At 65.0% G+C, this 56914-nt stretch carries 53 protein-coding genes and 2 tRNA genes (1 of these 55 running past the window's edge); 28 read left to right on the top strand and 27 right to left on the bottom strand.

Annotated features, from left to right (window positions below; genetic code table 11):
• The 3 genes from FG486_RS13695 to tpiA all read right to left on the bottom strand — a co-directional run.
• Positions 1-259, bottom strand: partial view of a CTP synthase gene (locus tag FG486_RS13695; protein ID WP_066284613.1) — the 5' end (the start) only. It extends 1379 nt beyond the left edge of the window; 259 of the gene's 1638 nt are visible here — the first part of the coding sequence; it begins with the start codon at positions 257-259; its stop codon lies off the left edge, out of view.
• Between the two features lie 108 nt (positions 260-367).
• Positions 368-790, bottom strand: coding sequence for a preprotein translocase subunit SecG (gene secG / locus FG486_RS13690; RefSeq protein WP_066284634.1), 423 nt, complete (start codon positions 788-790; stop codon positions 368-370).
• A 153-nt stretch (positions 791-943) separates the two neighbouring features.
• Positions 944-1690: a triose-phosphate isomerase gene (tpiA, locus tag FG486_RS13685; protein WP_082751245.1), complete on the bottom strand. Its 747-nt coding sequence runs from the start codon at positions 1688-1690 to the stop codon at positions 944-946.
• Between the two features lie 216 nt (positions 1691-1906).
• On the opposite strand from tpiA, the gene FG486_RS13680 reads away from it, so the two are divergent.
• The 8 genes from FG486_RS13680 to lexA all read left to right on the top strand — a co-directional run bounded on the left by FG486_RS13680 (position 1907) and on the right by lexA (position 10258).
• Positions 1907-3850, top strand: a complete 1944-nt coding sequence (locus tag FG486_RS13680) for a peptidylprolyl isomerase (RefSeq protein WP_181267886.1) — start codon at positions 1907-1909, stop codon at positions 3848-3850.
• On the top strand, positions 3850-5370 hold the full coding sequence (locus FG486_RS13675; protein ID WP_181267885.1) for an anthranilate synthase component I family protein: 1521 nt from the start codon (positions 3850-3852) through the stop codon (positions 5368-5370). The genes FG486_RS13680 and FG486_RS13675 overlap by 1 nt, the downstream gene beginning before the upstream one ends.
• Positions 5367-5987: an anthranilate synthase component II gene (locus tag FG486_RS13670; RefSeq protein ID WP_181267884.1), complete on the top strand. Its 621-nt coding sequence runs from the start codon at positions 5367-5369 to the stop codon at positions 5985-5987. Before FG486_RS13675 ends, FG486_RS13670 begins: the two co-directional genes overlap by 4 nt.
• On the top strand, positions 5984-6985 hold the full coding sequence (trpD, locus tag FG486_RS13665; RefSeq protein WP_181267883.1) for an anthranilate phosphoribosyltransferase: 1002 nt from the start codon (positions 5984-5986) through the stop codon (positions 6983-6985). The genes FG486_RS13670 and trpD overlap by 4 nt, the downstream gene beginning before the upstream one ends.
• The gene (trpC, locus tag FG486_RS13660) at positions 6982-7776 is read left to right on the top strand and encodes an indole-3-glycerol phosphate synthase TrpC (protein WP_181267882.1); all 795 of its coding nucleotides are present in this window, start codon (positions 6982-6984) and stop codon (positions 7774-7776) included. The genes trpD and trpC overlap by 4 nt, the downstream gene beginning before the upstream one ends.
• Positions 7776-8246 (top strand): cyclic pyranopterin monophosphate synthase MoaC, encoded by a 471-nt coding sequence (gene moaC, locus FG486_RS13655; protein ID WP_181267881.1) that lies wholly within the window; start codon positions 7776-7778, stop codon positions 8244-8246. The genes trpC and moaC overlap by 1 nt, the downstream gene beginning before the upstream one ends.
• Complete coding sequence (locus FG486_RS13650) at positions 8246-9448, top strand: molybdopterin molybdotransferase MoeA (RefSeq protein WP_181267880.1); 1203 nt, start codon at positions 8246-8248, stop codon at positions 9446-9448. The genes moaC and FG486_RS13650 overlap by 1 nt, the downstream gene beginning before the upstream one ends.
• 87 nt (positions 9449-9535) lie before the next feature.
• Positions 9536-10258: a transcriptional repressor LexA gene (gene lexA, locus FG486_RS13645; RefSeq protein ID WP_181267879.1), complete on the top strand. Its 723-nt coding sequence runs from the start codon at positions 9536-9538 to the stop codon at positions 10256-10258.
• A 51-nt stretch (positions 10259-10309) separates the two neighbouring features.
• On the opposite strand, the gene FG486_RS13640 is transcribed toward lexA, so the two are convergent.
• From FG486_RS13640 to FG486_RS13630, 3 genes are all read right to left on the bottom strand, one after another.
• Entirely contained in the window at positions 10310-11506 is a 1197-nt protein-coding gene (locus tag FG486_RS13640; RefSeq protein ID WP_181267878.1) for an FAD-binding domain-containing protein, read from the bottom strand.
• On the bottom strand, positions 11503-11862 hold the full coding sequence (locus FG486_RS13635; protein ID WP_181267877.1) for a thiol-disulfide oxidoreductase DCC family protein: 360 nt from the start codon (positions 11860-11862) through the stop codon (positions 11503-11505). The genes FG486_RS13640 and FG486_RS13635 overlap by 4 nt, the downstream gene beginning before the upstream one ends.
• A gap of 664 nt (positions 11863-12526) precedes the next feature.
• A complete protein-coding gene (locus FG486_RS13630) occupies positions 12527-13219 on the bottom strand; it encodes a VIT1/CCC1 transporter family protein (protein ID WP_066284533.1) in 693 nt (230 codons plus the stop codon).
• Between the two features lie 194 nt (positions 13220-13413).
• Here FG486_RS13630 and FG486_RS13625 point away from each other — a divergent pair, with 194 nt between their 5' ends.
• A complete protein-coding gene (locus FG486_RS13625; protein WP_181267876.1) occupies positions 13414-14568 on the top strand; it encodes an aminotransferase in 1155 nt (384 codons plus the stop codon).
• 19 nt (positions 14569-14587) lie between these two features.
• Here the strand turns inward: FG486_RS13625 and FG486_RS13620 are convergent.
• The 4 genes from FG486_RS13620 to FG486_RS13605 all read right to left on the bottom strand — a co-directional run bounded on the left by FG486_RS13620 (position 14588) and on the right by FG486_RS13605 (position 17833).
• Positions 14588-14664: transfer RNA gene (locus tag FG486_RS13620), tRNA-Pro, on the bottom strand.
• Between the two features lie 47 nt (positions 14665-14711).
• A tRNA-Ile gene (locus FG486_RS13615) sits at positions 14712-14788 on the bottom strand.
• 98 nt (positions 14789-14886) lie between these two features.
• Positions 14887-15876 carry a polysaccharide deacetylase family protein gene (locus FG486_RS13610; protein WP_181267875.1) on the bottom strand — a complete coding sequence of 330 codons (990 nt, stop codon included), beginning with the start codon at positions 15874-15876 and terminating at the stop codon, positions 14887-14889.
• 76 nt (positions 15877-15952) lie between these two features.
• Complete coding sequence (locus FG486_RS13605) at positions 15953-17833, bottom strand: sensor histidine kinase (protein WP_181267874.1); 1881 nt, start codon at positions 17831-17833, stop codon at positions 15953-15955.
• Between the two features lie 297 nt (positions 17834-18130).
• Here FG486_RS13605 and FG486_RS13600 point away from each other — a divergent pair, with 297 nt between their 5' ends.
• Complete coding sequence (locus FG486_RS13600) at positions 18131-18598, top strand: Lrp/AsnC family transcriptional regulator (protein WP_060979048.1); 468 nt, start codon at positions 18131-18133, stop codon at positions 18596-18598.
• Between the two features lie 76 nt (positions 18599-18674).
• Here the strand turns inward: FG486_RS13600 and FG486_RS13595 are convergent, their stop codons facing one another.
• Complete coding sequence (locus FG486_RS13595) at positions 18675-20015, bottom strand: hypothetical protein (protein WP_137775818.1); 1341 nt, start codon at positions 20013-20015, stop codon at positions 18675-18677.
• A 232-nt stretch (positions 20016-20247) separates the two neighbouring features.
• Here FG486_RS13595 and FG486_RS13590 point away from each other — a divergent pair, with 232 nt between their 5' ends.
• From FG486_RS13590 to gyrA, 3 genes are all read left to right on the top strand, one after another.
• A complete protein-coding gene (locus tag FG486_RS13590) occupies positions 20248-21006 on the top strand; it encodes a YaaA family protein (protein WP_181267873.1) in 759 nt (252 codons plus the stop codon).
• The gene (locus FG486_RS13585; RefSeq protein WP_181267872.1) at positions 21003-21698 is read left to right on the top strand and encodes an SDR family NAD(P)-dependent oxidoreductase; all 696 of its coding nucleotides are present in this window, start codon (positions 21003-21005) and stop codon (positions 21696-21698) included. The genes FG486_RS13590 and FG486_RS13585 overlap by 4 nt, the downstream gene beginning before the upstream one ends.
• Positions 21699-21838: 140 nt before the next feature.
• The gene (gyrA, locus tag FG486_RS13580; protein ID WP_181267871.1) at positions 21839-24526 is read left to right on the top strand and encodes a DNA gyrase subunit A; all 2688 of its coding nucleotides are present in this window, start codon (positions 21839-21841) and stop codon (positions 24524-24526) included.
• Between the two features lie 3 nt (positions 24527-24529).
• Here gyrA and FG486_RS13575 read toward each other — a convergent pair whose 3' ends face one another.
• The 3 genes from FG486_RS13575 to FG486_RS13565 are packed head-to-tail and all read right to left on the bottom strand — an operon-like array spanning position 24530 to position 25851.
• Complete coding sequence (locus tag FG486_RS13575) at positions 24530-24919, bottom strand: type II toxin-antitoxin system death-on-curing family toxin (protein WP_181267870.1); 390 nt, start codon at positions 24917-24919, stop codon at positions 24530-24532.
• Between the two features lies 1 nt (position 24920).
• Positions 24921-25148 carry an AbrB/MazE/SpoVT family DNA-binding domain-containing protein gene (locus tag FG486_RS13570; protein WP_066284078.1) on the bottom strand — a complete coding sequence of 76 codons (228 nt, stop codon included), beginning with the start codon at positions 25146-25148 and terminating at the stop codon, positions 24921-24923.
• A gap of 31 nt (positions 25149-25179) precedes the next feature.
• Positions 25180-25851, bottom strand: a complete 672-nt coding sequence (locus FG486_RS13565; RefSeq protein ID WP_066284081.1) for a lysoplasmalogenase — start codon at positions 25849-25851, stop codon at positions 25180-25182.
• A 96-nt stretch (positions 25852-25947) separates the two neighbouring features.
• On the opposite strand from FG486_RS13565, the gene trmFO reads away from it, so the two are divergent.
• Positions 25948-27318 (top strand): methylenetetrahydrofolate--tRNA-(uracil(54)-C(5))-methyltransferase (FADH(2)-oxidizing) TrmFO, encoded by a 1371-nt coding sequence (gene trmFO / locus FG486_RS13560; RefSeq protein WP_066284084.1) that lies wholly within the window; start codon positions 25948-25950, stop codon positions 27316-27318.
• Here the strand turns inward: trmFO and FG486_RS13555 are convergent, their stop codons facing one another.
• On the bottom strand, positions 27319-27768 hold the full coding sequence (locus tag FG486_RS13555; RefSeq protein WP_181267869.1) for an EF-hand domain-containing protein: 450 nt from the start codon (positions 27766-27768) through the stop codon (positions 27319-27321).
• 25 nt (positions 27769-27793) lie between these two features.
• The gene (locus FG486_RS13550) at positions 27794-28450 is read right to left on the bottom strand and encodes a squalene/phytoene synthase family protein (RefSeq protein WP_181267868.1); all 657 of its coding nucleotides are present in this window, start codon (positions 28448-28450) and stop codon (positions 27794-27796) included.
• A gap of 127 nt (positions 28451-28577) precedes the next feature.
• Between FG486_RS13550 and FG486_RS13545 the strand changes: the two genes are divergently transcribed.
• Genes FG486_RS13545 through FG486_RS13535 form a run of 3 tightly spaced genes read left to right on the top strand, consistent with a single transcriptional unit; the run spans position 28578 to position 31953 of the window.
• Positions 28578-30500 (top strand): TadE/TadG family type IV pilus assembly protein, encoded by a 1923-nt coding sequence (locus FG486_RS13545; protein ID WP_181267867.1) that lies wholly within the window; start codon positions 28578-28580, stop codon positions 30498-30500.
• On the top strand, positions 30500-31096 hold the full coding sequence (locus FG486_RS13540; RefSeq protein ID WP_181267866.1) for a TadE/TadG family type IV pilus assembly protein: 597 nt from the start codon (positions 30500-30502) through the stop codon (positions 31094-31096). The genes FG486_RS13545 and FG486_RS13540 overlap by 1 nt, the downstream gene beginning before the upstream one ends.
• The gene (locus tag FG486_RS13535; RefSeq protein ID WP_181267865.1) at positions 31093-31953 is read left to right on the top strand and encodes a TadE/TadG family type IV pilus assembly protein; all 861 of its coding nucleotides are present in this window, start codon (positions 31093-31095) and stop codon (positions 31951-31953) included. Before FG486_RS13540 ends, FG486_RS13535 begins: the two co-directional genes overlap by 4 nt.
• 48 nt (positions 31954-32001) lie before the next feature.
• On the opposite strand, the gene FG486_RS13530 is transcribed toward FG486_RS13535, so the two are convergent.
• The 4 genes from FG486_RS13530 to eno form a co-directional block, all read right to left on the bottom strand.
• Positions 32002-33381 (bottom strand): pyruvate dehydrogenase complex E1 component subunit beta, encoded by a 1380-nt coding sequence (locus FG486_RS13530; protein ID WP_181267864.1) that lies wholly within the window; start codon positions 33379-33381, stop codon positions 32002-32004.
• On the bottom strand, positions 33381-34400 hold the full coding sequence (gene pdhA, locus FG486_RS13525) for a pyruvate dehydrogenase (acetyl-transferring) E1 component subunit alpha (protein ID WP_241695816.1): 1020 nt from the start codon (positions 34398-34400) through the stop codon (positions 33381-33383). The genes FG486_RS13530 and pdhA overlap by 1 nt, the downstream gene beginning before the upstream one ends.
• A gap of 218 nt (positions 34401-34618) precedes the next feature.
• Positions 34619-34930 carry an FtsB family cell division protein gene (locus FG486_RS13520; RefSeq protein ID WP_060979062.1) on the bottom strand — a complete coding sequence of 104 codons (312 nt, stop codon included), beginning with the start codon at positions 34928-34930 and terminating at the stop codon, positions 34619-34621.
• Positions 34931-35035: 105 nt separating this feature from the next.
• Entirely contained in the window at positions 35036-36310 is a 1275-nt protein-coding gene (eno, locus tag FG486_RS13515; protein ID WP_181267862.1) for a phosphopyruvate hydratase, read from the bottom strand.
• A gap of 226 nt (positions 36311-36536) precedes the next feature.
• On the opposite strand from eno, the gene FG486_RS13510 reads away from it, so the two are divergent.
• The 4 genes from FG486_RS13510 (at position 36537) to FG486_RS13495 (ending at position 38333) form a co-directional block, all read left to right on the top strand.
• On the top strand, positions 36537-37130 hold the full coding sequence (locus FG486_RS13510) for a hypothetical protein (RefSeq protein WP_181267861.1): 594 nt from the start codon (positions 36537-36539) through the stop codon (positions 37128-37130).
• Between the two features lie 25 nt (positions 37131-37155).
• A complete protein-coding gene (locus FG486_RS18210) occupies positions 37156-37593 on the top strand; it encodes a phage holin family protein (RefSeq protein WP_181267860.1) in 438 nt (145 codons plus the stop codon).
• Positions 37590-37964 carry a hypothetical protein gene (locus tag FG486_RS13500; protein ID WP_181267859.1) on the top strand — a complete coding sequence of 125 codons (375 nt, stop codon included), beginning with the start codon at positions 37590-37592 and terminating at the stop codon, positions 37962-37964. Before FG486_RS18210 ends, FG486_RS13500 begins: the two co-directional genes overlap by 4 nt.
• A gap of 144 nt (positions 37965-38108) precedes the next feature.
• Complete coding sequence (locus tag FG486_RS13495) at positions 38109-38333, top strand: DUF4170 domain-containing protein (RefSeq protein WP_060979067.1); 225 nt, start codon at positions 38109-38111, stop codon at positions 38331-38333.
• A 10-nt stretch (positions 38334-38343) separates the two neighbouring features.
• On the opposite strand, the gene FG486_RS13490 is transcribed toward FG486_RS13495, so the two are convergent.
• From FG486_RS13490 to carB, 3 genes are all read right to left on the bottom strand, one after another.
• The gene (locus tag FG486_RS13490) at positions 38344-39021 is read right to left on the bottom strand and encodes a rhomboid family intramembrane serine protease (RefSeq protein ID WP_181267858.1); all 678 of its coding nucleotides are present in this window, start codon (positions 39019-39021) and stop codon (positions 38344-38346) included.
• Positions 39022-39024: 3 nt separating this feature from the next.
• The gene (gene greA / locus FG486_RS13485; protein ID WP_023836660.1) at positions 39025-39501 is read right to left on the bottom strand and encodes a transcription elongation factor GreA; all 477 of its coding nucleotides are present in this window, start codon (positions 39499-39501) and stop codon (positions 39025-39027) included.
• A gap of 107 nt (positions 39502-39608) precedes the next feature.
• On the bottom strand, positions 39609-42962 hold the full coding sequence (gene carB / locus FG486_RS13480; protein WP_181267857.1) for a carbamoyl-phosphate synthase large subunit: 3354 nt from the start codon (positions 42960-42962) through the stop codon (positions 39609-39611).
• Positions 42963-43022: 60 nt separating this feature from the next.
• Between carB and FG486_RS13475 the strand changes: the two genes are divergently transcribed.
• Complete coding sequence (locus FG486_RS13475) at positions 43023-43349, top strand: FitA-like ribbon-helix-helix domain-containing protein (RefSeq protein WP_181267856.1); 327 nt, start codon at positions 43023-43025, stop codon at positions 43347-43349.
• Entirely contained in the window at positions 43346-43750 is a 405-nt protein-coding gene (locus tag FG486_RS13470; RefSeq protein WP_181267855.1) for a PIN domain-containing protein, read from the top strand. The genes FG486_RS13475 and FG486_RS13470 overlap by 4 nt, the downstream gene beginning before the upstream one ends.
• A gap of 8 nt (positions 43751-43758) precedes the next feature.
• On the opposite strand, the gene FG486_RS13465 is transcribed toward FG486_RS13470, so the two are convergent.
• A complete protein-coding gene (locus FG486_RS13465) occupies positions 43759-44130 on the bottom strand; it encodes a ribonuclease E inhibitor RraB (RefSeq protein WP_181267854.1) in 372 nt (123 codons plus the stop codon).
• Positions 44127-45305, bottom strand: a complete 1179-nt coding sequence (gene carA / locus FG486_RS13460; protein WP_181267853.1) for a glutamine-hydrolyzing carbamoyl-phosphate synthase small subunit — start codon at positions 45303-45305, stop codon at positions 44127-44129. The genes FG486_RS13465 and carA overlap by 4 nt, the downstream gene beginning before the upstream one ends.
• 225 nt (positions 45306-45530) lie before the next feature.
• Here carA and FG486_RS13455 point away from each other — a divergent pair, with 225 nt between their 5' ends.
• The 5 genes from FG486_RS13455 to FG486_RS13435 all read left to right on the top strand — a co-directional run bounded on the left by FG486_RS13455 (position 45531) and on the right by FG486_RS13435 (position 53810).
• Positions 45531-45986, top strand: coding sequence for a GatB/YqeY domain-containing protein (locus FG486_RS13455; RefSeq protein ID WP_066276941.1), 456 nt, complete (start codon positions 45531-45533; stop codon positions 45984-45986).
• 90 nt (positions 45987-46076) lie between these two features.
• A complete protein-coding gene (locus tag FG486_RS13450) occupies positions 46077-46433 on the top strand; it encodes a GIY-YIG nuclease family protein (protein ID WP_066276945.1) in 357 nt (118 codons plus the stop codon).
• A gap of 205 nt (positions 46434-46638) precedes the next feature.
• Complete coding sequence (dnaG, locus tag FG486_RS13445; protein WP_181267852.1) at positions 46639-48510, top strand: DNA primase; 1872 nt, start codon at positions 46639-46641, stop codon at positions 48508-48510.
• A 169-nt stretch (positions 48511-48679) separates the two neighbouring features.
• A complete protein-coding gene (rpoD, locus tag FG486_RS13440; protein WP_181267851.1) occupies positions 48680-50689 on the top strand; it encodes an RNA polymerase sigma factor RpoD in 2010 nt (669 codons plus the stop codon).
• Positions 50690-51278: 589 nt separating this feature from the next.
• A complete protein-coding gene (locus FG486_RS13435) occupies positions 51279-53810 on the top strand; it encodes a TonB-dependent receptor domain-containing protein (RefSeq protein ID WP_181267850.1) in 2532 nt (843 codons plus the stop codon).
• A 21-nt stretch (positions 53811-53831) separates the two neighbouring features.
• Here the strand turns inward: FG486_RS13435 and FG486_RS13430 are convergent, their stop codons facing one another.
• Together FG486_RS13430 and FG486_RS13425 are read right to left on the bottom strand one after the other, a co-directional pair.
• Positions 53832-55556, bottom strand: coding sequence for a PAS domain-containing protein (locus FG486_RS13430; protein WP_181267849.1), 1725 nt, complete (start codon positions 55554-55556; stop codon positions 53832-53834).
• 212 nt (positions 55557-55768) lie between these two features.
• Positions 55769-56914 (bottom strand): sterol desaturase family protein, encoded by a 1146-nt coding sequence (locus FG486_RS13425; protein ID WP_181267848.1) that lies wholly within the window; start codon positions 56912-56914, stop codon positions 55769-55771.

The following is a 56914-nucleotide window of genomic DNA, read 5'->3' as shown; positions in this document are numbered from 1 at the left end:
CCGACTGGCGCGCCGACACGCCGGTGAAGCGCTCGTAATGGCCAAGGTCGAGATCGGTCTCCGCGCCGTCATCGGTGACGTACACCTCGCCGTGCTGATAGGGCGACATCGTGCCCGGATCGACATTGAGATAGGGATCGAACTTGCGGATGCGCACGCGGTACCCGCGTGCCTGCAGCAGAGCGCCCAGGCTTGCGGCCATCAGGCCCTTGCCAAGAGAGGAAACCACGCCGCCGGTGATGAAAATATAACGCGCCATGGGAGAAACCCGTTAGCGGTTCGCGCGCAAGACTGACAAGCGCGCGAATCCGCAGGAAAGACAAAAATCTGTGAACAGCCGGGGATTTCTCCCCGACCCGCCTCAATTTCAGTTGGCGGGAGCGTCGCCCTGGGCCGGAGCCGCGGCAGGTGCCTCCGTCGCGGGCGCTGCAGCCGGCGCGCCAGCCGCCGACAGCGGATCGCCATTGGCGGGCGCCGCAGGGGCTGCCGGAGCAGGCGCCGTGAGCGGATCGCTGATCGGGGCGGGGGTACCGCGCTTGAGCGAGGTATCGATATCGCCCACCGAGTGCATGTTCGCCGCCATCACCGCCAGTGCGATGCTCAGCAGCACGAACAGCGTTGCCAGGATCGCGGTCGAGCGGGTGAGCAGGTCACCGGCGCCACGCGCCGACATGAGGCCATTGGGATTGCCACCGACGCCCAGACCACCCCCTTCGGAACGCTGCATGAGGATGACACCCACCAGAGCCGCTGCAATCAGCGTCTGCACGATGGTGATGAACAGGAAAATCGACGACATGAACGGTCAGACCCAGCAAATGAATTTCAGGATTGGCGCGCACATAGCGATTAGGCCGCGCCAGCGCAACCGGCGCGGCAGGGCGATTAGGCCGCGCCAGCGCAACCGGCGCGGCGGCTCCGCCTTCGACGCGCCAAGGTCCGATCAGCGCGGTGCGGCCTCGATGATCGGGATGAAGGTCTCTGCCTTGAGGCTGGCTCCGCCGACCAGCGCGCCGCCGACATCGGCAATGGCCAGAATTTCGGCTGCATTGGCCGGGTTGACCGATCCGCCGTAGAGAATGCGCACGCCCTGGCCCGCCTCGCCCAGCTTCGCGACCAGCGTCGCGCGCAGCGCCGCATGCATCGCGGCGATATCCTCGGCCACCGGCACGCGTCCCGTGCCGATCGCCCAGACCGGCTCGTACGCGACCGAAAGCCAATCGCCGCTCGCCGATGCCGGCAGCGACGCCGCCAGCTGCGCGGTGACGATGGCAATAGCATTGCCGGAATCGCGTTCCTCCAGCGTCTCGCCGACGCACAGGATCGCGCCCATGCCGGCAGCGTGCAGCGCCTCGGCCTTGGCAGCGACATCGGCATCGGTCTCGCCCTGGTCGGCGCGGCGCTCGGAATGGCCGACGATCGAACAGGTCGCACCCGCCTCGCGGATCATCGCGGCGGACAGATTGCCGGTATGCGCGCCCGAAGCCTTGGCATGACAATCCTGCGCGCCGATCTGCACCTTGCCCGCAGCGGCGGCAAAGGCCGCGATCAGCGTTGCAGGCGGGCAGATGCCGACATCGACATGGCCGTTTGCTGCGGCGGCCTCGGCGATCGCCTGCAGCACCGCGACATCGGCCGCGCTACCGTTCATCTTCCAGTTGCCGACGATATAAGATGCTGTGCTGGCCACGATGCTGTCTTCCCCTTTTGTGTTTATGCTGTGGGGCGCGCGGCTAGCAAATCGCGAGCCGCTTGGCCAGCCACGGCATGGCCACTCAGGCCACGCGCAGTTTACAGCTGGTACAGCGGCGCCAAGGGTTGAAGCGCGCGGCAAAGCCCCCTAAAGCCAGCCCGCATTTTCACGAGGCCGGGTCATCGCACGCCCGGCGCTTTGGCGGACCGACCGATGATCACCTTTTTCCGTTCCTTCTTCAATTCCAAGATCGGGGTTGTCGTCAGCCTGATCTTTCTCGCGCTGATCGCGGTCGCCTTTGCGGCGTCCGATGTCACCGGCGGCGCGAGCTTTGGCGGAGTGGGCAACGAAAGCGTCGCCCAGATCGGCGGCGAGGAAATCGGCACCGGCGAGTTCTCGACCACCGTCACCAACGCCTTCCAGCAGTTCCGCCAGCGCAACCCGCAGCTCGACATGGCCTCGTTCGATGCGCAGGGCGGCATCGACGGCGTGCTGGAAGAGATGATCGGCAGCTATGCCTCGGCTGAATTCGCCGCCAGCATCGGCCTGGGCGCGAGCAAGCGTCTGGTCGACAGCGAGATCGCGGGGATCCAGGCGTTCAAGGGCGCGGATGGCCGGTTCGACGAGACGCTGTTCCGCAATGCGCTCGCCCAGCAGGGTCTGACCGAAGCGCGCGTGCGCGAAGATATCCGCCGCAGCCTGCTGGGCGACCAGCTGCTGCTGCCCGCGACGTTCGGCGCCAAGCTGTCGCGGCAGATGGCGCTGCCTTATGCCGGGCTGATCCTGGAAGGTCGCGAAGGCCAGATCGCCTTTGTCCCGTCGGCCGCCTTCGCGCCCAAGACCGCGCCGACCAATGACCAGCTGCAGAAATTCTATGCCGCCAATGCCGCGCGCTACCGCATTCCGGAGCGCCGCATCCTGCGCTTTGCCACCTTCACCACCGACCGCTTTCGCGACCAGGTCAAGGTCAGCGACGCCGAGATCGCGGCCCTGTACAAGAAGCGTTCGGCCGAATTTGCCGCGACCGAGAAGCGCGATGTCGAACAGCTGATCGTCCCGACCGAGGCCGCCGCAAAGGCGATCGCCGCGAAGATCAACGGTGGTGCCAGCATGGCCGCTGCTGCGAAGGAAGCCGGGCTAGCGCCGATCGACCTTGGTCTCCAGTCGAAGCAGGAGCTGACCAAGAACGCTTCTGCTGCCGTCGCCAATGCCGTGTTCGCCACCGCCGCAGGCAAGGTTGCCGCGCCCGCACGTTCGCCGCTGGGCTGGCATGTCGTGCGGGTCGACAGCGTCAGCGCGATTGCAGGACGTTCGGTCGAGCAGGTGCGCAACCTGCTCGAAAACGAGATCGCGCAGGAAAAGCTGCGCCAGACGGTGGCTGATTTCACCGCCAATCTCGAAGACCGGATCGCCGATGGTGCCTCGCTTGCCGATATCGCCAAGGACGAGAAGCTCGAGCTGCAGGTCAGCCCGGAAATGCTCGCCAATGGCCAGGCGCCGGGCAGGCCCGATTTCGCTCCGACAGGCGCCTATCAGGCGATGCTGCCCGTAGCCTTCGGACTGGAGGAAGATGCCGAGCCGCAGCTGGTCGAGGTGCAGCAGGGCAAGGAATTCGCCGTGTTCGAAGTGCAGGAGATCAAGCGCGCGGCACCGCCGCCACTCGCCAGCGTCCGCCAGCGTGTCGCTGCCGACTGGGCGCTGGCGCAGGGCCTCGCCTCTGCGCGCAAGCTGGCCGACGGCATCGCCAAGTCGTCGCGCACCCCTGCGGCGCTCGAAAAGGCGGTCGCCGGAACCAGCGTGCGCCTGCCCAATATCGAGCAGATCCGTACCAACCGGCAGACGATCATGCAGCAGCAGGGCCGCGTGCCGCCGCCGGTGGCGCTGCTGTTCAGCATGGCCGAAGGCACCACCAAGGTGCTCGAAGGGCCCAACCGCACCGGCTGGTTCATCGTGCATCTGTCGAAGATCAATCGCGGCGATGCGAGCAAGGTCCCCGAGCTGATGGCCGCGACGCAGCAGCAGCTTGGCCAGGTGATGGCCGACGAATATGGTCGGCAGCTGCTGGCGGCGCTCAAGGTCGAAGCCAATGTGAAGCGCAATCCGGAAGCCATCAAGCGGGTGAAGGACCAGCTGACCGGTCGTAATCGGGAAAATTGATGGCGGGCCCTTCCAGCCAGAATTGCGCACAAGCCGCCGAGGCGCTGGCTGCGGGCCGGTCGAGCCTGATCTGGCGGCGGCGGATCGCCGATACCGAAACGCCTGTGTCCGCTGCGCTGAAGCTGATCGAGCCCGAGCGCGGCGACTTCCTGCTCGAATCGGTCGAGGGCGGCGAGACCCGGGCGCGGCACAGCTTTGTCGGCCTCGCTCCCGATCTGGTGTTCCGCGCCTCGGGCAATGCCGCCGAGATCAATCCGTCCTGGGCGACCGATCGCGGCGCCTTCGCGCCTTGCGAGCGGGGTTCGCTCGATACGCTGCGTGGCCTCGCCGAAGCCTGCCGGATGGACGTGCCGCCCGAACTGCCGCGCGCACTCGCCTTTCTGGTCGGCTATTTCGGCTATGAGACGATCGGTCTGGTCGAGAAGCTGCCGCGCGCGCCGCAATCCGATCTGACGCTGCCCGACATGCTGTTCGTACGCCCGACGGTGCTGCTGATCTTCGACCGGCTGAAGGACGAACTGTTCCTGATCGCGCCGATCTGGGCCGGCAGTGGCGATCCCGAGCAGGCGATCGCTGCGGCCGAAGAACGGCTCGATGCGGCCGAACGCGCGCTGCACGCGCCGCTGCCTGCCACCGTGCGCGATGCCTCGCTCGATCCGGAAAGCCTGACGCCGCAGCCCGTGCTCGCGCCAGGCCGATATGGCGAGATGGTGCTCAAGGCCAAGGACTATATCGAGGCGGGCGACATCTTCCAGGTCGTGCTCGCCCAGCGCTTCACCGCGCCGTTCGCGCTGCCGCCGATCGAGCTCTACCGCGCGCTGCGCCGGGTGAACCCCTCGCCCTTTCTCTATTTCCTCGACCTGCCCGGCCTCGCGCTGATCGGATCGAGCCCCGAAATCCTGGTGCGCGTGCGCGATGGCGAGGTGACCATCCGCCCGATCGCGGGAACCCGTCCGCGCGGCAAGACGCCGGCGGAGGACCTGGAAAACCGGCAGAGCCTGCTCGCCGATCCCAAGGAACTGGCCGAGCACCAGATGCTGCTCGATCTGGGCCGCAATGATGTCGGCCGCGTCGCGGCGGCAGGCACGGTGCGCGTCACCGACAGCTTCACGGTCGAACAGTACAGCCATGTGATGCACATCGTCAGCAACGTGGTCGGCGCGCTGGAGCCGAGCCGCGATGCGATCGACGCGCTGTTCGCGGGCTTCCCTGCCGGTACCGTCAGCGGCGCGCCCAAGGTGCGCGCGTGCGAAATCATCGCGTCGCTGGAGCCCGAGACACGCGGGGCCTATGCCGGCGGCGTCGGCTATTTCGCGCCCGACGGATCGGTCGACAGCTGCATCGTGCTGCGCACCGCGATCGTGCGCGACGGCACCATGCACGTCCAGGCGGGCGCAGGCATCGTCGCCGACAGCGTGCCCGACTATGAACAGCGCGAATGCGAGGCCAAGGCGGGCGCCCTGTTCGCCGCCGCACGCGAAGCGTTGCGCCTCGCAAGCGAACCGGGATACGGGCAATGATCCTCGTCATCGATAATTACGACAGCTTCACCTACAATCTGGTCCACTATCTGATGGAGCTGGGCGCGGACGTGCGGGTCGAGCGCAACGATGCCTTGAGCGCGCGCGAGGCGCTGGCGACCAATGCGCAGGCCTTCCTGATCTCGCCCGGCCCATGCACGCCCAACGAGGCAGGCATTTCGCTCGATCTGGTCGCGGCCTGTGCCGATGCCGGAAAGCCGCTGCTCGGCGTGTGCCTGGGGCATCAGTCGATCGGCCAGCATTTCGGTGGCGAGGTCGTGCGCGGCGGCCTGATGCACGGCAAGACCTCGCCCGTGGTGCACGACGACACCGGGCTGTTCCAGGGCCTGCCCTCGCCCTTTCTCGCCACGCGCTACCATTCGCTGGTGGTGCCCGAGGCCAGCCTGCCGCCAGAGATGATCGTCAACGCGCGCGTCGAGGCCCGGGCGGGCGAGACCGCGCATGTCATGGGCTTTCGCCACGTGACGCTGCCGATCCATGGCGTGCAGTTCCACCCCGAAAGCATCGCCACCGAACATGGCCACCGCATGCTGGCCAATTTCATGACGCTGGCGGGGCTCGAGGTGAAGCCGATGCGCGAAGACCTGCTCGCATGACCCGGCTGCCCGATACCGCGCATCCGCTGAGCCGCGACGACGCTGCTGAGGCCTTTGCCGCGATCCTCGACGGCACGGTGAGCGACGAGGCGATTGCCGAATTCCTGATCGCCCTATCCGAACGCGGCGAGACAGCGATCGAGATCGCCGCCGCCGCGCAGGCCTTGCGCGACCGGGTGATCCCGATCGCCGCGCCCGCCAATGCCATCGATGTCTGCGGCACCGGCGGCGACGGGCACCATACGCTCAATGTCTCGACCGCGGTGTCGCTGGTCGTCGCCGCGTGCGACGTGCCGGTCGCCAAGCACGGCAACCGCGCCGCCTCGTCCAAGGCGGGCGCGGCGGACACGCTCGAGGCGCTAGGCATGGACATGGCCGCCGCCGGGGCCAGCGCCGAACAGTCGCTGGCCGAGATCGGCATCTGCTTCCTGTTCGCGGTCAACCATCACCCCGCGATGCGCCGCATCCAGCCGATCCGGCAGAAGATCGGCCGCCGCACCATCTTCAACTTGATGGGCCCGCTCGCCAATCCCGCAGGCGTGCGCCGCCAGCTGATCGGAATCGCGCGGCCAGGCTATGTGCATGTCTATGCCGAGGCGCTCGACATGCTGGGCACCGAACATTCGCTGATCGTCTCGGGCGACGAGGGGCTCGACGAGCTGTCGCTGGCGGGGGGCAACGAGGTGGCGGACATCGGCCCCGATGGCGTCATCATGAAGCGCTGGCAGGCCAGCGATGCCGGGCTGCCGACGCACCCGATCGAGGCGATCCGTGGCGGCGATGCCGCGCACAATGCCGCCGCGCTGCGCCGCCTGCTCCAGGGCGAGACCGGGCCATATCGCGATGCGGTGCTGTTCAACGCCGCCGCCGCGCTGCTGATCGCGGGCGAGGTCGACAGCCTCGCCGAAGGGGCCGAGGAAGCTGCCGAGGCCATCGACAAGGGGCTCGCCAACGCGCTGCTCAACTGCTGGATCGATTTCACGAAAGCCGCCGCATGAACAAGCTGGAAGAGATTTGCGAGGTCAAGCGGCAGGAGGTCGCGCGGCGCAAGACCCTGATGTCGCAGACTGAACTTGACCGTCGCGCCGCTGCTGCCACCGCCCCGCGCGGCTTTGTGCGCGCGCTGATGGACAAGGCGCGCGACGGTTTCGGCCTGATCGCCGAGATCAAGCGCGCCAGCCCCTCCAAGGGCCTGATCCGCGCAGACTTCGACCCCGCTTCACATGCCGCCGAGTACCAGGCGGGCGGCGCAGCGTGCCTTTCGGTACTGACCGACGAACCGTATTTCCAGGGGCATGACGACTATCTCGTCGCCGCGCGCGCGGCGTGCGACCTGCCCTGCCTGCGCAAGGACTTCATGGTCGATGTCTGGCAGGTCGCCGAAAGCCGCGCCTTAGGCGCTGACGCGATCCTGATCATCGTAGCTGCGCTCGATGACGCGACCATGGCCGAGATCGAAAGCGCCGCGTTCGCCCACGGCATGGACGTGCTGGTCGAGGTGCATGACGAGGCCGAGATGGAACGCGCGCTCAAGCTCAAATCGCCGCTGATCGGCATCAACAATCGCGACCTGCGCAGCTTCGTCACCGATATCGCCACCACCGAACGGCTGGTCGGCATGATCCCCGAAGGCCGGATCGCGGTGTCCGAAAGCGGCATCAACAGCCATGACGATTGCCTGCGGCTCAGCAACCACGGCGTGCGCAGCTTCCTGGTCGGCGAATCGCTGATGCGCCAGCCCGACGTGACGATCGCCACGCGCACCCTCCTCACCGGAGCGGCGGCCTGATGGACAAGCTCACCCATCTCGACGCCACCGGCGCGGCGCAGATGGTCGATGTCTCCGCCAAGGCCGATAGCGTGCGCGAGGCGGTGGCCGAGGGCGTGATCGCCATGGCCCCGGCAGTGATCGCCGCGATCCGCGCGGGCGACATCAAGAAGGGCGACGTGCTGGGCACCGCGCGCATCGCGGGCATCATGGCCGCCAAGCAGACCAGCAACCTGATCCCGCTGTGCCACCCGCTGCCGATCGCCAGCGTCTCGGTCGATTTCGACTATGTCGACACCGGCGTGCGCGTCGAGACCCGCGTGCGGACCAACGGCAAGACCGGCGTGGAGATGGAGGCGCTGACCGCCGCGAGCGTCGCGCTGCTGACGATCTACGACATGGCCAAGGCGCTCGACAAGGGCATGGTCATCGGACCCGTGCGGCTGCTCGCCAAGAGCGGCGGCAAGTCGGGCGACTGGACGGCCGGCTGATGGCGGGCGGGCTGATCGCGCTCGACGAAGCACGCGACCGCCTGCTCGCGCTCGCCGATCCCCGCCCCGCCATTTCGCTGCCCTTGGTCGAAACGACCGGCCTCACCCTGGCCGAACCTCTGGTGTCGCTGCGCAGCCAGCCCGCCGCCGATCTGTCCGCGATGGACGGCTATGCGGTGCGCGGCGCGGATCTGCCCGGCCCATGGCGCGTGATCGGCGAAAGCGCGGCGGGACGGCCCTTTGCAGGCGCGATCGGACCCGGCGAGGCCGCGCGCATTTCCACTGGCGCGACGGTCCCCGCTGGCGCGGACTGCGTCGTGGTGCAGGAGGATGTCGCGCGCGACGGCGAGCGGCTGACGCTGACCGGAGACGGCCCCGCCGCCCCCGGCGCGCATATCCGCCGCGCAGGCCATGATTTCGCGCACGGGGCACTGCTCGCCGAGGCTGGCGCGGTGATCGACGCGCGGCTGATCGCGCTCGCGGCGATGGCCGGGCACGGGAATCTGAGAGTCCTTCCCCGACCGCGCATAGCCATCCTCAGCACCGGCGACGAACTGGTGCCGCCGGGTGAAGCGCTCCCCTCGCCCGCGCATATTCCGGCGAGCAACGGCGTTATGCTCGCATCCTTGCTGTCGGCCCTGCCCTGCGATCTAGCCGTCCCGCCACTGCTGCCCGATGACCGCGCCACCATCGCCGCCGCGCTCGACGCGCACCGCCAGGCCGATGTCATCGTCACCACCGGCGGCGCATCGGTCGGCGACCATGACCTCATCCAGCCCGCGCTTGCCGATTGCGGCGGCACAGTCGATTTCTGGCGGATCGCGATGCGGCCGGGCAAGCCGGTGATGGTCGGGCGGCTGGGTGAGGCCATCGTGCTTGGCCTGCCAGGCAATCCGGTATCCGCCTATGTCACCGCGACGCTGCTGCTGCTGCCGCTGGTGCGCAGGATGCTGGGATATCCGTCGCTTGCGCCGATCATCTCGCAAGCGATCGCAGGGGAGACCTTTCCCGCAAACGGCCTGCGTCAGGATTTCGTCCGCGCGCGCTGGCAGGACGGACGGCTGGTGCGCCTGGGCAATCAGGACAGCGGCGCCCTGCTCGCGTTGCACCAGGCCGACGCACTGGTGGTAAGGCCCATCAGCGCGTCAGCGGCTGAACCGGGCGACCCAGTCGATTATATCGCGCTTCGCCAAGGCTCTTGACACAAAGTCTTGACCTGACCGTCTTTGTTTCGTAATTGTTCCGTATTCGTTCGAACGTAGGTTCGGCGCAGAAAAGGAACATCGGCGATGCTGACCCGCAAGCAACATGACCTGATCCGCTTCATCCAGGAACGGCTGGAGGCCGATGGCGTCTCGCCCTCGTTCGAGGAAATGAAGGAAGCGCTCGATCTCAAGTCCAAGTCGGGCGTGCATCGGCTGGTCAGCGCGCTCGAGGAACGCGGCTTTATCCGCCGCCTGCCCAACCGGGCGCGCGCGCTCGAGATCCTGAAATTACCCGAGTCGAGCGTGAAGCCGCGCGAGAAGGAACTCGCTGCCGCTGCCGCCGCGCGCGCCGATGCTGCGCGGAGCAATGTCGTCAGCATGGATACGGTGCGCAAGGCGGTGTTGCCAGAGCCTGCCAACAGCAATGTGCTCGATATCCCGCTGCACGGTCGCATCGCTGCCGGTGCGCCGATCGAGGCGTTCGAGGGCACCGAGATCCTGCCCGTTCCCGCCGCTTTGCTCGGCGCGGGCGAGCATTATGCGCTCGAAGTGTCGGGAGATTCCATGGTCGAGGCGGGCATTCTCGACGGCGATTTCGCGCTGATCAAGCGCACCGAAACCGCGCGCGACGGCGAGATCGTGGTCGCGCTGGTGCGCGGCGAGGAAGCGACGCTTAAATATCTGCGCCGGGAGAACGGCCGCATCCGGCTCGATCCCGCCAATGCGTCGTATGCGCCGCAATATTACGCGCCGCACGAGGTGCAGGTGCAGGGCAAGCTCGCGGGCCTGCTGCGCCGCTATCACTGATGCCGACCGCGCGCCCGGCAAGCGCCGGGCCCGTTTCGCTCACGCCCCGTTTCAGGTGCGGGTGAGCCCCATATCCTCGAGCAGCCGCCCCATATGCTGCTTGAACGGGAAGAAGCCCTTGCGCGCGTGCGGCCAGAAGGTCTCGTCCCAATCGCGGCGGACCTGCACGAGTTCGATCCCTTCGCCCTCTAGTGCCTTGGCGATGTCCGCCAGCCGCGTCGCCACCGGCCCGACCGGCGCATAAGGCGTCACCACCCGTTTCACGCCCGCCTCACGCGACGCCTGCACGATCGCCCCGGCATTCAGGGCATCTATCCGCTTCACCGGCGCCTTGCCGGTTTCGCCGAGCGCCGCAGCCATGTCGCGCGCAGCGTCCGCAACAAAGGCGCCTGCTTTGTCGCCCCAGAGCAGCGCCCGATCGGCAGCAATGCAGGTGCCCCGGATATCGGCCTCGCGGAGCAACGCTTCATCCGGGTGCATGTCGTCGCTCGTGACCAGCAGCAGCGCCGGCGCACCCCTGGCAGACCCGGCCTCACCCAAAGGAGTAGCAGCAGGCACCGGTGCTTCGGTCAGCGGTTCCGCGATCTCCGCCAGCCCCTTCGGCGCAAACCGCCCGCCGGTATAGCGCGCGATATTGTCGGCGGTGGCGAGATAGGTCTTGCCCGCCGTTTGCAATCCAGCGACCCAGCGCCAGGACAATGTGTTGCTCGCCGCATCGGCATCGATCAGGTGGCGCAGGAAGAAATCCGCGCCCAGCGCCCAGGGCAGCCGCAGCGTGAAGATCCAGATCGAGGCGAACCACATACGCGCGTGATTGTGCAGATACCCCGTCTCGACCAGCTCGCGCGCCCAGTCATCGAAGCCCTCTATGCCGGTGCGCCCCTGCTCGGCCTGTTCGAGCGCGCGGACATTGCGCAGCCGCTCGCGCTGCACATCGCGCTCCTCGACGAAGCGGGTCCAGATGCCGGGCCGCATCTCGAGCCAGCCCTTCCAATAGGTGCGCCACAGCACCTCCTGCACATATTTCTCGGCCGCCGCGAGCGAATGCTTCTCGAGCACCGCCGCGCACACTTCCTGCTCGCTCAGCAGGCGAAAGCGCAGCCAGGGTGAAAGCTGCGACACGGCGCTGGGCCGACCGGGCCCGAGATCGCTGTTGCGCCCCTCGGCATAGGCGCGGCCCGAATGCGGCACGAAGGCGTGCATCCGCGCGAGGCCCGCTGCGCGCGTCGGTTCGAACACCCCGCTCATGCCCGTCGCTCGCGCAGCAGGCCCTGCAGGCGTGGTCTGATCTTGAGAAAGCGCAGATAGGCGCGTTCGAGCAGCGCCAGCACCGGTTTCCAGCGCGCGATGAGGCCGAGCGGTCGCAGCAGGGGAATGGCACGCCACATCGCCGCAAAGGCGGCCGCGCCCGAGAGCATCACGCCATTTTCGCGCGCATGGAAGCGTTCGAGCAACGCCTTGCGGTCGATCGGGCAAGAGCCGCCCGGCGTCGATACGTCGACAAAGTCGATCGCCCCGCGCCGGTCCAGGCGCCGCATCAGCGCGATTTCACGGGTACAGAGCGGGCACGCGCCGTCATACCAGATTTCCAGCTTGTCCCTCATTCCGTGCGCGGCCCCGTTTTCTGCTGCCTCGTGTCGAACATAGATACGCGCAGGACCAGCGCAACGGATGCCGCTTCGCGGAATCTGTTATCGCTGAAAATGCCCATCCCGATTAATGGGAAATTTTCCCAATAGTCAGCATTCATTCATGTTCTGCGCAGGCCTGAAAAAGGCTAAACCGCTGGAATAATGTAGCTTTTTCAGTTTGGCACGGCGTGTGCTGGGTATCTGGCATCTCCGGACACTCCGACCGGAACCACCAGATACTCACGAAAGGACACCGCCATGACCCTCTTCTCGAACGCCCAGAACCAGATCGCCGCCGTCGCTCTCGCCATCCTGACCTCCAGCCTGTTCATCGCCGCCAGCGTCGCTCCCGGCGTCGTCGCCTGATCTCCAGACCGCACCTCAAACCGAAATCGAAAGGACCTTCTCCATGAACATTCTCGCCACCGCTCTCGCCACCATCTGCTCGGTCATCCTCGTCGCTACCAGCGTCGGCCCCGGCATCATCGTCTGATCCGCATCGCTTCCAGACCCTCTCGAACACAGGGAACCACCATCATGAACGTCATCGCTTCCGCTCTCGCCGCCATCACCTCAGTCGTCTTCATCGCTGCCAGCATCGGCCCCGGCGTCATCGTCTGATCGTCCTGAGGCCCGATTACACCGCAGCGCCGACCAACCTGCCAATCCCTGCCGTCAGCGCCATGGCCAGCGCACCCCAGAAGACGACGCGGATCACGGGACGTGCCACCGGAGCACCCCCAGCCCGGGCGCTCACCGCGCCCAGCAGCGCGAGGAACAGGATCGATCCTGCCGCCTCGCCCATCACCATCGACCCCATTGGCAGCAGGCCCGCCAGCAACAGCGGCAGCGCCGCGCCGACCGTGAAGGTCAGTGCCGAGGCCAGTGCCGCCTGGAGCGGCCTTGCAGCCGTCAGATCGTTGATGTGCAACTCGTCGCGCGCATGGCTGCCCAGCGCATCGTGCGCCATCATCTGCGCCGCGACCCGATCCGCTGTCACCGGATCAACCCCGCGCCCGACATAGATCGCGGCCAGCTCGGCGCGTTCGAACTCGGGATCGTCCGCCAGTTCCGCCCGCTCGCGCGCCAGGTCGGCTGCCTCGGTGTCCGACTGGCTGCTGACCGAGACATATTCGCCCGCCGCCATCGACATCGCGCCTGCGACCAGCCCTGCCGCGCCCGCCACCAGCAGCGCCTGACGGTCCGCCCCCGAGGCTGCGACGCCCAGAATCAGGCTGGCGGTCGAAACGATCCCGTCATTCGCCCCCAGCACTGCGGCGCGCAGCCAGCCGATCCGCGCGATCTGATGGCTTTCGGCATGGACGGGCATTCCCGGCTTGGCTGTTCTTGGCACTGGCGATCCCTTATCTGCATCTGGTGGCCCAGTCTGGCGCAAAGCAGCAGACCGATCCAGAGGCGAGGCCCGGCCGCAACGATCAATTCCGGCACCACGGCTCTGGACAGAGGCAGCCATCGGATGCCAAGCCATCGCCATCCCCCCTGCCCGCCTGAGCCGGAGATGCCATGAATCCCCTCTATCGCGACATGCCGACCACGATCTTCGAGGCGATGTCGATGCGTGCGCGCGAGACGGGCGCGATCAATCTGGGCCAGGGCTTTCCCGATGGTCCGATCAACGCGGCAGTGATCGCGGCGGCCTGCGATGCGATGCACCAGCGGTCGAACCAGTATCCGCCGATGATCGGTCTGCCCGAATTGCGCGACGCTGTGGCAGGCTGGTACGCGCGGCACCAGGCGCTCGATCTGGCCGCCGACGAAGTGGTCGTAACCTCGGGCGCGACCGAGGCCATCGCTGCCGCATTGCTCGCGCTGATCGTGCCGGGCGACGAGGTCCTGCTGTTCCAGCCGCTCTACGACGCCTATCTGCCGCTGGTGCAGCGTGCCGGCGGGATCGCGCGCATCGTCGACCTGGACCGGACGAGCTGGCGCATCGACCCTGCCGGCCTGACAGCCGCGATCGGCCCGCGCACGCGGCTCATCGTGTTCAACGACCCGATGAACCCGCTCGGCACCTGCGCGCATCCGGACGATCAGGCATTGCTCGCGCAGGCCTGCGTAGAGCACGATCTGATCGCGATCTGCGACGAGGTGTGGGAGGCGCTGGTCTATGATGGCGCTGAGCACCGGTCGCTGATGCAGCAACCGGGCATGCGCGAGCGCACGGTGAAGATCGGTTCAGCCGGCAAGATCTTCGGACTGACCGGCTGGAAGCTGGGCTGGATGTGCGCCACTCCGCCGATCGCACGCGTGCTGGCCAAGGCGCACCAGTTCCTCACCTTCACCAGCCCGCCGCACCTGCAATGGGCGGTGGCCGAGGGGCTGAACAGCCAGGACGCCTGGATCGCCACGGCGCGCGCCGAGCATCAGGCGAGCCGCGACTTTTTCTGCGCTGGTCTGCACGCCATAGGCCTTGCCACCATCCCTTCGGCCGCGACCTATTTCGTGACCGTGGACCTTGCCGCATCGCAGGTGCCGATGGACGATGTCGCATTTTGCGAAGCGATCATTGGCAGCGCAGGCGTCGCCGCGATCCCGATCTCGGCCTTCTATGCCGAAAATGCCCCCAGCCATCTGGTGCGCTTCTGCTTCGCCAAGCACCGCGCGACGCTGCAGGCAGCGCTGGACGGGCTCGCCCGCGCGCTGCCCGGACTGCGCTGACTTACCGAGACGGTAGAAATGGTCGGGGAGACAGGATTCGAACCTGCGACCCTCTGCTCCCAAAGCAGATGCGCTACCAGGCTGCGCTACTCCCCGATCCGGCCAGCTCTGGTCGGCTCCTGGCGGTGTCTTTCCGGACGGACTGGTGGGCCCGGAGGGACTCGAACCCCCGACCTAGCCGTTATGAGCGGCCAGCTCTAACCAACTGAGCTACAGGCCCGTCCAGGCTGTGCCAGAGGCGCGGTTAGCCCAGCGCGGGCCTGCATGGCAAGCGCGAAAAGCCTCGGCATGGGTTTTAGCGGACAACGCGCACTGGCATCATCTCAGGATATGGGCGTCGATATCCGCGATGCTGGTCGGCTTCACCCCGCGCTGCGCGAGATAGGACAGCACGTGATGCCACCAGTCGTAGAAGGCGGTCACATCCTCGTCCTTGCGGACATAGGGCGTATAGCCCGGCTTCAGCGAAGGCGAATGGAACGAGAAATTGAGCACCGGCAGCCCATCGTCGAGCGCGATGTCGATACCGCGCACCACCTCATCGATCGAGATGCCCTCGGGCGTCAGCGAGATCCGCTCGAGCAGCCGCCCGCGCGCCATCAGCGATTTCGTCACGCCTGCCATCTGGGCCAGCGGGAACAGCGTTCCCTGACGGCGCAACAGGCCCCAATAGACCGAGGTTACCGGCAGTTCGACAATGCCCAGCTTCCGGTCAAGCCAATAGGGCTCGAGCGGATATTGCGAGAAATCGGGTCCTTCCGCCTTGCTGTAATCGAAATTGGCGCGCACCGAGGTGTCGTAGAGCACCCCCGCCTCACGCAGCAGGTTGAGCGTTTCGCCGCCAATGCCATAGCGACCGGCGCGATAGGCGATCGGCTGCTTGCCGGTCACCTCGGCAATCGCGTCGCGCAGCTTGAAGAACTTGGCGCGCTCGAGCTCCTTGGGCAGGTTGCCGGCATAGGTGTTGCGCTGGTTGACCTCTTCCTCGAACGGCGGATTGACCCAGGGGTGCAGCTGGATGCCGACCTCGGCGCGTCCCTCGCGCACCAGAGCGCCATAGATCTCGCGCCCACGCGGGTCCGAAATCACCGGCCAATCGACGAGATACAAGGGCGTTACGCCATAATCCTCGCACAGTTTCTGGAAATCGTTGATCGCCTCGACCGCTTCGAGCGAATAGCCCTCGCGCTCGATCGGCCGGGTCCAGTCGAACTCTTCCTCGACATCGACCGTCACCAGATAACGCTGGCCGAATTCGGGCGAAAAGCGAACAAAATCATCCTTGCCCGGCAATCTTGCAAAGGTCATGCGCTCATGTCTCGCAGCGTCGCAAATGATCGGCCTGGCCCCTCCCCGGTCGCCACTCCGTGCGCGTTCCTCCCGCCTAGGATCGCGCGGCTTCTGCGCTAATCCCCGCCTCGGGCAAGGTCAAGCGCAGAGCTTCGTCCTCGACCGCGAGCGCGCCGCCATGGCTGGCGAGCAGGTTGCGCACCAGCCTGAGGCAGAAGCCCAGGCCGAGCAGCGGACCGCCGTCGCGCGGCCCGGCATCGGTGCGGTCGACATCGAACAGCGCCGCTTCATCGAGCCCGGCGAGCGTCTTCGGGCGGCTGAACAGGATGTCGACGGTCGGGCTGTGATCGGCGAACTGCACGTGCAGCGTCTCGCCCGCCTCGCAGCTGCCGATCAGCGCACCGGCCAGGCGCGGAACGATACGGTCGAGCGCCTGGGCCGACATGGCAATCACCGAAGCCTGCGGAACCGAACCCAGAACCAGCGATGCCCCCGCATAATCGAGCAGCGGCTGCACCCGCGCCGACAGGCGTTCGGCGAGCTCGTTCAGCGCGACATGGCCATCGGGATCGTCGATCGCGTTGCGGTCGAGCCTGAGCGCCGTATCGAGATCGTCAAAGCCGTTCAGCAATTGCCGTGCGTCCTGGCGGATACGCTGCGCCATCTCGCGATATTCGCTGAGCACGGGACCGAACAGCTGCTGCTCGATAATCTCGGAAAAGCCCATGATCGCATTGAGCGGCGTGCGCAGTTCATGCACGATCTGGCGGAGGCCATCGCGCCCGGTCAGCCCGGCTGCGGCCGCATCGGGGCCCGCACTTTCCCAGGGCATCGGGCGCCGCAGCGTTCCGCTATAGCCGGTGAAGCGGCCGGTGGCGCGGTCGAAGCACGGATCGGCATCGACGCGCCATTCGCCCGCCAGCGACGCGGCACTGCCCAGATCGGCGCGCCCGCCGCGGATCGGCATGCGACGACTGAACGCCGTCGCAACCGAGGCATCGACGCCGCGAAAGCCGCTCAGTGCCGGCTGAGCGAGCGACAGCCCGTGCACCATACCAAGCAGCATGCCGCGCGTGCTGCTGATGCTGCCGTCGATGCCGGTGGCGAACTGGAAATGCTGATGCCCCTCGGGCAGGGCGCTGGCCGTCTCGACCGGTTCGGCGGCAGTGCTCTCGGGCGTGCCGAGCGTCTGTTCGAGCTGCTGCCAGCCATCGCGGCTGGGCGCCTCCTGCTCCATTGCCTGACGGATGCGCACTTCCTGCAGCGCCTCGATCCGCTTGACGATTTCGCCGATGCTCTGCGGACTGGCGGCGACCGGTGCGGGCTCGGGTTCAGGTTCGACCACCGGTTCGGGATCAGCCTCGACCAGCGGCATCGCGGCAGGCTCGGACGCGGCGACCAGCTCGGGCGCGGCCTCGGGTTCGAGGATCGCTTCGGCGTCGACCGGTAGCGGCAAGGCAGGTTCGGCTTCGGAGGCCTGGGCCACCGGCTCGTGCTCGGTGGGTGCCGCCGTATCGGCCGGCACCTGAACCTCTGCGGCGGGAAGCGCGGTATCGTAGAGCCCCAGCTGGTCGAGCAGGGCCTGGGTGCGCGGGCCGATATCGCGGCGATGGCGGAGGAAGCCGCGCGCGCGGGTGGGGAGCGCGGGGACGAGCGTCGCCCAGCTTGCGTCGTCCAGCCGTGCGGCGCGGATCGCCGCGCTGGCGATTTCGGGACGCTCCGATGCGAGATACTGAACCAGCACCGGCGACACCAGCCGCCCGGACAGGCACTGCACGGTCAGCAGCCGATCGGCATCGCTCACACTGGTGCGAAGTTCGTGGATCCGGGCCAGCGCAGGCGCATGCCGCGCGTCAAGATCATTGCCGCCGATCTGCCCGAGCAGGTCCACCAGCTGCCGATATTGCGCCACTGCCGCTCCGCCAGTGGGGACGCTACCGGCCAGGACGGTGGAAAGGCGGTCGTCGTAGCGCATCGGCTTGGGGCAAGGTCCTTGGAACAGCACGATTTATTGGATCGGGCGGGCGTGTTCGTTACACGCAGCCGACCGGCCAGGACAAGGGATAGCTCTGTCGGCTCACCTGCGAAAGGGCGCTTTTTATCGCGTCGCAATGTGGGACAATTGCGTTACCGAATAATTATATTATAGGTAGCTGGCGTGATGTTGCGGATTATTTCTGCCGCACGCCGAAATACCGCAGCTTGCACGCGGCCGACGATGGCAACCCACCGTCGGCACCGGCGGTTGCCTAGCAAAGCCAGGGGAAAAATCGTGTCAAGTCTGGACCATATCGACCGGCAGCTGCTGACCCGGCTCCAGGATGAGGGGCGGATTACCAATGTCGAGCTCGCGAGCCGTGTCGGGCTGACCGCGCCACCCTGTCTGCGCCGCGTGCGGGCGCTGGAGGAAGCCGGCATCATTCGCGGCTATCATGCCGATATCGACCCGCAGAAGCTGGGCTTTGCGATCACCGTGTTCGCGATGGTCAGCCTGAAGAGCCAGGCCGAAAGCGATCTCAAGGCGTTCGAGGAGCATGTCAGCACCCTGCCCCAGGTGCGCGAATGCCATATGCTCAACGGCGAGATCGACTTCATCCTGAAGATCGTGGCGCGCGACCTGCAGGAATTCCAGGCGTTCCTGACATCGAAGCTCACACCGGCGGCCAATGTCGCCAGCGTCAAGACATCGCTGACCATCCGCACCAGCAAGCAGCAGCCGGGCGTCCCGCTCGAGGAATGATCGCCTTTGCCGGACGCGAAAAGGCAGGTCGGGCTGATTGCCTGGCCTGCCTTTTTGCTGATCGGCTTGCGCGTGATCAGGCGGCGGGAGCGGTCGCGCCAGCGCCTGCCTTCTGGTCGATGTACAGCGTCCACAGCTTGGCGAGCGGGGCGCGCACGCCCGTAACGCCAGCCAGCGTCTGACGCGCGGGTTCGTACTTGCCCTGTGCCACCTGCGCGATCGCCTGGACCATCAGCGCGCGTTCCTTGTCAGTTGCGCCCTTGGTGACGGCGATGCCCGCCAGCTCTTCGGCCTCGGCATATTGCTTGTTCGCAAGCAGCGCGTCTGCGGTCGCCAGCGTGACGGTGGCGGTCGCCTTGCCACGCGAATCGCGCACGGACTCCGGCAGCGTCGCGACATATTCGCCGCGCGCGCCGCTGGCGGTAGCCAGCGCGTCCTTGAAATAGGCATTGCCGTCGGTGATGATGCCTGCTGCCTTGCCTTCCTCGATCAGCGCGATGACTTCGGTCGGACGACGCGCAGCGCCGGCGGCCTCGATATATTCCTGATAATCGCTGGCGCTGGTCATGCCGCCCGCCATGCGCAGCAGGCGCATCGCGTCGAGATTCTGCTCGCTGGTGAAGTTGCGGTTATCGGCCTGCACGGCCTGCACCACCTCGTGCCACGCACCCTTGCCCGCGTCAGCGCGGAGCAGCAGGTTGGCAAAGACGCTGCTGTCGGTCTTGGTCGCCCGCGCGATCTGGAAGCCGCGCTTGGCCCAGCTTGCCGAATATTGCTTGGTACCGGCAAGGTCCGCTTCCACGGCGCGCTGCAGATACGGCAGGCCTGCGGCAGCGATCGGCGCGTTGGTCGCATCGATGCTGCGGCCGCCCGACTTGGCGATCGCCTCGCCGAAATGCGCTTCGGCCAGCTGGAACAGGTTCACCGGACCATTCTGGCCTGCCTCGACCGCAGCCGTCAGATACTGGCGGGCGCGGGCGAAATCGTTCTTCAGCAGCGCCTTTTCGCCGATGAAGCTGTTGAAGGTCTTCTTCTCGGCGTCGGTCGACTTGCCGCTCGCCAGCGCCTGTTCGATGCCCTTCATCTGCATCGCCTCGTCATTCTTCTTGAGGCCGATCTGCAGCGTCAGCTTGCCGGTCAGATATTTCTCGTCGGCGCTCGCAGCGACCGCGGCGGCTTCGTTCAGCTTGGCTTCTGCCGTGACGAAATCGCTGGCACCAAAGGCGGTCTGGGCGGCCGAGAACGCGTTGCGGAACTCTGCGCTCAGCTCCATTTGCGGCGCTTCATCCTTGCCCTTCTTGCCCTTCTTCTCGGTGCGCTGGGCAAAGGCTCCATCGACCGGCAGCGCCAGCGAAACCGCGGTGGTTCCGGCCAGAGCCAGCATCAGGGCCATGTTGAAACGGGAAATGCGACGCATGTTATCCTCCGAACTAAAACACGGCAAAGCCTGAGCTGCCGATCACCTGTCAGCCTTTGGCGGCTGGTTGATGAAGCCGTCCTTAATGGCTCTGGCAGGAACGGACAACGACCTTTGCGGTTCCGGTCCAAAAAGCCGATGGCGGCGGTGGCAAGCGGGCGAAAGCACTGCTTGTCCGACTTCGTTCGATGGCCTTTGCATCGGTTCGTCGCTCGTCTATGCGCTGGCCATCATGATCATCCTGCTTTCCCCCGCCAAATCGCTGGATTTCGATTCGCCCGCCCCTGCCATCAGCCCAAGCGAGCCACGCTTCGAGCCGGAGACCGAACGGCTGGTGAAATCCGCCGCGCGGCTGAGCAAGGCGAAGATGAAGCAGATCATGCCGGTGTCCGATGCGCTGATCGATCTCAACTATGCGCGCTATCGCGGCTTTTTCGATCAGCCCGAACGGCCTGCCGCCTTCGCGTTCAACGGCGATGTCTATACCGGGCTGGAGGCCAAGACGCTCGACGAGCCCGCGCTCGACTTTGCGCAAACCCATGTGCGCATCCTTTCGGGCCTGTACGGCCTGCTGCGACCGTTTGACAGCATCCGCCCCTATCGCCTTGAAATGGGGACGCGCTGGGCACCGCGCCACAGCTCGCTGGTCGCCTTCTGGGGCGACCGGATTGCCGCCGCGATCGCCGAGGACCTGAGCGCGAGCGGCGGCGACACCGTGATCAACCTTGCCAGCCAGGAATATTTCGCCGCCGCCGACAAGGGGCTGGCCAAGCGCGGCATCCGCGTCATCACCGCCGATTTCCGCCAGCAGGGGCCCAAGGGGCCGCGTTTCGTCAGCTTCGATGCCAAGCGCGCACGCGGCATGGCGGCGCGTTTCCTGTGCGAGAACCGGCATGCCGAGCCGGAGGCGCTCAAGGGTTTCGACAGCGACGGCTATCGCTTCGATGCCGAGGCGAGCGACAACGACATTTGGCGCTTCGTGCGCGCATGAGCCGCACCACGGTCGTCATCGGCGCTTCGGGCGGCATCGGCGCGGCCTTCGTCCGGCAGGCTGGGGTGCGCGGCGACACCGTGATCGCGCTCGCCCGCAGCCTTTCCGGCGAGGACCATATCGATCTCGAGGACGAGGCCAGCATCGCTGCGGCGGCAGCGCGGCTTGCTGACCGGGGCCTTGCCCCCGACCGGGTGATCGTCGCCACGGGCCTGCTTCACGCAGACGGACGCGGGCCGGAAAAGAGCATGAAGGACCTCGATGCCACCTGGATGGCGCGCAATTTTGCGGTCAACACCATCGGCCCCGCGCTCGCCGCCAAGCATTTCATCCCCCTGATGCCGCGCAAGGCCCCTGCCCTGTTCGCCACCATCGGCGCGCGCGTCGGCAGTATCTCGGACAACCGGCTGGGCGGCTGGTACGGCTATCGCGCGGCCAAGGCGGCGCTGCACATGACGATCCGCAACATCGCGATCGAATGGGGCCGTCGCAACGACCAGGCGATCGCGGTCGCCCTGCACCCGGGAACGGTCGACACCGCCTTGAGCAAGCCCTTCCAGGGCAACGTCGCAGAGGGCAAGCTGTTCGATGCGGACCGGAGTGCGGGCATGATGCTGGACGTGCTCGACCGGCTTTCTCCGGCCGATTCGGGCGGTATCTTCGCCTTTGACGGCAGCGCCATCCAGCCCTGACTTTGGCGCGTTGCCAAGCGCCTGTTTTTCCTGTTGAAAAATACCCGTAAAACGCCCGCAAAAGCTGGCTTTTCCGCACTCTGTCGCCTAGAGCCGATCATGACGCGAAAGCGTCACAAAAGGCATAAAAGGCGCATGGAATGAACGATACCACCGCAACCGCGGAACCCAATGAAATCGAACGCATCGACATCGTCGACGAGATGCGGTCGAGCTATCTCGACTATGCCATGTCGGTCATCGTCAGCCGCGCCCTGCCCGATGTCCGCGACGGCCTGAAGCCCGTCCACCGCCGCATTCTCTTCGCCAGCCAGGAAGGAGGCTTCGTCGCTGGTCGGCCCTATCGCAAGTCCGCCAAGATCGTCGGTGACGTGATGGGTAACTATCACCCGCACGGCGACAGCGCGATCTACGATGCCCTGGCGCGCATGACGCAGGACTGGTCGATGCGCGTGCCGCTGATCGACGGCCAGGGCAATTTCGGATCGATGGATCCCGATCCGCCAGCCTCGATGCGTTACACCGAGGCGCGCCTCGCCAAGGTCGCCAACAGCCTGCTCGACGACCTCGACAAGGACACGGTCGACTTCACGCCCAACTATGACGGTTCACGCGACGAGCCGCAGGTGCTGCCCGCGCGCTTCCCCAACCTGCTGGTCAACGGCGCCGGCGGCATCGCGGTCGGCATGGCGACCAACATCCCGCCGCACAACCTCGGCGAAGTGATCGACGCGTGCCTCGCGTGGATCGACAATCCGATGATCGAGCTGGAAGATCTGATGAAGATCGTCCCCGGCCCCGATTTCCCCACTGCACCGCTGATCCTGGGCCAGGCGGGCGTGCGCAACGCCTATTCGACCGGCCGTGGGTCGATCATCATGCGCGCGCGCCACAAGATCGAGGAAGGCCGAGGCGACCGCCGCTCGATCGTGCTCACCTCGATCCCGTTCCAGCTCGGCAAGAACAGCCTGGTCGAAAAGCTCGCCGAAGCCGCCAAGGACAAGCGCATCGAGGGCGTCAGCGACATTCGCGATGAATCGAACCGCGAAGGCGTGCGCGTCGTCATCGACCTCAAGCGCGACGCAACGCCCGAAGTCGTGCTCAACCAGATATGGCGGCACAGCCCGGCCCAGTCGAGCTTCCCGGCGAACATGCTGGCGATCCGCGGCGGTCGCCCCGAGGTGCTGCCGCTCAAGGAGATCATCGAGGCGTTCGTCCGCTTCCGCGAGCAGGTCATCACCCGCCGCACCAAGTTCGAGCTCGCCAAGGCGCGCGACCGCGCGCATATCCTGCTCGGCCTGGTCGTTGCGGTGACGAACATGGACGAAGTGGTGCGGATCATCCGCTCGTCCGCCTCGCCCGCAGAAGCGCGCGCGGCGCTGATCGCGCGGCAGTGGCCGATCGAGGAGATCGCGCCCTATATCCGTCTGGTCGAGGCGATCGAGGCCGAGATCGAGGGCGATACCTATACGCTCAGCGACATCCAGGTGCGCGCGATCCTCGACCTGCGCCTGCACCGCCTGACCGCGCTGGGCCGCGACGAGATCGGCAACGAACTGAAGGCGCTCGCCGCGAGCATCGAGGAATATCTGGCCATCCTGGGTGACCGCGCCAAGCTGTACCAGGTGCTGCGCGACGAGCTGATTGCGGTGAAGAGCGAGTTCGCCACGCCGCGCCTGTCCGAGATCGCGCCAGCGGCCGACGGCATCGACGACGAGGACCTGATCGAACGCGAGGAGATGGTCGTCACCGTCACCCTGCAGGGCTATATCAAGCGCACCCCGCTCGATGCCTTCCGCGCGCAGGCGCGGGGTGGCAAGGGCCGCTCGGGCATGGCGACCAAGGACGAGGATGCCGTCACCAGCATGTTCGTCACCTCGACGCACACGCCGGTGCTGTTCTTCTCCACGCACGGCAAGGTCTATCGCCAGAAGGTGTGGCGCCTGCCCGAGGGCGGTCCGGCGACACGCGGACGGCCGATGGTCAACCTGCTGCCGCTGGCGCAGGGCGAGACCATCCAGACCGTGCTGCCGCTGCCCGAGGACGAGAATACCTGGGCCGATCTGCACGTGATGTTCGCCACCGCCAACGGCACCGTGCGCCGCAACTCGATGGATGCGTTCACCAACATCCCCTCGAACGGCAAGATCGCGATGCGCTTCGACGAGGGATCGGACGACCGGCTGATCGGCGTCGCGCTGCTCACCGAGGGCGACGACGTGCTGCTCGCCACGCGCCAGGGCAAGGCGATCCGCTTTGCCGCGACCGATGTGCGCGAGTTCCAGAGCCGCACCTCGACCGGGGTGCGCGGCATGAGCTTGCGCGAAGGCGACGAGGTGATCTCGCTTTCGATCCTGGGCGGCTTCGATGCCACGACCGAGGAGCGCGACGAATATCTGCGCGCCGCGCCCTGGAAGGGCAACGAGGCAAAGCCGACGCTCTCGCCCGAACGGATGCAGCAGTTCGCCGAGGCGGAGCAGTTCATCCTCACCGTCTGCGCCAACGGCTATGGCAAGCTGTCCTCGGCCTATGAATATCGCCGCACGGGTCGCGGCGGCCAGGGCATCACGAATATCGACAATATCGAGCGCAACGGCCCGGTGCTGGCGAGCTTCCCGGCGCACCAGTCGGACCAGCTGATGCTCGTGACCGATCAGGCCAAGCTCATCCGCCTCAGCCTCTCGACCATGCGCGTGATCGGCCGCAATTCGGCCGGCGTCCGCCTGTTCAACGTCGCCGACAACGAACACGTGGTCAGCGCGGCGCGCATCGCGGAAGAGGATAATGGCGACGTGGCGGAAGAAACAGCCGAGCCTGCGGGCGAGTAAGCCTCAGCCTCGCTCCACGATATGATCGCGGAACCAGCGGGCGACCTCTTCTTCGGAGAGGTCGCCTGCGGCGAGCGCCATTGTCATGACGACAAGCTCGGCTTCGGTGATCTCGAACGCGACATCGTTGAGCAGCAGAAAGGTCAGCGCAACCACGGCCGCGCTGCGCTTGTTGCTATCGGCAAAAGGATGGTTTCGCGCGAGGCCAAAGGCATAGGCTGCCGCCAGATCAGCGGCATCCGGCTCCCCATAAGCGGCTAGATTGAGCGGACGCGCCAGCGCGCTCTCGACCAGCGCCGCATCGCGAATGCCGCTCAAGCCGCCATGTTCGGCGATCTGCTCGTCGTGCAGGGCCAGGACGACATCCTGCCGCACCCAGATCCAGTCAGCCACCTCACTTGGCCAGTTCGCGCAGCGCGTTACGATAGCGCGCCATCACATCGCGCGCCGCCGACATCTGCTTGTCGAAATCCGGATCGACGGATTTGAGGGCGATGCCATCGGCCTGCTTGACCACCGACACCTCATCGCCTTGCTCGACATTGAGATGCGCCAGCACATCCTTGGGCAGGATGATGCCGGTGGAATTGCCGATCTTGATGAGCTTGAGGGGCTTGTTCATACGGATGTTATAACACGCGCACCCCCGCGCTTCAACCGGCGACCCTCGGGTCCTTGTGGCGCAGGCTCTGGATGACGCCGGTGCAGATCAGGAACTGGCCGAAATAGTAGAGCGGCCAGATCATCCAGTCGGGAATGGCCGAGCCTTCGAGCGGCCCCAGCCGCGCGAAGATCAGCAGGTCCGACACCACGAACATCAGTGCGCCGGTGCCGACGCGATAGCGAGGGAAATCGCTGGTCCAGGCCATGGCCGCCATGACCGCGAGGAACAGGCTGTAGAACGCAATGCCCGCTGCGCCGCTGCGGTCCATGGGCAGCGCCCAGGCGATCAGCACCACGCCCGGCACCAGCAGCAGCGCGAACAGCCGCTGGCTGAAGGTGACGCGTGCCCGGCGGTGGCGTGCATAAAGCCAGATTGCGACACAATGGCCGAGCAGGAAGGCGACCGCGCCATAGATCATGTCGATCTCGATCGCCATGTCGCCAATCGCGCCCAGCGTCATGACCGCGCCGATCAGCTGCCCGTCGCGCGAATGGTGCCGGGCAAAGGCGAACACCGCCAGGAAGCCGACGCCCAGCCCTTTCCACAGCATCAGGTACAGGCCCGGGATCGGCGCATCGCTCACGAAATAATAGCTGATCGCCGCCACGAGGCTCAGCAGCAGCCAGGGCCGCGATTCCGCCAGTGCGCGTTTGACGACCATGTATCTTCCCCCGTTTGCATCCGTCCTCCTGATGGCACCGAACACGGATAAAGCGCAAGCTGGGCAAATCGCCACACACGCGCTATCTGCACGCGCATGAGCAACAGCAACGATTTCCAGCACCAGATTCACATCATCGGCGGCGGCCTGGCCGGCTCCGAAGCGGCATGGCAGCTCGCGCAGGCGGGCGTGAAGGTGCGCCTGTCCGAAATGCGCGGAAGCGGCGACATGACGCCCGCGCACCAGACTGATGGCCTGGCCGAACTCGTCTGTTCGAACAGCTTCCGTTCGGACGATGCCGATCGCAATGCCGTCGGCCTGCTGCACCAGGAGATGCGCACGCTGGACTCGCTGATCATGGCGGCGGCGGACAAGGCCAAGGTGCCGGCCGGTTCAGCGCTGGCAGTCGATCGCGACATATTCTCCGATATCGTCACCAAGGCCTTGAGCGAGCACCCCAACATCCGCATCGTGCGCGAGCGGATCGACACGCTGCCGCACGAAGGCCCGACGATCATCGCCACTGGCCCGCTGACTGCCATGTCGCTCGCCCAGTCGATCGGCGCGGCGACCGGCGAGGACGCTCTGGCGTTCTTCGATGCCATCGCCCCGATCGTCCACCGCGACAGCATTGACATGGACATCTGCTGGATGGCGAGCCGCTGGGACAAGGTCGGCCCCGAAGGCGACGGCAAGGACTATATCAACTGCCCGATGGACAAGGACCAGTATCTCGCCTTCCATCGCGGTCTGATCGAGGGCGAGAAGACCGAGTTCAAGGAATGGGAGAAGGATACGCCCTATTTCGAGGGCTGCATGCCGATCGAGGTGATGGCGGCGCGCGGCGTGGACACCTTGCGCTTCGGCCCAATGAAGCCGGTGGGGCTGGACAATCCGCGCACCGGGCGCTGGCCCTATGCGGTGGTGCAGCTGCGCCAGGACAACAAGCTGGGCACGCTGTGGAACATGGTCGGCTTCCAGACCAAGCTGAAGCACGGGGCGCAGGTCGAGCTTTTCCGCACCATTCCAGGGCTGGAAAAGGCCGAATTCGCGCGGCTGGGCGGGCTGCACCGCAATACGTTCATCAACTCGCCGCGCCTGCTCGATGGCCAGCTGCGGCTGCGCAAGGCGCCGCATATCCGCTTTGCCGGACAGATTACCGGCTGCGAGGGCTATGTCGAAAGCGCCAGCGTCGGGCTGATGGCGGGCCGCTTTGCCGCGGCCGAACTGCAGGGACGCTCGCTCGAGACGCCACCGGTCACCACCGCGCTGGGCGCGCTGCTCGGCCACATCACCGGCGGCGCGGAAGCGAGCGACTTCCAGCCGATGAACGTCAATTTCGGCCTGTTCCCGCCGCCCGAGGACAAGGTGCACAAGAAGCAGCGCAAGGAAGCCTATACCTCGCGCGCGCGCGCCGACTTGCAAGGCTGGCTGGCAGGTACTGGCGAGGTCGTCGCCGCCGAATAGTCAGCATTTGCAGCGCTGTAGCGGGCGCTTGGGCCGGGTTGTCGCGAACTCCTCCGGCGACAGGCGACCGTTGCGGTCGCCATCGGCCTTGGCGAAGCGATCCGATGTCGCCACCGCCCATTCCTCGAAGGTCAGCAGGTTGTTGCCGTCCCTGTCGAGCGCCTTGAACGCCTTGGTGCGGCTGGCGAGCAGTTCCTCGCGGGTGATGATCCGATCGCCATTGCGGTCGAACCGGGCAAAGCGGCGTTCCTCGCGAGTCATCTCGGTCGCTTGCGGCGGCTCCGGACCGCGCAGCTGGCCCGGATCGGCCATCGGCAGGCCGGTGTCCTGAGGCTCGGGCGGAGGGGCCACGATCTCGGCCAGCTCGTCATCCTGCTGCTGTGCGCGAATGAGGAAGAAGCCGCCGACCAGCAAGGCGATTGCCGCCAATCCGCCGAACAGGATCCGCATCGCCCTTCCCCCTCTCGTCAGGCGGTCACCGCCCCGTCACCCCGTGCCAGACGAGCCGTGCGAACAGGCCGGGACCGGCCCAGGGACGATCCAGCCGACCTCTGGCGATGTCAAGCCACACCGCACGGTTGATGATCGACAAGGGCCGCAGCCGGGCCGGAAGCGCGATACGCTTCAGCGCCCGCGTATCGACCGCCGCGAAGGCGCTATCGAGCGCAGCCGTGCGCCGGTGGAAGCGCACCATGTCCCACAGCGCCCAGGCCTGGCCGATGCGCTGCAGATCGGCGGCATCGCCCCCCTGCCCCGCAAAGGCCGCGAACAGCTGCCCCCGGCCCGTCGCGAAATCGGCGACCGCCTCGCTCTCCTCGCATTCTAGCGCCGCTTCCCAGCCCCGGATCACCGGCCCCAGCGCATCGGTCAGCGCCAGCCCATCGGCTTCGATCGGTGCCAGGGCAGCGAGCACCGGATTGGCCGAAGGACGCGACGCCACCGGCTTGGCCAGCACATCGTGCCACCATTGCAGGCGGATCTGCGCCAGCATCGGCTCGCGCGCCTGCAGCACGATGCCCGCCATTTGCGCGTCGAAGGCAAACAGCGCCCGAGCCCAGTCGCGGACCTGCCGGTCGCCATAGCCGACCGCCAGCGTGACGAGCGGAGAAACAGGGGTCTCTGGAGGAACCATGGCGCGCGCAGTCCCGCAATTTCCGGGTCAAATCAAGGTAAACTTGGGCTTAACCATCTCCCTTTGAGGGCTGCTTACCATTGTGCGGATACAAGGCACGCTGCGTCTAAGGGGCATTAACCACATCATGACCATCCGCCACACCGAAGATCAGCGCTTTGGCACCAGCGCGCGGGCCGATGCCGCGAAGACCGGCGCGCGCCCTTGGCTCAACCGGCTGCTTGCGTCGAAACGCGGCAACGTGCTGCCCATTCTGGCCGCCAGCATCCTGCCCATGGCAGCGATGGTCGGCGGTGCCATCGACATGAGCCGCGCATATATGGTCAAGTCGCGAATCCAGCACGCGTGCGACGCCGGCGTGCTGGCTGGACGCCGCGCCATGGCACAGAGCACGTACACGACCGCAGCCGAAGCGCAGGCCGAAGCCTTTTTCGATGTGAACTATCAGGAGGGATATAACGATACCACCGGCGTATCCTTCGAAACCGAAAACCCTACCGGTTCCAGCAAGATCACAGGGTCTGCCTCTGCCGACATGCCCACCGCGATCATGGGTATGTTCGGTTATGACACGCTGAACATTTCCGTCACCTGCGAAGCCGAGCTGAACCTCACCAACACGGACGTCACGTTCGTGCTCGACGTGACCGGCTCCATGGCCGAAACCCTGACCAACAGCGATGGTACCTCTGCCGTCAAGCTCACCTCTCTGCAGGAGGCGGTGATGAGCTTCTACGACACCATGGCGACCGCAGCAGCGGGCAGCGACGCGCGCATCCGCTACTCGTTCGTGCCATATTCGAGCAACGTCAATGTCGGCGAACTGCTCTACGATGCCAACCCGGCGTGGCTGGTAGGCGGCACTGCTGGTGACAGCTGGACCTATAGATCGCGCGCAACCTTCTGGCAGGATTGTGAAATTTTTGGCGGGACTCAAGCCGTCACCTGCCCATCTCGTCCGCACAGCACCTTTTCCGGTGGAACCAATACAACGTCGTCTGCCTGCACCACATGGGGCAGAGCTGCCAGCACAACCAATACGGTCAATGGTGTGACCACCGAGACAACCTATGACCGCTTTTCCTGGGCGGGGCGGAATGACCGCTGGAGTTTCTCCGGATCGGCGCAATGCCTTCGCATTCGGACGCGGCGAATTACGCCAAACCACCTGCAGCCAGCAAACAGCTCTGTTGCAAGGGTGGCGTACGCACGCGGACCGGTCACCTATCCGACCTTCGACTACGTCCGCTCGATCAAGGCTGCAAATCCGGCTGTCTTCACGCCGACCGAAGTCAATGGCAGCACGAGCCGCTGGGATGGCTGCATCGAGGAACGCGACACTGTGGCGGCAACGAACTTTGCTAGCACACGCAATGGCATTACCGCTGATGACACCTTGGATGCGCATGATCTGAACATAGACGATGCCCCAACGGATACCGCAACCAAATGGCGTCCGTTCTGGCGAGAGGTCTACTACCGCAGCACCAACTCGAGCAGCCTGATCAGCCTCGGGAACACCGCATGCCCCGGCAAGGCAAAGCTGCTGGCTGAAATGACGCGACAGCAGGTGTACGACTATGTGTACGGACTTGTAGCCGTTGGCGGTACCTATCATGATGTCGGCCTTATCTGGGGCGCCCGCCTGGCCTCTCCGCAGGGGCTGTTTCAATCGGTCGTCAATGAGGTGCCCAACAATCCTGGGGCGGTGAGCCGTCACATGGTCTTTATGACCGATGGCCAACTCGCCCCGTCGTGGAGCTCAGCGTCGATTTACGGGATCGAACAGGACGATCGGCGGATCGTTGGAGCCAGCGGCAGCAGTCGCGACCAGCTTTCCCGACACCGAAGCCGCTATCTGGCGGTGTGCCAGGCCATCAAATCCAAGGGCATCCGCCTGTGGGTCATCGCCTTCGGCACCGAACTGACCGAGGATATGGAAACCTGCGCCAGCAGCGGCAGCTCGTTTACTGCAGAAAACGCTGATGAGCTGAACTCAGCCTTTGAAAATATCGCCAAGAACATCGCAGAATTGAGGTTGACCCAGTGATGCGCAGATTGGGATTCATCCGCCGGGCGGGCCAGGATCGGCGCGGTGTGACCGTGACCGAATTCGGCCTGATCGCGCCCACATTCCTGCTCTTGCTGCTGGGCGTGTTCGATCTGGGCTTTACCGTCTATGCCCGGGCCATTCTCGATGGTGCCGTGCAGAAGGCCGGGCGCGACGCCTCGCTCGAGAGCGGCGGGTCCGCTCTCGACACGATCGATGAGCGTGTGCGCGAGAATCTTGGTCCACTGGCCAATGATGCCGAGATCGATCCGGTACGACTGAGCTATCAGGACTTTGCCAAAGTGGGCCTTCCGGAAGAATTCGAGGATGGCAACAACAATGGCATCCGCGATCCCGGGGAATGCTTTATCGACGAAAACTCAAATGGCGTCTGGAATGCCGACCTCGGCAAGGAAGGTCTTGGCGGGGCGCGCGACGTCGTCCTGTACACCGTCAGCATGCGCTACAGGCGCAAGTTCCCGCTCTACGGAGTGATCGGGTTAAGCGACTATACCACGATCAAGTCCGCGACAGTGTTGCGCAACCAACCCTTTGATGCCCAGAACGCCCCCACCAACGAGACGATTTGCACATGATCTCCGGCAGAACCCAGAATGCCAGGCCTGGCCTGTCAAACCGCGTCCGCAGGCTCGCGCGCAAATTGCGGCGCGACAAGGCGGGGTTGGCGCTGATCGAATTCGCCTTCTCGCTTCCGATCTTCATCGGGATCGGCTTTTACGGGGTGGAGATTGCCAACCTGGCCATCACCCAGATGAAGATGAGCCAGATCGCGCTGAACATGGCGGACAATGCCTCGCGCATCGGGACGCTCAATGCCACGCTGGGTGCAAAGGTCATCAACGAGCAGCAGATCAACGATGTGTTCCAGGCGGCCGCGATCCAGGCGGGAGCCGCCGGGATCTATCAGGACGGGCGCACCGTGCTTTCCAGCCTGGAAGTCAATGAAAGCGGCGGGCAGACGATAATGTGGCAGCGGTGCAAGGGCACCCTTTTGGAAGATTCGGATTATGGTCCGGAAGGCACAGGCGCGACCGGGACGAGCTTTCAGGGCATGGGGCCAGCGACAAGCCGCATTCAGGCCAGCGAGGGCACGGCAGTGATGTATGTCGAACTGACCTATGTCTACCAACCCCTGTTCGGCGACATGTTCGTCGGAGAGAGGGAACTGCACCAGGAAGCGGCCTATACGGTCCGCGACGCGCGCGATATCGGCGAAGAGCCCATCAACAATGTATCCTCGGCTCGCCAGTCAACCTGCGACAAATATGATGCCATCCTGCCACAGACCAGCGACGCAGAGATTGCCTCGGCCCAGGCCGCAGCCGATGCCGCCAGGGCCAACGACATGAAGGACGGCGTGCTCGACGGCAATGCCGGCAGCGGCGACAACAAGGGTATCTGCGTCGCCGGACTGCTCTGCATCAGGATATGATATCGGCCGGGCCGTGCTGCCCGGCCGATATTATGATGCAGGTCGCGCTCAGCCCTTGTAGGTGACCTTCTTCACCGCCGCGATCACGCGCGCGCTGTCGACCAGTGCGAGCTTCTCCAGGTTCGCGGCATAAGGCAGCGGCACGTCCTCGTTGGTCACGCGCAGCACCGGCGCGTCGAGATCGTCAAAGCCCTGCTCCATCGCCACCGCGCAGATTTCCGACGCGATCGAGCAGACCGGCCAGCCTTCCTCGACCACCACCATGCGGTTGGTCTTCTTCAGGCTTTCGAGCACGGTCGCGGTGTCGAGCGGACGCAGCGTGCGCAAATCGACCACCTCGGCATCGATGCCCTCGGCCGCCAGCTTCTCCGCCGCCTCGAGCGCGACGCCGACGCCGATCGAATAGCTGACGATGGTGACGTCCGAGCCTTCGCGCATGATCCGCGCCTTGCCGATCGGCAGGACATGGTCTTCGAGCTTGGGCACATCGAAGGTGCGGCCATAGACCAGCTCGTTCTCCAGGAACACGACCGGGTCCTCGGTGCGGATCGCCGCCTTGAGCAGGCCCTTCGCATCGGCGCTGTCATAGGGCGCGATCACGATCAGGCCTGGAACATTGGCATACCAGGGACCGAAATTCTGGCTGTGCTGCGCGCCGACGCGGCTCGCAGCGCCATTGGGGCCACGGAACACCACCGGACAGCGCATCTGGCCGCCCGACATGTAGTTGGTCTTGGCCGCCGAGTTGATGATATGGTCGATCGCCTGCATCGCGAAGTTGAAGGTCATGAACTCGATGACCGGGCGCAGACCACCCATCGCCGCGCCCGCACCGATGCCGGCAAAGCCATATTCGGTGATCGGCGTGTCGATCACGCGGCGCGGCCCGAATTCCTCGAGCAGCCCCTGGGTGACCTTGTACGCGCCCTGATATTCGGCGACTTCCTCGCCCATCACGAACACGCGGTCGTCGCGGCGCATTTCCTCCGCCATCGCATCGCGCAGCGCCTCGCGCACCGTGGTCGGTACCATTTCGGTGCCTTCGGGAATGGCCGGATCGCTCACCTCAGCCCGCTTGGGCGTTTCGGGGACGATCTGGACATTCTCGGTCGGGGCTTTCGCCTCGGGCTTGGGCGCCGGGGTCGGAGCGGGCGCGGGTGCGGCTTCCGCCGCCGAAGCGTCCTCGCCTTCGCCCGCGATCAGCGCGATCACCGCGCCGACCTTCACATTGTCGGTGCCCTCGGCGATCAGGATCTTCGAGATCGTGCCTTCATCGACCGCCTCGAATTCCATCGTCGCCTTATCGGTCTCGATTTCGGCCAGGATATCGCCGGAAGACACGGTGTCCCCTTCCTTGACCAGCCACTTGGCCAGCGTCCCCTCTTCCATCGTGGGGGACAAAGCAGGCATTTTCAGTTCGATGGCCATCAATATTGCTCCACCAGCACATCGGTATACAGTTCGGACGGATCCGGCTCGGGCGAGGTTTCGGCAAAATCTGCCGCCTCGCTGACGATCGTGCGGATTTCCTTGTCGATCGCCTTCATCGCGTCTTCGCTCACGCCCATCTTGATCAGTTCGGCCTTGGCCGCCTCGATCGGGTCGGATTTCTCCTTGACGTTCTGCACCTCCTCGCGGCTGCGATACTTGGCCGGGTCGGACATGGAATGGCCGCGATAGCGATAGGTCTTGAGTTCCATCAGCAGCGGGCCATTGCCGCCACGGACATATTCGAGTGCCGCCTCGGCCGCGCCGCGTACTTCGAGCACGTCCATGCCGTTGACCTGCATGCCGGGGATGCGGAAGGAATCGCCGCGCCGGTAGAATTCGGTCTCGGCGCTGCTGCGCGCGACCTTAGTGCCCATGGCATAGCCATTATTCTCGATCACGAAGATGATCGGCAGTTTCCACAGCGCAGCCATGTTGAAGCTTTCATAGACCTGGCCCTGGTTGGCCGCGCCATCGCCGAAATAGGCCATGCACACGCCGCCATCCTCGGAATATTTGTGCCCGAAGGCGAGACCCGCACCCAGCGGAACCTGCGCGCCGACAATGCCATGGCCGCCATAGAATTTGTGCTCGGTCGAGAACATGTGCATCGATCCGCCCTTGCCGCGCGAGATGCCCGCGCCGCGTCCGGTGAGCTCGGCCATGATGATCTTGGGATCGATGCCATAAGCCAGCATGTGCCCATGGTCGCGATAGCCGGTGATCACGCTGTCCTTGCCCGGCTCGAGCGCCGATTGCAGGCCGACCGCGACCGCTTCCTGGCCGATATACAGGTGGCAGAAGCCGCCGATCAGGCCCAGGCCGTAGAGCTGGCCCGCGCGCTCCTCGAAGCGGCGGATCAGCAGCATTTCCTTGTAGAAATGCAGCAGCTCTTCCTGGCTGGCTTCATAGCGTTCGGGGTTGCGCGGACGCGGATGATTGCTGCCCTCCTCGGGCAGGACCGGAGCTTTCGACGAGGCCTTTGCGGGCGGTTTGCGGACGGGCTTTGCAGCGGGTGTCTTGACCAAGACGGAAAACCTTTCACGCTGATGGATCAGTGCCATGCGGCAGGGGGAGGATTGACCCTCTTCCTATAGAAGCAGAGCGGAGGTTTACGCAACGGCCAAGGCGGTTTTTGCGCAATATTCCCGCAGCATCCGCGCTTTTGCGGGGCCGCTTATTTCAGCGGAACGATGACCTCGTCGGGATGTGCGACATTGAGCTCGCGGCGGACCAGTTCGCTCACCAGATCGGGATCGACCGCCTTGGGATCGAGCAGCTCGACCCGGTTGCGCAGCGCATCGCGCTGCTTCTGCAGCCGCGCCAGCTCGACCTTCTGCACCTCCAGCCGCTGGCGATAATCGCCCCAGGCGAGCACGCCCGTCGGCCCCAGCAGAGCATAGGCCGCAATGGCGAGCAGCGCGACGAGCGAGATGCCCGGCGCAATGGCCTGTTTTGCGGGTTTTATGACGGGTTTGCGCGACGACATTAATCTCTTGAATCACAATTGATTCGGGCTGGCAAGCCGAAACGGCCAGCCCGAATCAAATATGCGATCAATGCCTTGCAAGTCGCGGAACAAAACGGGTTTTGTTCAACGGAAGATGGCAGCTCCGGCGTAATGCGCCGAAGCGCCTAGCTCTTCCTCGATGCGGATCAGCTGGTTGTACTTGGCAAGCCGGTCCGAGCGCGCGAGCGAACCGGTCTTGATCTGACCGCAATTGGTGGCGACGGCGAGATCGGCGATGGTCGCGTCCTCGGTCTCACCCGACCGGTGCGACATCACTGCGGTATAGCCTGCGCGATGCGCCATGTTCACCGCTTCGAGTGTTTCGGTCAGCGTCCCGATCTGGTTGACCTTGACGAGCAGGCTGTTGGCCAGACCCTTTTCGATGCCCATGGCCAGCCGCTCGGGATTGGTGACGAACAGGTCGTCACCGACCAGCTGCACCTTGTTGCCGAGCAGTTCGGTGACCGCGAGCCAGCCTTCGAAATCGTCCTCGCTCATGCCGTCCTCGATCGAGCGGATCGGATATTCGGCGCACAGCTTGCCGAGATAGTCGGCCATTTCGCTCGGAGAGAGCGACAGGCCCTCGCCGCTGATCTCGTACTTGCCGTCGCGGAAGAATTCGGTCGCGGCGCAATCGAGCGCGAGCATCACGTTCTCGCCCGGCTTGAACCCGGCCTTCTCGACCGAGGCCATGATGAAGTCGAGCGCGGCGCGGGTCGAGGCCAGGTTCGGAGCGAAGCCGCCCTCGTCACCAACCGCGGTAGCCAGGCCCTTTTCGCGCAGGCCCTTTTTGAGCGTGTGGAAGATTTCCGAACCCCAGCGCACCGCTTCGGCCAGGCTGTCCGCCCCGACCGGCATGATCATGAATTCCTGGAAATCGATCGGGTTGTCAGCATGTTCGCCGCCATTGATGATGTTCATCATCGGAACCGGCAGGACGTGCGCCGATACGCCGCCGACATAGCTGTAGAGCGGCAGGCCGCGCGCGTCGGCTGCGGCCTTGGCGACCGCCAGGCTGACACCCAGGATCGCGTTGGCGCCCAGGCGCGACTTGTTCTCGGTGCCGTCCAGGGCGATCATCGCCATGTCGATATCGCGCTGATCCTCAGCATCAAGACCGACAATCGCTTCGAAAATCTCGGTATTCACCATGTCGACGGCCTGGGTCACGCCCTTGCCCAGATACATGGACTTGTCGCCGTCGCGCTTCTCGACCGCCTCATAGGCACCGGTCGATGCGCCGGAAGGCACACCGGCGCGACCAAAGCTACCGTCTTCGAGCAGCACGTCGACCTCGACCGTGGGGTTGCCGCGGCTGTCGAGAATCTGGCGGGCGTGGATGTCCATGATCGCGGTCATAAGCGGCACTCTTTCCGGTATGTGGTGGGTGGAAGGATGGCGCCCCTCTAGGCGGTGGGCCGCGTCTTTGCAACAGGCGCAGGTGATCCCGAGAGGCGCTGTAAAGTCGCGTTGCTGCGGCCGCGAAAGCGCTTGAAAATATGCCGGGAGAGGCCAGAATATAACTTGGGCAAGCGGAACCGTGGCGGCGCTTCATGCGTCTGCCCTCAAGCTTGAGGAGGAATTCATGTCCGAAGAAGAAACCAAGGCTGCAGCCGCGCCGAAAAAGCCGCGCGCTAAAAAGGCCGCAACTGGTGACGGTGCCGCGAAGCCGGCCGCCCCGAAGCGCAAGGCGGCTCCCAAGCCCGCTGCGGAAAAACCCGCCGAAGTGACCCCTACCCCAAACAGCGCGGTGCTCGTGTCGAGCGGCGTCGCTGCCGCCGGTGCGACCGTCGCCGCGCAGTCGAGCAACGCATTTCAACAGGTTTCCGAAAAGGTGAGCGCAATGATCCCCGAAGACATGGGCGGCAAGGCCAAGGACGTGGCGAGCGATGTCAAGGACATGGCCTGTGATGCGGTCAACAGCATCGCGCAGATCCTGAACGACAGCGCCGGCGCGATCGACGACAATATCGGCCCCAAATATGGCGACTATGCCCGCAGCGCGGCGCAAAGCGTCACCGACGCGGCCGAGCGGCTGCGCGCCAAGCCGGTCGAGGAAATCGCCGAGGATACGCGCGAATTCGTCCGCACCAAGCCGGTTGCTGCCGCAGGCATCGCTGCGGTCGCCAGCTTGGTAGTCGCCAAGATACTCTCGTCGGTGTTCGGCAAGCGGCGTTGAGCGCCCAGTCCGGACCGCTCCACCCGTGACCCAGACCATTCCCGACACCGCGCCAGGCCCGGGCGCGTCCGATCCGCCGCCTCTGCCCGAGACGGAAGCGGACAAACTCGGGCTGCTCGAACAGTTGCACGGCCTCTACGCCGATGGCCGCGAACTGATCGATGCAGAAATCAGCTTCCAGAAGGCGCGCATGGCCGCCGCCGGGCGCCAGGTCCGTGCGATGGCGGCGCTGGTGTTTGTCGGGCTGGTGCTGATCGGCTGCGCGCTGATCGCGCTGGTGGTGGGCACCATGATTGCGCTCATCCCCTATCTCGGCGCATGGGGCGCGATGGGGGCGACCGTGCTCGCTACGCTGATCCTCGCGGTGCTCGCCTTCTGGCTCGCGGTCCGGCGCATCGGCAGGGTCGGAGCGCTGTTCGCCGACGAGAATGCTGCTGCCGACGAGACGAAAGCCTCTGCATGACCGAGCCCTTGCACAGCACGCCGCACGATCACGATGACGATGGCGCCGAAAGCCTTGCCGAGGTTTCCGCGCGTCGCCTCGCTGCGCGCAGCCAGTGGCAAAAGGCCCTGGCCCGCGCCAAGGATCGCTTTGCCCCCGCCAATCTGCGCGACGAGGCGATCGAGACCGCCGCCGAGAAGATCGGCAATGCCGCCGATCAGGCTGCGGGTCTCGCCTGGACGCACCGCTGGAAGATCGCGCTGGCCGGTCTGCTTGGCGGGCTGTTCCTGGCGCGCAAGCCGATCGCCAAGGCGGCCGCGCCGCTGGCCGACAAGGCCAGGGCGCAAGCGGAAAAGGCCCGCGACGCTCTGCGCAGCACCGGCAAGCGCTGACAGCGCGCAACAGGGCTGGAAAATCCCGCGCAACCGCATTATGGCGCGCCCCAGCAACGCGATGGGGCACGGCACGCAACACCCTGTCGCAAGGGAGAGGATGCCGCCCGGCATCCGTTTCATCTGTCAGGGACGCATATTCACATGAGCAAACTTCATCTCGTCATGGGCGGACGCGTCAGCGACCCCCAAACCCTCGATTATTGCGAACTCGACAAGATGGACCTTGTCGGCGTCTATCCCGATTATGCCAGCGCTGAGGAAGCCTGGCGCAGCAAGGCCCAGGCCACCGTCGACGATGCCGAAATGCGCTATGTGATCGTGCACCTGCACCGGCTGCTCGATCCGGAAGAAACGCCCGCCAGCTGACCCTATCCGATCAGGGAATATCGTGCCGCGGCCGCCGGACCTGGTGGCTGCGCACGAGCGGCACCGCGAGCAGCAGGCCCGCGGCAAAACCGCCGATATGCGCCCAGATGGCGATACCGAGCGCAGTGCCCGCAAAGGCGAGCTGGCTGAGCAGGTTGATTCCGATCCACGCGGCCATCAGCCATGCCATGTGGACGACGATCTGCGGGACCGGGCCGATCGCGGGCGGCTTGCGGCGCGAGAAAAGCAGGAAATAGGCCGCCATCAGCGCCGAAATCGCGCCGCTCGCGCCCACCACCGGCACCATCGATACCGGGTCGATCGCGTAATGCATGGCCGCAGCGGCGATCATCCCTGCGCCATAGAGCAGCAGATACCGCTCCCAGCCGAGCGCCAGTTCGACGATCCGCCCGATCACGATCAACGCCAGCATGTTCATGGCAAGGTGAAACAGCCCGGCATGCAGAAAGGCCGAGGTGAACGGCGTCAGCCAGACCGGCACGACCCATGGATAATCGACCGGCAGCGCGCTCGAATGCCCGTATAGCGCGTCATGCAGCCGCGCCGACCAGAACCCGCCCTCGATCTGCATCGGTTCGGTCCAGCCGGTGGTAAAGCCCACCAGCCAGACCAGCACATTGGCGATCACGAGAAAATTGGTTGCCGACCGCTGCGGCACGGCGGGCATGGTTCAGATGAACTCGATCTTGGACACGAGGTAGAACTTGTCGCCCGAAGGCACGCTCACCTCGACCTCGTCGTCGAGCTGACGGCCGATCAGCGCGCGGCCCAGCGGGCTCGAATAGCTGATCCTGCCCTTGCGCGCGTCTGCCTCGGCTTCGCCGACAATCTGGTACTTGACCGGCTTGTCGTCCTCGTCGAGCAGCGTCACGGTCGCGCCGAACACGATCTTGTCGCCCGAAAGCGTGGTCGGATCGATGATCTGCGCACGGCTCAGCTTGCCTTCCAGATCGGCAATGGTCGCCTCGACCTGGCCCTGGCGCTCCTTGGCGGCGTGATATTCGGCATTTTCCGAAAGATCGCCATGCGCGCGCGCTTCCTCGATCGCCTCGACGATCAGCGGACGTTCTTCCTTGAGCGCCTTCAGCTCGCGCGAGAGCTTTTCATAACCTTCTGCCAGCATCGGCAGCTTATCGACGGTTGCCATTCGGCATATCCCTTCATCCTTGGCCGACGCGAAGCCGAACGTCCGACAATAATGCCTTTAGCGGCCCTCGAACGGGGCCGCATCAGGGTAACGACTTGTCGGGGGGCTCAAGCGTCAGGCCGTTTATTATAGGCCTGAAGCGGCTTTACTTCAAGGCTTGTCGCCGCAAGCGACGCCATGGCCTTGACCGCCGCGACGCTGGCAGCTGCCGTGGTGAAATACGGAATCTTCCCCGTCAGCGCGCTGGCGCGGATCGATTGCGAGTCCTTCAGGCTCTGCCAGCCCTCGGTGGTGTTGAAGATCAGCGCGATCTCGCCGTCCTTGATCTTGTCGACGATATGCGGGCGGCCCTGCGCCACCTTGTTGACCTCGGTCAGCTCCACGCCATTGTCGGAAAGATAGCGCGCGGTGCCGCCGGTCGCGACAATGTCCATGCCGAGTTCGATCAGCCCGCGCGCGGCTTCCAGAATCACCGGCTTGTCGCTGTCCTTGACCGAGATGAACACCGTGCCCTTGGTCGGCAGCGTCAGCCCGGCGCCGATCTGTGCCTTGGCAAAGGCCGTGGCGAAATCCTTGTCGATGCCCATGACTTCGCCCGTGGACTTCATCTCGGGGCTCAGCACCGGATCGACTCCGGCAAAGCGCGCCCAGGGGAAGACCGCCTCCTTGACCGCCATGTGATCGATATTGCGATCGATCACCGGCAGATTGGCCAGCATCTCGCCCGCCATCACCCGCGCGGCATATTTGGCCACCGGCTGGCCGATCGCCTTGGCGACGAACGGCACCGTGCGGCTTGCGCGCGGATTGACCTCGATCAGGTAAACCTGGCCGTTCTTGACCGCGAACTGGATGTTCATCAGCCCGCGCACCTTCAATCCCTCGGCGAGCAGCCTGGTCTGGCGCTCCATCTCGGCGATGATGTCACTGCTCAGGCTGTAGGGCGGCAGGCTGCACGCGCTGTCGCCCGAATGGACGCCAGCCTCCTCGATATGCTGCATCACGCCGGCGATCGCGACATCCCGGCCGTCGCAGATCGCATCGACATCGACCTCGATCGCATCGCGCAGATACTGGTCGATCAGCACCGGACTGTCGCCCGAGACCTGCACCGCGGTGGCGATATAGCTTTCCAGCTGCGCCTGGCCGTCGACGATCTCCATCGCGCGCCCGCCGAGCACATAGGACGGGCGGATCAGCACCGGATAGCCGATGCGGTTGGCGACCGCGATCGCCTCCTCGCGGCTGCGCGCGATGCCGTTGGCGGGCTGTTTCAGGCCAAGCTTGTCGACCAGCTTGGCAAAGCGCTCGCGGTCTTCGGCCAGGTCGATCGCATCGGGCGAAGTGCCCAGGATCGGGATGCCCGCATCCTCCAGCGCCTGGGCGAGCTTGAGCGGGGTCTGCCCGCCGAACTGCACGATCACGCCGACCAGCTCGCCGGTCGAACGCTCGACATCTAGCAGTTCGAGCACGTCTTCTGCCGTGAGCGGCTCGAAATAGAGCCGGTCCGACGTGTCATAGTCGGTCGAGACGGTTTCCGGGTTGCAGTTGACCATGATCGTCTCGAACCCGGCGTCGCCCAGCGCAAAACAGGCATGGCAGCAGCAATAGTCGAATTCGATGCCCTGGCCGATGCGGTTGGGCCCGCCCCCCAGGATCACGACCTTGCGCCGTTCGGTCGGCTGGCTCTCGCATTCGGGCTCGCCAAATGTCGGGGCCTCATAGGTCGAATACATGTACGGCGTCTTGGCCGCGAACTCGGCGGCGCAGGTATCGATGCGCTTGAACACCGGGCGCACGCCAAGCTTGTGGCGCAGCGCGCGCACCTCCTCCTCGGTAACGCCGCCGGTCATCGCAACGACCGCATCGCGCACCATGCCCGACCCGCGCGCAAGGGCATGGCCCATGCCCGGCCGCAGATTGGCCGACTTGAGCGCGAGATAGGCGAGGCGCTTGTCGGAAAAGCCCATCGACTTGAGCCGGCGCATCCCCGCCGCATCGCGCGGAAGGCCATCAGCGAGCACCTCGGCCTCGGCATCGACGATCTGCTTGATCTGTTCGAGGAACCAGGGATCGAACTTGGCGACGGCATGGATCTGCTCGACGGTCATGCCCTCGCGCAGCGCCTGCGCCGCGATGAGCAACCGGTCGGGCGTCGCCTGGCTGAGTTCGGCGACGATGTCCTCGTGCGGCGCCCCGACGAGATGATCGACGAAATTGAACCCACTCAGGCCGGTCTCGAGACCGCGCAGCGCCTTCTGCACCGATTCCTGGAAGTTGCGGCCGATCGCCATCACTTCGCCCACCGATTTCATCGCGGTGCCGAGCAGCGGGCTCGATCCCTTGAACTTCTCGAAGGCGAAGCGCGGAATCTTGGTGACGACATAGTCGATCGTCGGCTCGAAGCTGGCAGGCGTCGCGCCGGTAATGTCGTTGGTGATCTCGTCAAGCGTGTATCCCACCGCCAGCTTGGCCGCGACCTTGGCGATCGGGAAACCCGTCGCCTTCGAGGCGAGCGCCGAGGAGCGCGACACGCGCGGGTTCATCTCGATGACGATCAGGCGGCCGTCCTTCGGGTTGACCGCGAACTGCACGTTCGAACCGCCCGTCTCGACGCCGATCTCGCGCAGCACCGCGATGCTGGCCGAGCGCATGATCTGATATTCCTTGTCGGTCAGCGTCAGCGCGGGCGCGACCGTGATGGAATCGCCGGTGTGCACGCCCATCGGATCGACATTCTCGATCGAGCAGATGATGATGGCATTGTCGTTCTTGTCGCGAACGACCTCCATTTCATATTCTTTCCAGCCGAGCAGCGATTCCTCGATCAACACCTCGGTGGTCGGCGAGGCGTCGAGCCCGCCGGTGACGATCTGGACGAACTCGTCGCGGTTGTACGCAATTCCGCCGCCGGTGCCGCCCATGGTGAAGCTGGGCCGGATGATCGAGGGCAGGCCGGTACGTTCGAGCACCGCCAGCGCCTCCTCGACCGTATGCGCGATGCCCGACCGCGCCGATTCCAGCCCGATCTTGTCCATCGCCTCGCGGAACTTCTGCCGGTCCTCGGCCTTGTCGATCGCCTCGGCCTTGGCGCCGATCAGCTCGACATCGTATTTCTCGAGCGTACCATTGGCATCGAGCGCCAGCGCGGTGTTGAGCGCGGTCTGCCCGCCCATGGTCGGCAGCACCACCAGCTTCTCATTGGGGCGCTCGGCGCGCTCCTTGGCGATGATCTTGGCGACGATCTCGGGGGTGATGGGCTCGACATAGGTCGCATCGGCCATGTCGGGATCGGTCATGATCGTCGCGGGGTTGGAGTTGACGAGGACGATGCGATAGCCCTCCTCCTTCAGCGCCTTGCACGCCTGCGTGCCCGAATAATCGAACTCGCACGCCTGGCCGATGATGATCGGGCCGGCGCCGATGATCAGGATGCTGTCTATGTCGGTGCGCTTGGGCATTGTTTATCGTGCTCTCTTTGTATACATTGATTGCATTGAAATCATTTCGAGGAGGCGGCGATGGCCAGCCTGACCGTTCGTAATCTGCCCGACGAGGCCAAGCTGCGCTTCCGCCAAGTGGCGGCTGCGCATGGCCGATCGATGGAAGAGCATCTGCGCCAGCTCGTCATCGAGGCGGCGGGCATGGCCCCGGTTGCATCGGCGGTCACTGACGCATCGGTGCCGTTCCAGAGCTTCCCGCCCGAAAGAACGCCCGAGGCCAGGGCCGAAAGCCGCGCGCGGATCGAACGGCTGATCGAGCTGGGCCGCGGCATCGACTGGGAGCCCGAACCGCGCAAGCCGGAGCCGCTGACCAATTTCGAATTCGACCCGAAAGACTTTGAGTGATCCTGGTCGACACCAACGTCTGGAGCGAAATGGTTTCCCGAAACGGAGAGCCGGGTGTGATCACCTGGCTCGCCAACAATGATGAACGCCTGTTGCTTTCCGTCCTCGTCATTGCCGAAATCCGGGCGGGCTTCGAAAAGCCCAACGCCAGATCGTTTCGGCCGCGGCTCGAACGCTGGCTTGCCCAGCTGGAAACCGACTATGCCGATCGCATCGTCCCGTTCGATCGCCATGACGCGCATGTCTTCGGCCAGCTTGCGGCCCAGCGCACTTTGGGCGGCAATACGCTCGATGCGCAGATCGCCGCGCAGGCCATCGTCCGCAACATTCCCGTCGCCACGCGCAACACGGCGGATTTCGCCTGGACGGGCGTCCGCCTGATCAATCCCTGGCAGGATTGACCGCGCCATCAATGCACCGTGCCGGTCTGGGCTTCGCAGCCCCAGCCATCATATTCGAGGTCGAACAGCTGCTCGATCTGCAGGCACAGTTCGGTGAGCGCGCGGATTGACTTTTCGTCGACCGCCTGCACCCGCTCGAGGAACAGCCAGGGATCGCCGCCCTGCTCGTCATCCTCGTGGCCAAGCTCGGTCAGCCCCAGCTCCTCCGCCGCTTCGGACAGCCGCTCCAGATTGGCTTCGGACCCGCGAAAGCTCACGTCCACCGAACGGCGGATGCTCGCCTGATCGCCATTGGCGGCCAGATTGCGCAGCACATCCTGATCGGCGGCCCATTCCTGCTCCATACGGGCAGGATCGACGGGGGGGAGCTTGATCGTCACGCGGCGGTCGCCGGAGCCTTGAGGCCATGCACGAACTTCTCGAACAGGTAGAAGCTGTCCTGCGGACCCGGCGAGGCTTCGGGATGGTATTGCACGCCGAAAGCGTTCTTGTCCGTAAACGCGATGCCGCAATTGCTGCCGTCGAACAGCGACACATGCGTCTCGACGACATTGGCGGGCAGCGTCGCGGCGTCGACCGCGAAGCCGTGGTTCATGCTCGTGATCTCGACCACACCCGTTTCCAGCCGCTTGACCGGATGGTTCGCGCCACGATGGCCCTGGTGCATCTTGAGCGTGCGCGCGCCGGCGGCAAGGCCGAGCAGCTGATGGCCGAGGCAGATGCCGAAGATCGGAATGTCGCGCTCGAGCAGACCCTGGATCACCGGCACCGCATAGACACCGGTCGCGGCGGGATCGCCCGGGCCGTTCGAGAGGAACACGCCCGCCGGTTCGAGCGCAACGATCTCCTCGAGCGAGGTCTTGGCCGGGACCACGGTCACCTTCGCGCCCGCCTCGACCAGCGAACGGAAGATATTGTGCTTCGCGCCATAATCGATCGCGACGACATGCGGACGCTCGCCCTCGCCCATCGCGGCATAACCATGACCCAAGGTCCACTTGCCGCCGTCCCAGCCGCGCGTCTTGGCGCCGGTGACTTCGATCGCGAGGTCCATGCCCTCCAGCCCCGGCCAGCCCTGCGCCAGCGCGAGCAGCGCAGGCATGTCGAACACGCCATCGGGCGCGTGCGCGATCACTGCATTGGGCGCGCCTGCCTCGCGGATGCGGCGGGTGAGCGCGCGGGTATCGACGCCCGAAATGCCGATCTGGTTATTGGCACTCAGCCAGTCGCTGAAATGCTGTGCGGACCGGAAGCTGCTGGGGTTGGTCACGTCCTGGCGCACGATGCAGCCCAGCGCGTGCGGCACATCGGCCTCGATATCCTCGGGGTTCGCGCCGACATTGCCGATATGCGGGAAGGTGAAGGTGATGATCTGCCCGGCATAGCTCGGGTCAGTCAGGATTTCCTGATAGCCGGTGATCGAGGTGTTGAAGCACACCTCACCCGCCTTGGCCCCGGCAGCACCAAAGCCCCTGCCCCAGATCGCGGTGCCATCGGCCAGCAGCAACAGGCCGGTCGCGCCTTGGGGTTGAGCGGAGGTGGTGGCGTGCGCCATGGTTCGTGTTCCTTGCCTTGCGGTATGAGTCGCGAATGTGCCGGGCCGCAGGATATGGCAGGATGATGCGGGGCCAAAGCCCTGTGACGCGCCCTGCCGGACAGCGGCCAAATTGGCGGGTCACTAGGCGCGGGTGGCTTGCACGGTCAATCTATGAAAAACATTTTTATCCAGCTAGGTTGAACGCTTGTTCCAAAATCCACGGGAAAAGAAAGGTTCGCGCGCATGATTCGCGATTCGCTGAAAGCTGCGCAGGTCTCTGCCATGAAGGCCGGCGACAAGGAGCGCACGGCGGCCGTCCGGCTGATCCTCGCCAAGATCAAGGACCGCGACATCGAACTGCGCACCCAGGCCGCGCCGGCGGATGACGATGCGATGGTCACCGAGGTGCTGCAGAAGATGATCAAGCAGCGCCGCGAATCGATCGCCATGTACGAACAGGGCGGCCGCGCCGAACTCGCCGCGCAGGAAGCGGCCGAGGTCGCGGTGATCGAGGAATTCCTGCCCGCGCAGATGGACGAGGCGGCAGCAAAGGCCGCAATCGCCAAGGTCGTCGCCGATACGGGCGCGGCCAGCCTCAAGGACATGGGCAAGGTCATGGCCGAAGTGAAATCGCGCCATGGCAGCGAACTCGACATGAGCAAGGCGAGCGCCTGGGTGAAGGAGGCCCTGGCGGGCTGAGGGCAACGTTTCGGGCGTTGCCAAAGCTCTAACTCCGTTTGTCCCGAGCGAAGTCGAGGGACGTATGCGCAACCCATCACGAGGCACTACATGGCTTTCTGGGTCTATATCCTCCAATGCGCAGACGGAAAATTCTATACCGGCCAGACCGACGACCTAGAGCGGAGAATGGGCGAGCACCAGCATGGCGGGTTCTGCGATTTCACGTCGCGCAGGCGACCCGTGGAGCTGGTTTGGAGCGAGTATTACCAGACCCGTGGGGACGCGATCGAGGTCGAGAAACAGCTAAAGTCCTGGTCTCGCGCCAAGAAGATCGGTTTGATCAATGGCGATTGGAAAATGGTCAGTCATTATTCGCGACCGCCTCACGAACGTCCCTCGACTTCGCTCGGGACAAACGGAGGTGGGTTCGGCAAGGCTGACGAGGGGAAAGCTGAGCTTCCATGAGCAAACCCTGCATTAACCGTCTATCACCTTATTCAGGAGCACGCGCACCCCTTCTCGTTTGTCCCGAGCGAAGTCGAGGGACGTATGCGCAACATCAGTATATCACCTCATCCTCTACCACCTTAAGCGAAAAACAGCTTTGCGTAGGGCTCGACACAGTCCAAGTTGGGAACGTCCCTGCCGCAATCGACGGGCGCACCTCCGCATGACCCTATCCCCGCAATGGCTGGATGAACTGAGGTCGAGGATCACGCTGTCCACGCTGATCGGGCGGCATGTGAAGGTGCAGCGCGCGGGGCGCGAGTACAAGGCGTGCTGCCCCTTTCATAACGAGAAGACGCCCAGCTTCACAATCAACGACGACAAGGGCTTCTACCATTGCTTCGGCTGCGGGGCGCATGGCGATGCGATCCGGTTCATGACCGATCATCAGGGCCTGGGCTTCATGGATGCGGTCAAGGAGCTCGCCGCCGAAGCGGGGATGAGCGTGCCCGCGCCCGATCCGCGCGCCGCGCGCCAGGCCGAGGCGCGCGCAACGCTGCACGATGTCTGCCAGGCGGCGCAGGATTGGTTCGTCGCGCAGCTCGGCAGCGCGGCAGGCGAAGAGGCGCGCGCGTATCTGAAAAACCGGGGGCTGACGGCCGAGACCATCGCGCGCTTCGGCATCGGCTTCGCGCCCGACAGCCGCACCGGCATCAAGTCCGCGCTCGGCCATCTCGACGAGGAGCTGCTGATCGAGGCGGGGCTGCTGATCAAGGTCGACGACAAGGCGCCTTATGACCGTTTCCGCGGCCGCATCATGATTCCGATCCGCGATCCGCGCGGGCGGGTGATCGCGTTCGGCGGGCGCATCCTGGGCGCGGGCGAGCCCAAATATCTGAACTCGCCCGACACGCCTTTGTTCGACAAGGGCCGAACGCTTTACAACCTGCACCTCGCCGCCCCCGCCTCGCGCCAGAGCGGGCGCGTAGTGGTGGTCGAAGGCTATATGGACGTGATCGCGCTCGCCCAGGCGGGCTTTGGCGAATGCGTCGCGCCGCTCGGCACCGCGCTCACCGAGCATCAGATCGAACGACTGTGGAAGATGGTTGATCGCCCACTGCTGTGCTTCGATGGCGACAATGCCGGGCAGAAGGCGGCGATGCGCGCCGCGACGCGCGCGCTTCCGCTGCTCAAGCCAGGATTGTCGCTGGGCTTCGTCTCGCTGCCCGGCGGACAGGACCCAGACGATCTCGTCCGCGCCTCGGGCCCGCAGGCCTTTGCCTCGTGCCTCGACCAGGCAACGGGGCTGCTCGACCATCTCTGGTCGCACGAGCTCAACGCCCAGCCGCTCGCCAGTCCGGAGGCGCGCGCCGGGTTCAAGGCGCGATTGAACGCGCATGCCGACACGATTGCCGATGGCGACATCAAGGCGCTCTATCGCCGCGAGATCGGCCAGCGCTTTTCTGACCTGTTCTTTGCCGCGCGCGCGCCATCGCCCGCCCGCGCGCCGCAGCAGCGCGGCGCTTCGGGCAAGGGCTGGCAGCGCCGCGACGAGCCCGTGCCGCCGAGCGAGGAGCTGCGCGCGTTCAGCCGCCAGCCGATGAGCGACCTGATCGTGCGCGGCGTGCTCATCGGGCTGATATACCGCCCGGCGCTGATCGCCCGGCACAGCGAAACGCTGAGCGAATTCGTCACCCTTGCCGACCGCTGGGCCGACCTGCTCGATGCGCTGCTCGATGCGTCGCACCGCCCCGGTACAGACGGTCTTGATCCGTCCGCGCTGATGACCATATTGCAATCCAGGGGGCTGGCAGACGCGGTGGACAGGCTGAAATCGGGCGGAAAGCCGCCGTTTTCCTTCTGCATCCCGGCGATCGAGCCACCCGATCAACTGCGCGAGGCCCGGATTGCGGAAGACTTTGCCGAGGCGATCGAAGTGATGATTACCCGCCCCAGGCTGGAGGCGGCGTTGCAGGATGTGACGCGCCGATTCGAAAATGACATGCAAGACGGTTTGTTTTTGGAGCAGCAGCAGCTAAGGGCAAGAAAGGAAGCGTTTGACCAGCGCCTGATCGAACTGACGGAGCGAGGCTGACACGGGACGGGCTGCATGCCCTCGCCGCGGTTCAGACCCCATGCGATCAAGGCGGATACGGGACGAGCGCGAAATATTTGAAACGGACCCTTTGGGTCTGATAACAAAGCAAATTCTCCGCAGGCTTGGACGCAGCCCGCGGCGGCACAGGTGACAGGAAGTACGCAAATTGGCCAAGGAACCGAAAGACCCCAAGACCGACGGCACCGATGCCCCGCTGATCGACCTCAACGAAGCGTCGGTCAAGAAGCTGCTCGCGCGCGCCAAGAAGCGCGGCTACATCACCTATGACGAGCTGAACGAGGCCCTGCCGCAGGACCAGATGTCGTCCGAACAGATTGAGGACGTGATGTCCGCGATCTCCGAAATGGGCGTCAACATCGTCGAGAATGACGAGGAAGGCGCGGAAGAACAGCCGGTCGACGACAGCGATGCCGTCGATGACGGTTCCGAACAGCTCAACATCTCTCCCGAAAAGAAGAAGGAGACGATGGACCGCACCGATGACCCGGTGCGCATGTACCTGCGCGAGATGGGCGCCGTCGAGCTGCTCAGCCGCGAGGGCGAAATCGCGATCGCCAAGCGCATCGAGGCCGGGCGCGACACGATGATCCTGGGCCTGTGCGAAAGCCCGATCACCTTCCACGCGATCATCGAATGGTCGACCGCGCTGAATGATGGCGAGATGCAGCTGCGCGAGATCCTCGATCTCGATGCGATGCTTTCCAAGGACCCCGCGCCCGAAAGCCTGTCCGAGGACGGCGACGACGATGGCGAGATCAGCGAGAAGACCGCCGGCCCCAGCTTCAAGGACGAGGACGAGGTCGAGGAAGTCACCGATTCGGAGGACGAGGAAGACGAGCTGACCGAGCGTCGCACCCGTCGCCCCGAAGAGGATGACGAGGAAGACAACACGCTTTCGCTGGCGCAGATGGAAGCGCAGCTGAAACCGGCGGCGCTTGAGAAGTTCGCGCAGATCACCGCGCTCTTCCGCAAGTTCGAGAAGATCCAGGGCGAGCGCCTCAACGCGCTCAGCATCGGCGACGACTTCCCGGCGGCGAAGGAAAAGCAGTATCAGAAGCTGCGCGAGGAGCTGACCGCCGAGGTGGAATCGGTCCAGTTCCACGCCAACAAGATCGAGTATCTGGTCGATCAGCTCTATTCGTTCAACCGTCGGCTGACCGCTTTGGGCGGCCAGATGCTGCGTCTGGCCGAGCGTCACAAGGTGCCGCGCAAGGATTTCCTCGACCGCTATGTCGGGCACGAGATGGACGAGGCGTGGCTCGAATCCATGGCCGGCATCGACAAGAAATGGGCCAATTTCGTCGCCAATGAGGCGAGCGCCGTCGATCGCATCCGCGCAGAGATTTCGGACATCGCGGCCGCCACCGGCATGTCGCTCGGCGAGTTCCGCCGCATCGTCAACATGGTCCAGAAGGGCGAGCGCGAGGCGCGGATCGCCAAGAAGGAAATGGTCGAGGCGAACCTGCGCCTCGTCATCTCGATCGCCAAGAAATACACCAATCGCGGCCTGCAGTTCCTCGACCTGATCCAGGAAGGCAATATCGGCCTGATGAAGGCGGTCGACAAGTTCGAGTATCGCCGCGGCTACAAGTTCTCGACCTATGCGACCTGGTGGATCCGTCAGGCGATCACGCGTTCGATCGCCGATCAGGCGCGCACCATCCGCATTCCGGTGCACATGATCGAGACGATCAACAAGCTGGTCCGCACCAGCCGCCAGTTCCTGCACGAACAGGGCCGCGAACCGACGCCGGAAGAAATGGCCGAGCGTCTTTCGATGCCGCTCGAGAAGGTTCGCAAGGTGATGAAGATCGCCAAGGAACCGATCAGCCTTGAAACGCCGATCGGCGACGAGGAGGATTCGCATCTCGGCGATTTCATCGAGGACAAGAACGCGATCATCCCGGTGGACGCCGCGATCCAGGCGAACCTCAAGGAAACGGTCACCCGCGTGCTCGCTTCGCTGACCCCGCGCGAGGAACGCGTGCTGCGCATGCGTTTCGGCATCGGCATGAACACAGACCACACGCTTGAGGAAGTCGGCCAGCAGTTCTCGGTGACCCGCGAACGTATCCGCCAGATCGAGGCCAAGGCGCTGCGCAAGCTCAAGCACCCGAGCCGCTCGCGCAAGATGCGGAGCTTCCTGGATCAGTAAGCGTCTGTGCCGCGCGCCAGCGACTAGCCGGTAGATCGAGCAATGCAGCAATCATGGTCATCATGCGCTGGCACAGCGGTTGGTGTCGCGCGGGGCTCAAGACCCATGCGGCGCGGTGCTTCCCACAGCACACGCGCCCTACCCCATGAACGTCGCAGGAGCGGTCTTCAGCGAAGCGGGGCCAGCCGCAATATTCGGGTGCACAATGGTTGAGCCGCGATGGCGGAACGGTAGCGCTGACGCCTGATTGACCGTGAGTGCCGGATTTAAGCTCGGCTAAAGCAGAAAACGACAGGTACCGAATCAGAATAGAAGCGTCGATTCCTTTTGCTGCACGTCGCGCCGCCCCGCAAAAAGCCCTGCTTACGGCGATACCAACCCCCAATAATGCATGAGATCTGGTGTCGCGACGAAAATGAGCGCCTGGATTTTGATTTATTTATCAATGCCTTGAACGGAAACCCCTCAATTTTGGAGTAAACACAAAATTTACCATCCCCGCATAGCCGTTGAAGCGTCGGGGCAAGGGAGCAGCCCTGACAAGAGGATGCCGGCGTGAGGGCGCTGGCTTGAGCAGGGGAAATACATCATGTCCAAGACAGCATTGCTGCTGGTTACATCTTACTGCGCGCTGGCCGCGCCGGCATGGGCGGCAACCGCCTCCGCTACGGCTTCCGAGAGCGCGATCACCGATAGCGCCGCGACCGAGGCAGCAGAGGCCGATGCTGCGCAGCAATCGGGGGGCGCTGCCGCAAAACCCGCGCAGGAACTTTTTTCGACCGGCGTGGCCAAGGGCCGCGACCGGCTCGATAGCGCGACCTCGACCAGCGCGCTGCGCGGCGATGACATCACGCTGCTTGGACCGCGCCCGATCGGCGAGGTGCTGCGTACCATGGCCGGCCTGCGCGTCGCGACCAGCATCGGCGAAGGCAACAACAACTATACCGTGCGCGGGCTTCCGCTCGCCGCCGGTGGATCGAAATACATGCAGATCCAGGAAGACGGCCTGCCGTTGCTGGAGTTTGCCGACCTGTTCAACGTGGGCGCCGACGTCTACCTCCGCAACGACCTGACCGTGAACGCGATCGAGACGATCCGCGGCGGCTCGGCCTCGACCTTCGCGTCGAACTCGCCCGGCGGCCTGATCAACGTGCTGTCGCGCACCGGCGATGTCGAAGGCGGCGCGGTGCAGTTCACCACCGGCCTCGATTTCGACACCAAGCGCGTCGATTTCACTTATGGCGGCAAGCTGGGCGAGAACACCCGCTTCCATATCGGCGGCTTCTATCGCCAGGGCGAAGGCCCGCGCAACAATGGCTTTGACGGCTGGAAGGGCGGCCAGGTCAAGTTCAACATCACCCGCGAGTTCGAGAACGGCTATGTTCGGCTGTATCTCAAGTATCTCGACGACCGTTCGCCGACCTTCGCTCCGTATTTCGCCAATATCACCGGCACCAACGCCAATCCGCGTATCCGCAGCTTCCCGGGCTTCGACCTGCGTGACGACACCATCCTGTCCTCGTTCCTGGGACCGGTGATCACGCTGGACCAGAACAACAGCCCGGCCGCCTTCCCGGTGGCCACTGGCCAGAGCGCCGAATCCAAGTCGATCGGGCTTGAGGCCCAGTTCGAGGTGGCCGGCTGGACGATCACCGAGCGCATGCGCTATGCGGCCAATGGCGGCGATTTCAGCCGCGGCTTCCCCAACACCGCCAATACCGTGTCGGCCTTTGCCGCAGGCCAGGGCGGAGCCGGAGCGTTTGCACGCTATGCGAGCGGCCCGCTGGCAGGCCAGCTGATCAACCCCAATGGCCTGATCAACGGCAACGGTCTGCTCTCGCTCTATTTCTTCTCGTTCGTCCGTGCGCGCTCGCTCGACAATTTCACCAACGATGTCCGCGCCTCGAAGGTGTGGGAACTGCCCGACGGCAAGCTGACCACCACGCTCGGGGCCTATCTGGCGACACAGGACCTCAACACCACCTGGCTCCACACCGCGATGAACATCGATGCCAACGGCAATAATGGCACGGCGCAGGTCGATATCTTCAACGCGGCTGGTCAGCCCCAAACGCTCAACGGCTATTTCGCCTTTGCCCGCGCGACCAGCCTTTTCCGCCGCGCGTTCGATGTGAACTATCGCGTGTTCGCGCCTTACGGATCGGTTAACTACCAGTTCGGCAAGTTCGCGATCGGCGGGAGCCTGCGCTACGATACCGGTCGCGTACGCGGCAGCCTGGTCGGCGCGGACCTCAACAACGGCAGCGTCGGTCTGATAACCCAGGATATCAACCGCGACGGCGTGATCAACCCGGCCGAAAACCGCGTTGCCTTCCTGCCCTTCACCCAGCCCGGCGCGGTGAACTATAACTACGGTTATCTCAGCTATTCGGGCGGGATCAACTATCGCGCGGCCGAGCCCTTTTCGCTCTTCGCGCGGTACAGCAAGGGCGCGCGTGCCAATGCCGACAAGGTGTTGTTCACGCCGCTGATCAACAATGCCACCGGCGGCATCCGCAGCAACACCGACAAGCAGGACAATGTGAAGCAGCTCGAAGGCGGCTTCAAGTTCCGCAAGGACGGCTTCACCTTCAACGCCACGGCGTTCCGCGTCACGGCAGCCGACCACAATGTGATCAACGGCGCGGCGAACCGGACCGACCGGCGCTACCGCGCCACCGGCATCGAGATGGAAGGCGGCGTGCACAGGGGGCCGTTCAGCCTGATGATCGGCGCGACCTACACCAAGGCCAAGATCACGCGCGACCTGCTCGATCCGACCCTGACCGGCAAGGAACCGCGCCACCAGCCCGACTGGACCTTCTTCGCGACGCCCTCGGTCGATCTGGGCCGCGCAGTGATCGGTGCCAGCATTGCCGGGGTGACCAAGAGCTTCGCGCAGGATTCCAACCTGCTGGTCATGCCGGGCTTCACGACGGTCGACCTGTTCGGCCATGTCAAGCTGTTCAAGGGCGGCAGCCTGCAGGTCAACGCCAACAACGTGTTCAACACGCTCGGTATCTTCGAAGTGAACCAGGCGAGCGTTCCGGCCAATGGCATCGGCTTTGCCCGGGCGATCAACGGACGGACGATCTCCGCCTCATTCCGCTTCGATTTCTGACTTCCGGGAGGGAGGGAACGGTCAGGCGCTGTCGGGGAGCCCGGCAGCGCCTGACTGCGTATGGAAGTCCGCTCCCGCATCAGCATCCGCTCCCGCATCAGCATCCGCTCCCGCATCAGCATCCGCTCCCGCATGGGCATCGGCGCCAGTCGCGCGGGGCAGGAACAGCGTCATCGCTGTGCCCTTGCCGAGTTCACTCTCGATCCTGAGGCCACCGCCCGACTGATGCGTGAAGCCATGCACCATCGGCACGCCAAGGCCGGTCCCCTTGCCGACCTGCTTGGTGGTGAAGAACGGTTCAGCCACGCGCGCCAGCGTTTCGGGAGCCATGCCCGTTCCGTTGTCGATCACGCTGATCGCGGCATAGTCGCCCTCTGCAAGCTCGGGCAATGCCTCGTCGCCGGGCGCGCGTACCGCACGGGCGACAATGCGCACCGCCCCGCCATCGGGCATGGCATCGCGCGCGTTGATGACAAGGTTGAGCAGCGCCGACTGGAGCTGCGCGGCATCGGCGATGATGGCACCGCAGGCGCCATCGTCCTCGATCGCAACGCTGATCCCGGACCCCGCCGAGACCCCGAGCAGCGGCTCCAGTTCCTTCAGAAAGGCGGACACGTCGATCCGCTCGGGATCGAGTCGCTGCTGCCGCGCAAAGGCGAGCAATTGCTTGACCAGCCCCGTGCCGCGCATCGCGGCATTGGTGCTCATATCGACCAGCTTCAGAGCCTCGGGGTCGTCGAGCCGCCGCCCGATCAGCGACAGGCCGCTCAGCACAGCCGCCAGGATGTTGTTGAAATCATGCGCCACACCCGCAACCAGCCGGCCCATCGCCTCCATCTTCTGGCTGCGGATCAGCGCGTCCTGCGCCGCCTCGCGCTGGGCGATCTCCTCTTTCAGCTGCGCGTTCGCCGCATGCAGCGCTGCCGTGCGCCGCGCGACGGTGATTTCCAGATCGTCCGCCAGCGCGCGCAGCGCCCTTTGCGCCTGCACGCGCTCCTCGATGATGGTGCCCGAAGGGATCAGACCGGTGATCGCGCCGGAAGAATCGCGCAACGGCGCAAGCTGGAAATCGATCGTCACCGGGGCATGGCCGAGCATCACCGGCACGTCATAGCGCACCAGCTCGCCCGCGCGGGCGGCTTCGATCGCGAGCTTGAGCCGCGCCTGCACCTCGGCGTCATAGGACCACCAGGGCGCATCCCAGAAAGGCTTGCCCGCGACATCCGCAAGCTGCAGCCCGGCCGCGTCGAGCGGCGCACGATTGGCATAATCGACCTCGCCGTCGAGCGTCAGAACGCCGACAAAGGCGAACAGCTGGTCGAGCACGCGGCGCAGCTTGTCCTCGCGCTCGCGAATTTCGCGATCCTGGCGGCGGCGGTCGGTGACGTCCTCGCAGATGATGCCGATGCCGCTGACCTCCCCGTCACCGACGAAGATCGGATAGAATTGCTCGCGCCATTCGCGGATTTCGCCGGGATGGGCCAGCGTCGTTCCCGTAATGGCCACATCGCGCAACGGCTCGCCGCTCTCGATCACCTTGAGCAGCATCGGCTCGGCGATCGCGCGCAAATCGGGAACCAGATCCCAGACCTTCTTGCCGACATGTTCTTCGGGCGAGAACCCGTTCATGTCCGCCAGCGCCGGATTGACGCGCACAAAGCGCAGTTCCCGGTCGATCAGCCCCAGGCCAAGCGGCGCCCGGGCGTAGAGCGCATCGAGTTCGGCGGCATCGGTTGCCTCCTGCACGCGTGAAGCCCGAACCTGATCCACCAGATGCTCCCGCTTCCACGAATCGCTCGTCAGTCACCAGCCTGACAATGACGGCGCCGCTCGGTCCAATTCTGGTCTATGCGTCCAAATGGCATGACGTCCAATGAAATGTGCAGCGGCAGACCAAGGCCGGAGCCGGGCTAATCTGCCGACATCAGGATGTTATTCTGCAAATTGATCCGTGTTAATCAATTGCCGTCCGATCGGTGCGGATTTGCAAGCGGCGAAAGGAACTGTTTGCCATAGCCGTCGGGCAGCGAAAGTCCGGCAACGCCATAGCCATTCGGCCATTGCTGGTCCGGCATGTAATGCGTTCCGAACCAGCGGTCGATCATCGGCAGATGTACCGCGAAATTCTTGTCGGTTGCCACGGGTTCGATGGCATGGTGCCAGTGATGATAGCGCGGCATGGCGATCCAGCGTTCCAGCCAGGGGCTGCGCGGCGCGAAATTGGCATGGATGAACACCGCGTGCAGCGAAACGAAGCCCAGATAGGCAAAGACGGCCACGGGATCGAAGCCGAGCATCACGATCGGCAGCAGCACGAGGCCGCGGGTGACGACGACATCGACCAGATGCAGCCGCGATCCGGCGAGCCAGTCCATGTGTGTGACCGAATGGTGCACGCGGTGAAAGCGCCACAGCAGCGGCACGGCATGAAAGGCGCGGTGCACCGCATATTGCGCCAGATCGGCGACCAGCACGATGAGCGCGAACTGCACCGCCAGCGGCAGCATCTGGGCCATCGTCTGGACCGGCGCGATGGCCAGCTTCTGCCCAGCCCAGGTCGCCGGCACCAGCACCAGCAACGACATCAACTGAACCAGCGCGTGGCTCATGAAGAAATAGGTCGCGTCGGTCAGCCATCCCTTGCGGAACGGCCCCTGCTCGCGCCGTAGCGCGAACGCGCGTTCGAGCGGAACGAACAAGGCAGCCGTGGTCAGCGTGCCGAGCACGAACCAGTCGAGCCCGATATGCACCCGGGTCGGGCGGGCGTCGGGAATGGCGACCCCGCCTGCCCCCAGCGCCAACGCGAGCCCGGCCAGCACCAGACCCGCCAGACCGAGCGCCTTGCGCCGCCGCAGCAGCATCGACAGCCCCGCCAGCCCCAGCGTCACCAGGATCGCGCTGTCGATCGCACTGCGCACCAGCGGCAGCGGGTAGCGCGCGCGCAGTTCGGGCATGGTCAGCCATTGCGGAAAGTGCAGGCACAGCACCGCCGCGACGCTGAGCAACCCCAGCGCGATCGAAAGCACACCGCTCCACCAGCCGCTGCCGAAGCGGCGCGGCGCGCGATCTGCGAATATCCGGGTCAGCCATTGCTCTGCGGTCAT

It is taken from the genome of Blastomonas ursincola (assembly GCF_013607875.1).
Classification (GTDB): Bacteria; Pseudomonadota; Alphaproteobacteria; order Sphingomonadales; family Sphingomonadaceae; genus Blastomonas; species Blastomonas ursincola.
Note: the sequence above shows the minus strand (reverse complement) of the source record. Positions and strands in the feature narration are given on the sequence as shown.

Bases quoted from the DNA above. Each gene is read 5' to 3' on its own strand.
- FG486_RS13625 (WP_181267876.1), top strand. From the start codon at position 13,414: ATGAATCCCCTCTATCGCGACATGCCGACCACGATCTTCGAGGCGATG.
- FG486_RS13670 (WP_181267884.1), top strand. From the start codon at position 5,367: ATGATCCTCGTCATCGATAATTACGACAGCTTCACCTACAATCTGGTC.
- greA (WP_023836660.1), bottom strand. From the start codon at position 39,501: ATGGCAACCGTCGATAAGCTGCCGATGCTGGCAGAAGGTTATGAAAAG.
- FG486_RS13595 (WP_137775818.1), bottom strand. From the start codon at position 20,015: ATGCGTCGCATTTCCCGTTTCAACATGGCCCTGATGCTGGCTCTGGCC.
- FG486_RS13425 (WP_181267848.1), bottom strand. From the start codon at position 56,914: ATGACCGCAGAGCAATGGCTGACCCGGATATTCGCAGATCGCGCGCCG.
- FG486_RS13455 (WP_066276941.1), top strand. From the start codon at position 45,531: ATGATTCGCGATTCGCTGAAAGCTGCGCAGGTCTCTGCCATGAAGGCC.
- trpC (WP_181267882.1), top strand. From the start codon at position 6,982: ATGAACAAGCTGGAAGAGATTTGCGAGGTCAAGCGGCAGGAGGTCGCG.
- FG486_RS13475 (WP_181267856.1), top strand. From the start codon at position 43,023: ATGGCCAGCCTGACCGTTCGTAATCTGCCCGACGAGGCCAAGCTGCGC.
- FG486_RS13680 (WP_181267886.1), top strand. From the start codon at position 1,907: ATGATCACCTTTTTCCGTTCCTTCTTCAATTCCAAGATCGGGGTTGTC.
- trpD (WP_181267883.1), top strand. From the start codon at position 5,984: ATGACCCGGCTGCCCGATACCGCGCATCCGCTGAGCCGCGACGACGCT.
- FG486_RS13545 (WP_181267867.1), top strand. From the start codon at position 28,578: ATGACCATCCGCCACACCGAAGATCAGCGCTTTGGCACCAGCGCGCGG.
- FG486_RS13510 (WP_181267861.1), top strand. From the start codon at position 36,537: ATGTCCGAAGAAGAAACCAAGGCTGCAGCCGCGCCGAAAAAGCCGCGC.
- FG486_RS13570 (WP_066284078.1), bottom strand. From the start codon at position 25,148: ATGAACAAGCCCCTCAAGCTCATCAAGATCGGCAATTCCACCGGCATC.
- FG486_RS13650 (WP_181267880.1), top strand. From the start codon at position 8,246: ATGGCGGGCGGGCTGATCGCGCTCGACGAAGCACGCGACCGCCTGCTC.
- FG486_RS13635 (WP_181267877.1), bottom strand. From the start codon at position 11,862: ATGAGGGACAAGCTGGAAATCTGGTATGACGGCGCGTGCCCGCTCTGT.
- FG486_RS13585 (WP_181267872.1), top strand. From the start codon at position 21,003: ATGAGCCGCACCACGGTCGTCATCGGCGCTTCGGGCGGCATCGGCGCG.
- FG486_RS13520 (WP_060979062.1), bottom strand. From the start codon at position 34,930: ATGTCGTCGCGCAAACCCGTCATAAAACCCGCAAAACAGGCCATTGCG.
- lexA (WP_181267879.1), top strand. From the start codon at position 9,536: ATGCTGACCCGCAAGCAACATGACCTGATCCGCTTCATCCAGGAACGG.
- eno (WP_181267862.1), bottom strand. From the start codon at position 36,310: ATGACCGCGATCATGGACATCCACGCCCGCCAGATTCTCGACAGCCGC.
- FG486_RS13530 (WP_181267864.1), bottom strand. From the start codon at position 33,381: ATGGCCATCGAACTGAAAATGCCTGCTTTGTCCCCCACGATGGAAGAG.
- carA (WP_181267853.1), bottom strand. From the start codon at position 45,305: ATGGCGCACGCCACCACCTCCGCTCAACCCCAAGGCGCGACCGGCCTG.
- FG486_RS13610 (WP_181267875.1), bottom strand. From the start codon at position 15,876: ATGACCTTTGCAAGATTGCCGGGCAAGGATGATTTTGTTCGCTTTTCG.
- FG486_RS13450 (WP_066276945.1), top strand. From the start codon at position 46,077: ATGGCTTTCTGGGTCTATATCCTCCAATGCGCAGACGGAAAATTCTAT.
- FG486_RS13490 (WP_181267858.1), bottom strand. From the start codon at position 39,021: ATGCCCGCCGTGCCGCAGCGGTCGGCAACCAATTTTCTCGTGATCGCC.
- FG486_RS13630 (WP_066284533.1), bottom strand. From the start codon at position 13,219: ATGCCCGTCCATGCCGAAAGCCATCAGATCGCGCGGATCGGCTGGCTG.
- FG486_RS13605 (WP_181267874.1), bottom strand. From the start codon at position 17,833: ATGCGCTACGACGACCGCCTTTCCACCGTCCTGGCCGGTAGCGTCCCC.
- FG486_RS13550 (WP_181267868.1), bottom strand. From the start codon at position 28,450: ATGGTTCCTCCAGAGACCCCTGTTTCTCCGCTCGTCACGCTGGCGGTC.
- trmFO (WP_066284084.1), top strand. From the start codon at position 25,948: ATGAGCAACAGCAACGATTTCCAGCACCAGATTCACATCATCGGCGGC.
- FG486_RS13675 (WP_181267885.1), top strand. From the start codon at position 3,850: ATGGCGGGCCCTTCCAGCCAGAATTGCGCACAAGCCGCCGAGGCGCTG.
- FG486_RS13590 (WP_181267873.1), top strand. From the start codon at position 20,248: ATGATCATCCTGCTTTCCCCCGCCAAATCGCTGGATTTCGATTCGCCC.
- FG486_RS13540 (WP_181267866.1), top strand. From the start codon at position 30,500: ATGCGCAGATTGGGATTCATCCGCCGGGCGGGCCAGGATCGGCGCGGT.
- carB (WP_181267857.1), bottom strand. From the start codon at position 42,962: ATGCCCAAGCGCACCGACATAGACAGCATCCTGATCATCGGCGCCGGC.
- FG486_RS13495 (WP_060979067.1), top strand. From the start codon at position 38,109: ATGAGCAAACTTCATCTCGTCATGGGCGGACGCGTCAGCGACCCCCAA.
- gyrA (WP_181267871.1), top strand. From the start codon at position 21,839: ATGAACGATACCACCGCAACCGCGGAACCCAATGAAATCGAACGCATC.
- FG486_RS13565 (WP_066284081.1), bottom strand. From the start codon at position 25,851: ATGGTCGTCAAACGCGCACTGGCGGAATCGCGGCCCTGGCTGCTGCTG.
- FG486_RS13555 (WP_181267869.1), bottom strand. From the start codon at position 27,768: ATGCGGATCCTGTTCGGCGGATTGGCGGCAATCGCCTTGCTGGTCGGC.
- FG486_RS13535 (WP_181267865.1), top strand. From the start codon at position 31,093: ATGATCTCCGGCAGAACCCAGAATGCCAGGCCTGGCCTGTCAAACCGC.
- dnaG (WP_181267852.1), top strand. From the start codon at position 46,639: ATGACCCTATCCCCGCAATGGCTGGATGAACTGAGGTCGAGGATCACG.
- FG486_RS13500 (WP_181267859.1), top strand. From the start codon at position 37,590: ATGACCGAGCCCTTGCACAGCACGCCGCACGATCACGATGACGATGGC.
- FG486_RS13435 (WP_181267850.1), top strand. From the start codon at position 51,279: ATGTCCAAGACAGCATTGCTGCTGGTTACATCTTACTGCGCGCTGGCC.
- moaC (WP_181267881.1), top strand. From the start codon at position 7,776: ATGGACAAGCTCACCCATCTCGACGCCACCGGCGCGGCGCAGATGGTC.
- FG486_RS13640 (WP_181267878.1), bottom strand. From the start codon at position 11,506: ATGAGCGGGGTGTTCGAACCGACGCGCGCAGCGGGCCTCGCGCGGATG.